This window comes from Arthrobacter sp. B3I4, from assembly GCF_030816855.1.
Lineage (GTDB): Bacteria > Actinomycetota > Actinomycetes > Actinomycetales > Micrococcaceae > Arthrobacter.
Window position 1 is genome coordinate 1,525,600 of sequence record NZ_JAUSYK010000001.1, and the last position, 56,260, is coordinate 1,581,859.

Annotated in this window: 59 protein-coding genes, 1 tRNA gene and 2 pseudogenes (2 of these 62 running past the window's edge); 48 read left to right on the top strand and 14 right to left on the bottom strand. The window is 64.7% G+C overall.

Annotation, left to right across the window (positions count from 1 at the left end; genetic code table 11):
* The 3 genes from QFZ61_RS07185 to QFZ61_RS07195 form a co-directional block, all read right to left on the bottom strand.
* Positions 1-35: the 5' portion of an RNA degradosome polyphosphate kinase gene (locus tag QFZ61_RS07185; protein WP_307034661.1), read on the bottom strand. Its footprint begins 2,230 nt before the window's first position; the window shows 35 of its 2,265 coding nt (coding positions 1-35); the start codon lies at positions 33-35; the stop codon falls past the left edge of the window.
* Between the two features lie 100 nt (positions 36-135).
* Complete coding sequence (gene mshD, locus QFZ61_RS07190) at positions 136-1,173, bottom strand: mycothiol synthase (RefSeq protein ID WP_307034663.1); 1,038 nt, start codon at positions 1,171-1,173, stop codon at positions 136-138.
* 284 nt (positions 1,174-1,457) lie between these two features.
* Positions 1,458-2,156, bottom strand: a complete 699-nt coding sequence (locus QFZ61_RS07195) for a response regulator transcription factor (RefSeq protein ID WP_307034665.1) — start codon at positions 2,154-2,156, stop codon at positions 1,458-1,460.
* A gap of 276 nt (positions 2,157-2,432) precedes the next feature.
* On the opposite strand from QFZ61_RS07195, the gene QFZ61_RS07200 reads away from it, so the two are divergent.
* The 6 genes and pseudogenes from QFZ61_RS07200 to QFZ61_RS07225 all read left to right on the top strand — a co-directional run bounded on the left by QFZ61_RS07200 (position 2,433) and on the right by QFZ61_RS07225 (position 7,997).
* Positions 2,433-3,167, top strand: coding sequence for a permease (locus tag QFZ61_RS07200; RefSeq protein ID WP_307034667.1), 735 nt, complete (start codon positions 2,433-2,435; stop codon positions 3,165-3,167).
* 182 nt (positions 3,168-3,349) lie between these two features.
* Positions 3,350-3,964, top strand: coding sequence for an FABP family protein (locus QFZ61_RS07205; RefSeq protein WP_307034669.1), 615 nt, complete (start codon positions 3,350-3,352; stop codon positions 3,962-3,964).
* Between the two features lie 61 nt (positions 3,965-4,025).
* The gene (locus QFZ61_RS07210; RefSeq protein WP_307034671.1) at positions 4,026-4,760 is read left to right on the top strand and encodes a flavodoxin family protein; all 735 of its coding nucleotides are present in this window, start codon (positions 4,026-4,028) and stop codon (positions 4,758-4,760) included.
* 22 nt (positions 4,761-4,782) lie between these two features.
* A pseudogene (locus QFZ61_RS07215) lies at positions 4,783-5,866 on the top strand (folate-binding protein YgfZ).
* Positions 5,863-6,252, top strand: coding sequence for an ankyrin repeat domain-containing protein (locus tag QFZ61_RS07220; protein WP_307034673.1), 390 nt, complete (start codon positions 5,863-5,865; stop codon positions 6,250-6,252). Before QFZ61_RS07215 ends, QFZ61_RS07220 begins: the two are co-directional and overlap by 4 nt.
* Before the next feature lie 182 nt (positions 6,253-6,434).
* Positions 6,435-7,997 carry a DHA2 family efflux MFS transporter permease subunit gene (locus QFZ61_RS07225; protein WP_307034675.1) on the top strand — a complete coding sequence of 521 codons (1,563 nt, stop codon included), beginning with the start codon at positions 6,435-6,437 and terminating at the stop codon, positions 7,995-7,997.
* A gap of 110 nt (positions 7,998-8,107) precedes the next feature.
* On the opposite strand, the gene QFZ61_RS07230 is transcribed toward QFZ61_RS07225, so the two are convergent.
* From QFZ61_RS07230 to QFZ61_RS07250, 5 genes are all read right to left on the bottom strand, one after another.
* Positions 8,108-8,818 carry a GNAT family N-acetyltransferase gene (locus QFZ61_RS07230; protein WP_307034677.1) on the bottom strand — a complete coding sequence of 237 codons (711 nt, stop codon included), beginning with the start codon at positions 8,816-8,818 and terminating at the stop codon, positions 8,108-8,110.
* A gap of 80 nt (positions 8,819-8,898) precedes the next feature.
* A complete protein-coding gene (locus QFZ61_RS07235) occupies positions 8,899-9,924 on the bottom strand; it encodes a 6-phosphofructokinase (protein WP_307034679.1) in 1,026 nt (341 codons plus the stop codon).
* Positions 9,925-10,115: 191 nt separating this feature from the next.
* Positions 10,116-10,370, bottom strand: coding sequence for a PspC domain-containing protein (locus QFZ61_RS07240; protein ID WP_307034681.1), 255 nt, complete (start codon positions 10,368-10,370; stop codon positions 10,116-10,118).
* Between the two features lie 3 nt (positions 10,371-10,373).
* The gene (locus QFZ61_RS07245) at positions 10,374-10,646 is read right to left on the bottom strand and encodes a hypothetical protein (RefSeq protein ID WP_307034682.1); all 273 of its coding nucleotides are present in this window, start codon (positions 10,644-10,646) and stop codon (positions 10,374-10,376) included.
* A gap of 1 nt (position 10,647) precedes the next feature.
* Complete coding sequence (locus QFZ61_RS07250; protein ID WP_307034684.1) at positions 10,648-12,279, bottom strand: PspC domain-containing protein; 1,632 nt, start codon at positions 12,277-12,279, stop codon at positions 10,648-10,650.
* 124 nt (positions 12,280-12,403) lie between these two features.
* Here QFZ61_RS07250 and QFZ61_RS07255 point away from each other — a divergent pair, with 124 nt between their 5' ends.
* Positions 12,404-13,777: an ATP-binding protein gene (locus QFZ61_RS07255; protein ID WP_307034686.1), complete on the top strand. Its 1,374-nt coding sequence runs from the start codon at positions 12,404-12,406 to the stop codon at positions 13,775-13,777.
* Positions 13,774-14,463 (top strand): response regulator transcription factor, encoded by a 690-nt coding sequence (locus QFZ61_RS07260; protein ID WP_307034688.1) that lies wholly within the window; start codon positions 13,774-13,776, stop codon positions 14,461-14,463. The genes QFZ61_RS07255 and QFZ61_RS07260 overlap by 4 nt, the downstream gene beginning before the upstream one ends.
* Positions 14,464-14,537: 74 nt before the next feature.
* Here the strand turns inward: QFZ61_RS07260 and QFZ61_RS07265 are convergent, their stop codons facing one another.
* Positions 14,538-15,755 carry a pyridoxal phosphate-dependent aminotransferase gene (locus tag QFZ61_RS07265; protein ID WP_307034691.1) on the bottom strand — a complete coding sequence of 406 codons (1,218 nt, stop codon included), beginning with the start codon at positions 15,753-15,755 and terminating at the stop codon, positions 14,538-14,540.
* Positions 15,756-16,042: 287 nt separating this feature from the next.
* Between QFZ61_RS07265 and QFZ61_RS07270 the strand changes: the two genes are divergently transcribed.
* The 10 genes from QFZ61_RS07270 to QFZ61_RS07315 all read left to right on the top strand — a co-directional run bounded on the left by QFZ61_RS07270 (position 16,043) and on the right by QFZ61_RS07315 (position 24,710).
* Positions 16,043-16,115, top strand: a tRNA-Trp gene (locus QFZ61_RS07270).
* A gap of 79 nt (positions 16,116-16,194) precedes the next feature.
* Positions 16,195-16,479, top strand: coding sequence for a preprotein translocase subunit SecE (gene secE / locus QFZ61_RS07275; RefSeq protein WP_056738571.1), 285 nt, complete (start codon positions 16,195-16,197; stop codon positions 16,477-16,479).
* A gap of 110 nt (positions 16,480-16,589) precedes the next feature.
* Positions 16,590-17,459 (top strand): transcription termination/antitermination protein NusG, encoded by an 870-nt coding sequence (gene nusG / locus QFZ61_RS07280; RefSeq protein ID WP_307034694.1) that lies wholly within the window; start codon positions 16,590-16,592, stop codon positions 17,457-17,459.
* Between the two features lie 130 nt (positions 17,460-17,589).
* Positions 17,590-18,021 (top strand): 50S ribosomal protein L11, encoded by a 432-nt coding sequence (rplK, locus tag QFZ61_RS07285; RefSeq protein ID WP_003803853.1) that lies wholly within the window; start codon positions 17,590-17,592, stop codon positions 18,019-18,021.
* 126 nt (positions 18,022-18,147) lie between these two features.
* Positions 18,148-18,855 (top strand): 50S ribosomal protein L1, encoded by a 708-nt coding sequence (rplA, locus tag QFZ61_RS07290; RefSeq protein ID WP_307034697.1) that lies wholly within the window; start codon positions 18,148-18,150, stop codon positions 18,853-18,855.
* 97 nt (positions 18,856-18,952) lie between these two features.
* The gene (locus QFZ61_RS07295) at positions 18,953-20,077 is read left to right on the top strand and encodes a GNAT family N-acetyltransferase (RefSeq protein WP_307034698.1); all 1,125 of its coding nucleotides are present in this window, start codon (positions 18,953-18,955) and stop codon (positions 20,075-20,077) included.
* A 129-nt stretch (positions 20,078-20,206) separates the two neighbouring features.
* On the top strand, positions 20,207-21,316 hold the full coding sequence (locus QFZ61_RS07300) for a GNAT family N-acetyltransferase (RefSeq protein WP_307038047.1): 1,110 nt from the start codon (positions 20,207-20,209) through the stop codon (positions 21,314-21,316).
* 292 nt (positions 21,317-21,608) lie between these two features.
* Positions 21,609-22,205, top strand: a complete 597-nt coding sequence (gene rplJ, locus QFZ61_RS07305; protein WP_307034701.1) for a 50S ribosomal protein L10 — start codon at positions 21,609-21,611, stop codon at positions 22,203-22,205.
* Positions 22,206-22,280: 75 nt separating this feature from the next.
* Positions 22,281-22,655, top strand: a complete 375-nt coding sequence (gene rplL / locus QFZ61_RS07310; RefSeq protein ID WP_307034703.1) for a 50S ribosomal protein L7/L12 — start codon at positions 22,281-22,283, stop codon at positions 22,653-22,655.
* Positions 22,656-22,868: 213 nt separating this feature from the next.
* Entirely contained in the window at positions 22,869-24,710 is a 1,842-nt protein-coding gene (locus QFZ61_RS07315; RefSeq protein ID WP_307034705.1) for a bifunctional UDP-sugar hydrolase/5'-nucleotidase, read from the top strand.
* Between the two features lie 140 nt (positions 24,711-24,850).
* On the opposite strand, the gene QFZ61_RS07320 is transcribed toward QFZ61_RS07315, so the two are convergent.
* Both QFZ61_RS07320 and QFZ61_RS07325 read right to left on the bottom strand, forming a co-directional pair.
* On the bottom strand, positions 24,851-25,363 hold the full coding sequence (locus tag QFZ61_RS07320; protein ID WP_307034707.1) for an aminoacyl-tRNA deacylase: 513 nt from the start codon (positions 25,361-25,363) through the stop codon (positions 24,851-24,853).
* A complete protein-coding gene (locus QFZ61_RS07325; RefSeq protein WP_307034709.1) occupies positions 25,363-26,562 on the bottom strand; it encodes an acetyl-CoA C-acetyltransferase in 1,200 nt (399 codons plus the stop codon). The genes QFZ61_RS07320 and QFZ61_RS07325 overlap by 1 nt, the downstream gene beginning before the upstream one ends.
* Before the next feature lie 379 nt (positions 26,563-26,941).
* Here QFZ61_RS07325 and rpoB point away from each other — a divergent pair, with 379 nt between their 5' ends.
* The 7 genes from rpoB (at position 26,942) to QFZ61_RS07360 (ending at position 39,617) form a co-directional block, all read left to right on the top strand.
* On the top strand, positions 26,942-30,457 hold the full coding sequence (rpoB, locus tag QFZ61_RS07330; protein ID WP_307034711.1) for a DNA-directed RNA polymerase subunit beta: 3,516 nt from the start codon (positions 26,942-26,944) through the stop codon (positions 30,455-30,457).
* Between the two features lie 105 nt (positions 30,458-30,562).
* On the top strand, positions 30,563-34,462 hold the full coding sequence (locus QFZ61_RS07335) for a DNA-directed RNA polymerase subunit beta' (RefSeq protein WP_307034713.1): 3,900 nt from the start codon (positions 30,563-30,565) through the stop codon (positions 34,460-34,462).
* Between the two features lie 402 nt (positions 34,463-34,864).
* Entirely contained in the window at positions 34,865-35,239 is a 375-nt protein-coding gene (gene rpsL / locus QFZ61_RS07340; RefSeq protein WP_018773658.1) for a 30S ribosomal protein S12, read from the top strand.
* 1 nt (position 35,240) lies between these two features.
* Positions 35,241-35,711, top strand: a complete 471-nt coding sequence (rpsG, locus tag QFZ61_RS07345) for a 30S ribosomal protein S7 (RefSeq protein WP_124091059.1) — start codon at positions 35,241-35,243, stop codon at positions 35,709-35,711.
* A gap of 69 nt (positions 35,712-35,780) precedes the next feature.
* The gene (gene fusA / locus QFZ61_RS07350; RefSeq protein ID WP_307034715.1) at positions 35,781-37,895 is read left to right on the top strand and encodes an elongation factor G; all 2,115 of its coding nucleotides are present in this window, start codon (positions 35,781-35,783) and stop codon (positions 37,893-37,895) included.
* 268 nt (positions 37,896-38,163) lie between these two features.
* Positions 38,164-39,354: an elongation factor Tu gene (gene tuf / locus QFZ61_RS07355; RefSeq protein ID WP_003803827.1), complete on the top strand. Its 1,191-nt coding sequence runs from the start codon at positions 38,164-38,166 to the stop codon at positions 39,352-39,354.
* Positions 39,355-39,491: 137 nt separating this feature from the next.
* On the top strand, positions 39,492-39,617 hold the full coding sequence (locus QFZ61_RS07360) for a hypothetical protein (protein ID WP_307034717.1): 126 nt from the start codon (positions 39,492-39,494) through the stop codon (positions 39,615-39,617).
* Between the two features lie 67 nt (positions 39,618-39,684).
* Here the strand turns inward: QFZ61_RS07360 and QFZ61_RS07365 are convergent, their stop codons facing one another.
* Positions 39,685-41,124 (bottom strand): GH1 family beta-glucosidase, encoded by a 1,440-nt coding sequence (locus QFZ61_RS07365; protein WP_307034720.1) that lies wholly within the window; start codon positions 41,122-41,124, stop codon positions 39,685-39,687.
* Positions 41,125-41,535: 411 nt separating this feature from the next.
* On the opposite strand from QFZ61_RS07365, the gene rpsJ reads away from it, so the two are divergent.
* From rpsJ to map, 23 genes and pseudogenes are all read left to right on the top strand, one after another.
* Positions 41,536-41,844: a 30S ribosomal protein S10 gene (gene rpsJ, locus QFZ61_RS07370; protein WP_003803825.1), complete on the top strand. Its 309-nt coding sequence runs from the start codon at positions 41,536-41,538 to the stop codon at positions 41,842-41,844.
* 17 nt (positions 41,845-41,861) lie between these two features.
* Complete coding sequence (gene rplC / locus QFZ61_RS07375; RefSeq protein WP_307034722.1) at positions 41,862-42,512, top strand: 50S ribosomal protein L3; 651 nt, start codon at positions 41,862-41,864, stop codon at positions 42,510-42,512.
* 4 nt (positions 42,513-42,516) lie between these two features.
* Positions 42,517-43,137 carry a 50S ribosomal protein L4 gene (gene rplD, locus QFZ61_RS07380; RefSeq protein ID WP_307034724.1) on the top strand — a complete coding sequence of 207 codons (621 nt, stop codon included), beginning with the start codon at positions 42,517-42,519 and terminating at the stop codon, positions 43,135-43,137.
* On the top strand, positions 43,134-43,439 hold the full coding sequence (gene rplW, locus QFZ61_RS07385) for a 50S ribosomal protein L23 (RefSeq protein WP_307034726.1): 306 nt from the start codon (positions 43,134-43,136) through the stop codon (positions 43,437-43,439). The genes rplD and rplW overlap by 4 nt, the downstream gene beginning before the upstream one ends.
* A gap of 29 nt (positions 43,440-43,468) precedes the next feature.
* Positions 43,469-44,308 (top strand): 50S ribosomal protein L2, encoded by an 840-nt coding sequence (gene rplB, locus QFZ61_RS07390; protein WP_024366131.1) that lies wholly within the window; start codon positions 43,469-43,471, stop codon positions 44,306-44,308.
* 12 nt (positions 44,309-44,320) lie between these two features.
* Positions 44,321-44,602, top strand: a complete 282-nt coding sequence (gene rpsS / locus QFZ61_RS07395) for a 30S ribosomal protein S19 (protein WP_018773666.1) — start codon at positions 44,321-44,323, stop codon at positions 44,600-44,602.
* Between the two features lie 38 nt (positions 44,603-44,640).
* Positions 44,641-45,006 (top strand): 50S ribosomal protein L22, encoded by a 366-nt coding sequence (rplV, locus tag QFZ61_RS07400; protein WP_003803798.1) that lies wholly within the window; start codon positions 44,641-44,643, stop codon positions 45,004-45,006.
* Positions 45,007-45,840, top strand: coding sequence for a 30S ribosomal protein S3 (rpsC, locus tag QFZ61_RS07405; protein ID WP_307034729.1), 834 nt, complete (start codon positions 45,007-45,009; stop codon positions 45,838-45,840).
* A complete protein-coding gene (rplP, locus tag QFZ61_RS07410) occupies positions 45,841-46,257 on the top strand; it encodes a 50S ribosomal protein L16 (protein WP_138768571.1) in 417 nt (138 codons plus the stop codon).
* 2 nt (positions 46,258-46,259) lie between these two features.
* Positions 46,260-46,589, top strand: a complete 330-nt coding sequence (gene rpmC / locus QFZ61_RS07415; RefSeq protein ID WP_011692802.1) for a 50S ribosomal protein L29 — start codon at positions 46,260-46,262, stop codon at positions 46,587-46,589.
* Positions 46,586-46,894 carry a 30S ribosomal protein S17 gene (gene rpsQ, locus QFZ61_RS07420; RefSeq protein WP_307034733.1) on the top strand — a complete coding sequence of 103 codons (309 nt, stop codon included), beginning with the start codon at positions 46,586-46,588 and terminating at the stop codon, positions 46,892-46,894. Before rpmC ends, rpsQ begins: the two co-directional genes overlap by 4 nt.
* A gap of 472 nt (positions 46,895-47,366) precedes the next feature.
* The gene (gene rplN / locus QFZ61_RS07425) at positions 47,367-47,735 is read left to right on the top strand and encodes a 50S ribosomal protein L14 (RefSeq protein ID WP_003803789.1); all 369 of its coding nucleotides are present in this window, start codon (positions 47,367-47,369) and stop codon (positions 47,733-47,735) included.
* A gap of 3 nt (positions 47,736-47,738) precedes the next feature.
* Entirely contained in the window at positions 47,739-48,098 is a 360-nt protein-coding gene (rplX, locus tag QFZ61_RS07430) for a 50S ribosomal protein L24 (RefSeq protein WP_066436866.1), read from the top strand.
* On the top strand, positions 48,098-48,679 hold the full coding sequence (rplE, locus tag QFZ61_RS07435) for a 50S ribosomal protein L5 (RefSeq protein WP_307034735.1): 582 nt from the start codon (positions 48,098-48,100) through the stop codon (positions 48,677-48,679). The genes rplX and rplE overlap by 1 nt, the downstream gene beginning before the upstream one ends.
* An 80-nt stretch (positions 48,680-48,759) precedes the next feature.
* Positions 48,760-49,159: pseudogene (gene rpsH / locus QFZ61_RS07440) on the top strand (30S ribosomal protein S8).
* A gap of 18 nt (positions 49,160-49,177) precedes the next feature.
* A complete protein-coding gene (gene rplF / locus QFZ61_RS07445) occupies positions 49,178-49,714 on the top strand; it encodes a 50S ribosomal protein L6 (protein ID WP_307034737.1) in 537 nt (178 codons plus the stop codon).
* Positions 49,715-49,716: 2 nt separating this feature from the next.
* On the top strand, positions 49,717-50,100 hold the full coding sequence (gene rplR / locus QFZ61_RS07450; protein ID WP_306908998.1) for a 50S ribosomal protein L18: 384 nt from the start codon (positions 49,717-49,719) through the stop codon (positions 50,098-50,100).
* A 26-nt stretch (positions 50,101-50,126) separates the two neighbouring features.
* A complete protein-coding gene (rpsE, locus tag QFZ61_RS07455) occupies positions 50,127-50,807 on the top strand; it encodes a 30S ribosomal protein S5 (protein WP_307034739.1) in 681 nt (226 codons plus the stop codon).
* Between the two features lie 3 nt (positions 50,808-50,810).
* On the top strand, positions 50,811-51,017 hold the full coding sequence (rpmD, locus tag QFZ61_RS07460; RefSeq protein WP_056626615.1) for a 50S ribosomal protein L30: 207 nt from the start codon (positions 50,811-50,813) through the stop codon (positions 51,015-51,017).
* Positions 51,018-51,512, top strand: coding sequence for a 50S ribosomal protein L15 (gene rplO / locus QFZ61_RS07465; RefSeq protein WP_307034741.1), 495 nt, complete (start codon positions 51,018-51,020; stop codon positions 51,510-51,512).
* A 187-nt stretch (positions 51,513-51,699) separates the two neighbouring features.
* Positions 51,700-53,010, top strand: coding sequence for a preprotein translocase subunit SecY (secY, locus tag QFZ61_RS07470; protein ID WP_307034743.1), 1,311 nt, complete (start codon positions 51,700-51,702; stop codon positions 53,008-53,010).
* A 5-nt stretch (positions 53,011-53,015) separates the two neighbouring features.
* Positions 53,016-53,585 carry an adenylate kinase gene (locus QFZ61_RS07475; RefSeq protein ID WP_307038049.1) on the top strand — a complete coding sequence of 190 codons (570 nt, stop codon included), beginning with the start codon at positions 53,016-53,018 and terminating at the stop codon, positions 53,583-53,585.
* 107 nt (positions 53,586-53,692) lie between these two features.
* Positions 53,693-54,520 carry a type I methionyl aminopeptidase gene (gene map / locus QFZ61_RS07480; protein ID WP_307034745.1) on the top strand — a complete coding sequence of 276 codons (828 nt, stop codon included), beginning with the start codon at positions 53,693-53,695 and terminating at the stop codon, positions 54,518-54,520.
* Between the two features lie 104 nt (positions 54,521-54,624).
* Here the strand turns inward: map and QFZ61_RS07485 are convergent, their stop codons facing one another.
* Both QFZ61_RS07485 and QFZ61_RS07490 read right to left on the bottom strand, forming a co-directional pair.
* Complete coding sequence (locus QFZ61_RS07485; RefSeq protein WP_307034747.1) at positions 54,625-55,974, bottom strand: ABC transporter substrate-binding protein; 1,350 nt, start codon at positions 55,972-55,974, stop codon at positions 54,625-54,627.
* Between the two features lie 106 nt (positions 55,975-56,080).
* Positions 56,081-56,260: the end of a carbohydrate ABC transporter permease gene (locus QFZ61_RS07490; RefSeq protein WP_373427137.1), read on the bottom strand. 741 nt of this gene lie beyond the right edge of the window; 180 of the gene's 921 nt are visible here — the last part of the coding sequence; the start codon falls outside the window, past its right edge; the stop codon is at positions 56,081-56,083.

Genomic DNA, 56,260 nt, shown 5'->3' on the forward strand with positions numbered 1-56,260 from the left:
TCAGACGTGGCTGTCCGGGCAGATTCCCGTTGCATGGTCTCTCCTAATGCTGGCGCGATTTAGCTTCAACCTTACAAGGAATCGCATCCCGGTGAGCCCAGATTCCACCCGGCCGGGTGCCCGCGTCCGGCCGGCCTACCCGGCGGTCCCCGGGGCGTACATCACGTCCATGTCCCAGCGGGAAAAGCCCAGCCGGCGGTACAGCGCGACGGCGGGAATATTGTCGCCGTCGACGTACAGCATTACGGCGTGCAGCCCCTGCTGCTGGAGATGCCTGATGCCGGCCACCGTCAGGGCCTTGCCCAGGCCGGTGCCCTGCGCCTCTGGGGCAACGCCGACGACGTAGACCTCGCCGATAGCGGGGTGCTCACCGTGCCGGGGGTGCACCTTCGTCCAGTGGAAGCCGAGGATCCGCCCGGACGGCTCGACGGCGAGCAGGAAGCCGGCCGGGTCGAACCACGGCTCGGCCATCCGGGCGTCCAGATCCGCGCGGCTCATGTTTCCTTGTTCCGGGTGATGGGCGAACGCGGCACGGTTGACCGCGAGCCAGGCGTCCTCGTCCTGGCCGGGGGCGAAGCTGCGCAGCGTTACACCGTCCGGCAGGCCCACGTCGGGCAGTTCCGAGGACGCCGTGGCGAGCCGCATCTTCCACAGCTCGCGGACCGGGACGTAGCCGTAACGCGCGGCCAGTTCCGCGGCCGCCTCATGGTTTCCGTGTGACCAGGCCTTGAGCCCGTCGAAGCCGCGCACCCGCTGCAGTTCACCAACCAGCCGGTCCGCGACGCCCTGGTTTCGGTAGCTCGGGTGGACGGCGACCTCCAGCACCCCGGTGCCATCCGTGTCCTCGACGACGACGGCGATCCCGGCCAGGTCGTTGCCGCGGGCCGGCCGGGAGGCGGCGCCCCGGTCGGCGGCAGCAGCGGCCGCCGGGCCTTCGGCGCCGGCTCCTGCCGGATCGCCGGAATAGTCGGGAGGGTACAGGGCCAGGGTCAGCACACTGTGCGGTCCCGCGTCCGCGACGCGAAGCGTCACGAGGGTCTGCTCGGACAGCGGCGGGTTGCCGTCGGAATCCTCGGCGGCGGCGGCGAGCGCTTTGACGTCCCGCATCAGCTGTTCATCGACAGTGCCCTTCAGGGTGAGTACGGGCCAGTTCTCCGGATGCGCAGGACTCATGGAGCAAGGCTATACGTCCGCAGCCGGCCCGCGGATGGATTCCGGCCGATTTGCTGCCACGGCGTGAGGGCACGTATAGTCGGTAACTCATTCGGCTGAACGGTTTGAAGATGTTTCTTCCGACGACCGGTCTGCGGATGTGAGGGGGATCCACCACTGGGGTGGCCTCGATACGTTCGACCCGTATGTCCTCCACAGCAGCGCCGTCAGGCGCAAAAGAGAGCCCCGCACTTGTCCAAGTGCGGGGCTCTCTTGTGTCTGCCGCAATTTAACCCGGTGCCGGGTCAGGCCTCGGTGAGTTCCCCGTCCGGCTGCCGGACCAGGGTCAGGCGGTATCCGACGTTGCGCACGGTGCTGATCAGGTTTTCGTGGTCCGCGCCGAGCTTGGCCCGCAGCCGCCGGACGTGGACGTCAACGGTGCGGGTGCCGCCGTAGTAGTCGTAGCCCCACACCTCCGTGAGCAACTGCTGGCGGGTGAAGACCCGGCCCGGGTGCTGGGCCAGGTACTTGAGCAGTTCAAATTCCTTGAAGGTCAGGTTCAGCGCTGCTCCGTTGACCCGTGCCGTATAGCTGGCTTCGTCGATGACGACGCCGGCCGCCCTGATCTCGGAGGGCGTATCGTCCTGGTCCGGAAGCGCGCGCGCAATGCCTAGCCGGATGCGGGCCTCGACTTCAGCGGGTCCGGCGGATTCCAGCAGGATGTCGTCGACCGCCCAGGCCGACGAGACGGCCGCCATGCCGCCTTCAGTCAGGATCAACATCAGCGGGGCGCTCAAACCGGTCGCCTTCAGCAACTGTGTCAGGGAGCGGGCACCCACTAGATCCTTGCGGGCGTCGAGCAGGACCATGTCGCAGGGGTCGGTCTCCAGCAACGCGGTGGGCTCGGCGGGAAGAATGTGGACGCGGTGATTGAGCAGTTCCAGCGCTGGCAGGACGTCCACCGATGACCCGGTGCTGTTCGTCAGGAGCAGGATGTGCGACATGGTTCCTCCAAGGGGTGTCCGCGCATCGTTGGGCGTCTGGGCCGGGCTTTCACCGTCCGGTATTGGGCCCCCGGAGGGGCCCGAACTGCGGCTAGCCGGGGAAGCGTAGCTGAGCTTCGAGTATACCTAAGCGCCCCCGCGCTGGCACTGTTTCGCTGCCCCGGAGTTGTTCTTTGGCGACACAAAACGTCCGCATAGGGCAGGATTGACCGGAGACCGCATCGACAGCCGCATCGGGAGAGCCGCAGTGAAAAGAGCCGCATTGAGAAGAGCCGAGTGAAGTCCTGGACCGTCGGCGTCGTCGGCGTTGCCGGACTCGTGGCCATCGTTGCCGGGGCTTACAGCAGCCGGGAGGTACTGCTGGCCGTCGCTGCGGTCACCGCTGCCTGCGTGGGCATCGGCTGGCCGCACTTCCTTGACATTCCCGCGAAGAAGACGCTGGCGGCCCTGATCGGCCTGCCCGGCGTCGGCTCGGCCGTCGCCGCCACGTACCTCCCGGCACCGGGTTTCCTGAACTGGACCCCGGCTTTCGTCGCCGGGGGCGTGATGGCCGTCTTTGTCATGCAGCTGATCCGCGGCACCGGCCAGGCCCAGCGGCTGGAATCCACGCTGGGCTCCTGCGCCGGAGTGCTGCTCTCTTGCCTGGGCGCCGGCTGGATCGCCTGCGCACGCTTTAACGGGATCAGGGAGATGCTGGTAGTTGCCGCCATCAGCGCCGCGATCGCCCTGACCGCGGGCCTGATCCGCTGGCCTGACCGGATTGTCGCGCCGCTGGGCATCATCGGGGCAGGGCTGGCAGGTCCGCTGGCCGGTCTGGTGATCTCCGATATCGCCGTTTTGCCCGCCGCCCTGGTCGGCGTCGTCGTCGGGGCCGTTCTGGTCAGCTTCCGGCGGCTGGTGATCATCCGCGGCGAAACCCTGAACCTGCCGGCGGCGCTGGGCATGGGCCTGGGGCCGGTCTCCGCGGTCGGTTCGCTGGCTTACTTCATAGACAAACTACTCCTTCACTAAGCGTTAGGATGGCATCATGTCCGTACTTGCATTTGAGATTTTCTTCCTTGTCCTGCTCGCCGTCGCCGGCCTTTCGATGGCCTGGTTCGCCGGTTTTGTGGTGTACCGGCTGTTCAAGGGCCAGAAGTAACCAACCCCGGCTGACACCCGTCCAGACCCCGTAGTTTCCAGAGGTAGCTGCTGTGCCGATTGAAATACCTACAGATCTGACACCCGAAATTGTTCCGCTGTCCTGGCTCATTGGTGAGTGGGAGGGCCGTGGCCGGCTGGGCGCCGGGGACGAGGATTCGGAGCACTTCCTGCAGCACGTTTCCTTTACCCACAACGGCCTGCCGTACCTGCAGTACCGGGCCGAGTCCTGGCTGACGGACGACGAGGGAACCAAGCTTCGCCCGCTGACCGTGGAGACCGGCTTCTGGGCCCTCGAGCGCAAACAGCGCGAGGAGGACGGCGGCCCCGGGCTTATTCCGGCGGACATCGTCCCGGTCCTCAAGAGCGCCGACGAAGTCGAGGAACTGCGCAACAGCGACGGCGGCTTCGACATCTCCGTCTCCATCGCGCACCCCGGCGGCATCTCCGAGCTCTACTATGGCCAGATCAAGGGTCCGCAGATCCAGCTCAGCACCGACATGGTCATGCGCGGCAGCCACTCCAAGGAGTACACCGCGGCCACGCGCATCTTCGGCCTCGTGGACGGGAACCTGCTCTGGCGCTGGGACGTCGCCAGCGGCAAGAACACGACGCCGGCCGGCGGCCTGGAAGCGCACGCCTCGGCCATCCTCAGCAAGGTCGACTGAACAGCCCTTCGTCGGGTCTCACTAGATTCCGCTGTCCGCAACAAACGCAGGGAGTAAAACAGTGAGCGACCCAGAAAACAGCGCCGTACCGCCCGGCCGGTACAGCGACCTCAAGGCACTCTTCTTCAACGGCACCCTCAAGAGGTCGCCGCAGACCTCCAACACCCAGGGGCTGATCGACATCAGCCGCCGGATCATGGAGAAGCAGGGCGTTTCAACCCGGGTTATCCGCACGGTGGACCACGACATCGCCAGCGGTGTCTACCCGGACATGCGCGAATACGGCTGGACCCGTGACGAATGGCCCGAACTGTACCCGGCCGTGCAGGAAGCGGACATCATCGTGGTTGCCGGGCCCATCTGGCTGGGCGACAACTCGTCGCAGACCAGGAAGCTGATCGAACGGCTGTACGCCCATTCCGGCGAACTGAATTCCAAGGGCCAGTGGGCGTTCTACCCGAAGGTGGGCGGCTGCCTCATCTCAGGCAACGAAGACGGCATTAAGCACTGCGCCATGAATGTGCTTTACAGCCTCCAGCACATTGGGCTCACCATCCCGCCGCAGGCCGACGCCGGCTGGATCGGCGCGGTCGGCCCCGGTCCCAGCTACCTGGATGAAGGTTCCGGCGGCCCGGAAAGCGACTTCACCAACCGCAACACCACCTTTATGACGTGGAACCTGCTGCACCTGGCCCGGATGCTCAAGGACGCCGGCGGCATCCCCGCCTATGGCAACCTTCCCCAGGAATGGAACGCCGGCACCCGATTCGACTTCGAAAATCCGGAATACCGCTAAGCGCTGCGGACTTCTACTTCATATGACTACCAAGAGCCCCCTGCTGTCGCGTCCGGGCGCCGTCGAAGCCGCCGGTGCGGATGCCGGCGTCGCCGCCCACTACGGCGAGCCGCTGCGCGAACAGCGCGCCCCTAGCTGCCGGCACCGCCGTCGTCGACCTGTCCCAGCGCGGCGTCGTCACGGTCAGCGGGCCGGACCGGTTGAGCTGGCTGAACACCCTCTCCTCCCAGCAGCTGACATCCCTGCCGCCGGGCCGGTCCACGGAACTGCTGCTGCTCAGCGTGCAGGGCCGGATCGAGTTCGACGCGCGGGTCGTGGACGACGGCGCGACCACCTGGCTGATCGTGGAAGCGGCGGAAGCTGCACCGCTGGCCGAATGGCTGAACAAAATGAAGTTCATGCTCCGGGTCGAGATTGCCGATGTGTCCGGGGACTGGGCCGTGCTCGGCACCACCCGGCGCGTCGCTGAGTGGACGGACCTGCTGGTCTGGGAAGACCCGTGGCCGCACGTCGGCGCCGGGGGATACTCCTACGCCGTCGTCGGGGAGGACGCCCACCCCGGCCTTGAACGGCCGTGGTTTGAGTACCTCGTGCCCGCCGCCGCACTGGAAGCGACCGTCGCGGACCGGCCGCTGGCGGGCGTTCTGGCCGCAGAGGCGCTCCGGATCGCGGCGTGGCGGCCCCGCTGGGGGGCAGAAACCGACGACAAGACCATCCCGCACGAGTTGGACCTGCTGCGCACCGCGGTGCATCTGGCGAAGGGCTGCTACAAGGGACAGGAAACCGTCGCCCGGGTGCATAACCTTGGCCATCCGCCGCGGCGGCTGGTGTTCCTCCAGCTGGACGGGTCACAGCACACCATGCCCGCTGTCGGCAGCGAAGTGCGCGCCGGTGACCGCAAGGTCGGCACGGTAACGTCCGTGGCGCAGCACTACGAGATGGGCCCCGTTGCCCTTGCCGTCGTCAAGCGGTCCGTCGCCCCGGACGAAGTCCTGACAGTGATGGACGGCGACGAGCCTTATACCGCGGCGCAGGAGCTCATTGTTGCGCCCGACGCCGGGCAGGTTGTGGGCCGGCAGACCGGTTTCCTCCGGGGGACCCGATGAACGGCGCGGGACACGACGAGGAGACGCTGGCCCTGGCCCACCGGCTCCTCGATGCTGCCCGGCAAGGGGACTCTGCCTTGTTAGAAAGCTACCTCGCCGCAGGAGTTCCGGCTGCGCTGACCAGTGCGGCCGGGGATTCCTTGCTGATGCTCGCCGCCTACCACGGCCATGCCGATACTGTCCGGCTCATTCTCAAGCATGGCGGCGACGCCAACGCCGCCAATGACCGCGGCCAGACTCCTCTCGCCGGGGCGGTTTTCAAGGGCTATACGGACGTCGTCAAGGTACTAACCGGCGCCGGGGCGGATCCCGACGCCGGGAACCCCTCCGCGCGGGAAGCGGCACGAATGTTCGCCAGGGACGATATCCAGGCGCTTTTGGCCTGATACTCCTGACCGGGCCCTCGAAGGGACCAAGCACTATTGACTGCGGAGGTCAGCTGGATCCGAAGTCTGCAGGACCAACTCGAAAGCGGCCTGATCGCCTGGTCGCCCATCCAGAACCGGCCGCCGGCCGAACCCCATCTCAGAACACCGCCAGACCCCTTCAATCCGTAAGGACAACCCCGATGGAAACTGTAGCGAAGCCGTGGGCCGCCCTCTGGTCCTTGGTGATCGGCTTCTTCATGATCCTGATCGACACCACCATTGTCTCGGTCGCCAACCCCCGCATCATGGAGGGCCTCAACGCCGACATTAACTCCGTGATCTGGGTGACCAGCGCGTACCTCCTGGCATACGCCGTCCCGCTGCTCATCACCGGCCGGCTTGGGGACCGCTTCGGCCCGAAGAAGCTCTACCTGACCGGCCTGGTCGTGTTCACTCTGGCATCGCTGTGGTGCGGGCTCTCGGGGGACGTCCACACCCTCATCGGAGCCCGGGTGCTGCAGGGCCTCGGCGCCGCGCTCATGACGCCGCAGACGATGGCTGTCATCACCCGGATCTTCCCGCCGGACCGCCGCGGAGCGGCGATGGGCATTTGGGGCGCCACCGCTGGCGTCGCCACCCTCGTCGGACCGATCCTGGGCGGTGTTCTGGTGGACGGCCTGGGCTGGGAGTGGATCTTCTTCATTAACATTCCGGTGGGGATCGTCGGGTTCATCCTGGCCCTGCGCTTCGTTCCTGCCCTGAGCACCCACCCGCACAAGTTCGACATTCCCGGCGTGCTGCTCAGCGCCGTCGGACTGTTCCTGCTGGTGTTCGGAATCCAGGAAGGCGAGACCTACAACTGGGGCACCATCACCGGGCCCATCACAGTGTGGGGCTTGATCATCGGCGGCATCATCGTACTCGCTGCTTTCGTCGCCTGGCAGCGGTTCAATAAGGGTGAGCCGCTCCTGCCGCTAGGCCTGTTCAAGGACCGCAATTTCTCGCTTGCCAACGTTGGCATTACCACCGTGGGCTTCACCGTGACCGCGTTCAGCCTTCCGCTGATCTTCTACTACCAGGTGGTCCGCGGCCTCACCCCGACGCAGTCGGCGCTGATGATGGTCCCGATGGCCGTAATTTCCGGGGCGCTGGCGCCTGTGGTGGGCCGCATCATCGACCGGGTCAACCCCAAATTCATTACCGCCGCCGGTCTGGTGCTGATGTCGGTGGCACTGTTCTGGAACGCCTCCCTGATGCACCCGGATACGCCCATCTGGCTTTTCCTGCTGCCCAGCGCGGTCTTGGGCTTCGCGAACGCCGGCATCTGGGCTCCGCTGAGTTCCACTGCAACCCGGAACCTGCCTCCGCGGCAAGCCGGCGCCGGTTCCGGCGTCTACAACACGACCCGACAAATCGGCGCAGTCTTGGGCAGCGCCGCGATCGCGGTGCTGATTCAGTCCAGGCTCGCGGCGGAACTGCCGGCGGCCCCCGGCGCCTCGGGCGGATCAAACCCGATGGCGTTTGACGGACGGTTGCCTGAGGCGCTGCACGAAGGGTTCTCGACGGCGATGGGTCAGTCCATTCTGCTGCCCGCGGCGGTGATCCTGCTCGGCGCGGCCGTTGCGCTATTCTTCGCCAAGCCGCAGGCGCACCCGGACTGGGACGCGCCCCGCACCGCCCCGGCCGGGGCCGGACAGGCCACGGCAGGACAGACGGCGAGCGGACAGAGGGCGGCAGAAGGCGCCCAGGCCCGGCAAGGCTAGGCTTCCTGCGGGTGCCTCCGCCGCGTGGCGCGGCGGGGGCGGCTTCAGCCGGGTGGCCGCCCCGGCGGGGGCTGGCGGGGGCTTCCGCCGGGCGGCCCGGCGGCGGGGGCTCAGCCCAGCAGCACGCTGGTCTGGATGCCGCCCGCCGTGAAGCCAAGGCTCCGGGCCAGCGCCAGTGACCCCTTGTTACTGACGTCGGCGCGCCACTGCAGGGTCAGGCCGGAGGCTAGGGCTTCGTGTGCCGCTATTGACGCGGCGAGCGTGCCGACGCCGCTGCGCCGCCATTCCGGCGCCACCAGGACCCCGAGTTGGGCCAAGATGCCTTCCCATTCGGTGTAGGCGCCGCAGGCCACCGGTGTGCGGCGGCCCTCCTCCTCGTGCAGTATCGTAAAGCGGTGTTCAAGTCCCGCCAGGCCCACCTCGTTGACGTCATCCGGCGGGCACAGCGCTTCGAGTTCCATCGCTTCCGGGTTCCCCTGCGAGACTGTCAACTCGTCGGAAGGCTGCCGCAGCGGCAGGTCGTCGGCGAAAAATAGCGCGGCCGCTCCCAGCCCGTGGCCGCCGTGCGTGCGGGTGATGGTCAACAGTGTGACGTGCTGCGCGAGTTCCTCATCGGTGTATCCGGCGGCGGCGTCCAGCGCCCATTGCGGCCCGACCAGCGCCGAGCTGCCGAAGAGCCGGACAAACTGCAGGGAGCGGGCCGCTTCGTCGGCCCGGGTCAGCCGGGTGCCCGCGGCGCCGGCAAAAGCGCCGTCGTCGAATCCCAGTCTGCGGGCCCACGCGAGCTGGATAATGTCGGCGGAGCCGGGCTCTAAAGTCATGACCCAACCCTACCCAGCCGCCGCCCCCAGCCGCGAAGCCCAGCCCGGAATGGCAGCCGGGAGACCCAGCCGGGAATGGCTCAGCCGAAAAGCACCGCAGCTTCCTCGTAGCGGTGCTTGGGCACGCTTTTGAGATTGCCGAGGGCCGCGTCGAAACCTACATGGACAATGTCGGTGCCGTTCAGGGACACCATCGTGCCCCAGCGCTGCTCGACGACAGAGTCGATCGCTGCCATGCCCAGGCGGGTCGCGAGGACACGGTCGAAGGCTGTCGGCACGCCGCCGCGCTGGATGTGCCCCAGCACGGTCGCCCGGGTTTCGATGCCGGTCCGGGCCTCCAGCTCGGGCGCCAGCAGCTCGGCGATGCCGCCCAGGCGCGGCCGGCCGAATGTGTCCAGCCCGCGTTCGGAGTGCGGCGATTCCTGCCCCTCCGGTACGAAGCCCTCCGCGACGACGACCAGCGGGGCGCGGCCGCGGTCGCGGGCGGACAGAACCCAGCGGGTGATCTGCTCCATTGAGGCCTGCTGTTCCGGAATCAGGATGGCGTGGGCGCCGGAAGCCATGCCGGCATGCAGGGCGATCCAGCCCACGTGGCGGCCCATCACCTCGGCGATCATGGTCCGGTGGTGGGATTCCCCGGTGGTCCGGAGCCGGTCAATCGCCTCGGTGGCGATCTCCACTGCGGTATCGAAGCCGAAGGTGTAGTCGGTGGCGTCCAGGTCGTTGTCGACCGTCTTCGGGACACCGACGATTTTCAGGCCCGCGTCGGTGAGGCGCTTCGCGGCGGCCAGGGTGCCTTCGCCGCCGATGGCAATGATCGCGTCGATGCCGAGCCGCTGCATGTTGGCCTTGATGACGTCGGGGCCGCCGTTGTTCTCGAACGGGTTAGTCCGGGACGTCCCGAGGATGGTGCCGCCCTGCTTGGCGATGCCGCGGACCAGGGCGCGGGGAATGTCAATGACGTCGCCCTCGACGACGCCCCGCCAGCCGTCCAGGAATCCCACGAACTCGTGGCCGTGGACTGCGATGCCCTTGAGTACAGCGCCGCGGATGACGGCGTTCAGTCCGGGGCAGTCTCCGCCGCTGGTGAGGATGCCAATTTTCATGTCTGGGCTCAAATCCTGGTTCGAAGGTGTACAGGCAGAGCGCCACGCTGAGCTCACCTAGAAGTGTACTGGCGCATGTGGGGCAGGACACAACCGTGCCCGGCACGCGCCAGCTGCAGATAGCACGATGCCCCCGCCGCGGGGCAGGGGCATCATGTGCTGGCGAAGCCGGTTGGGATTTCCCAGGCGGTTCAGGATCTGCCCGAGCGCTGTTCCAGGAAGGACTCCAGGATGATCGCGTTCCGCTGGTCCGGCAGGATCAGCCAGGCCGCCAGATAGAGCAGGAAGGCGGGGCCGGGGATCAGCGCGAACAGCAGGTACGCGATCCGGACGTACGCGACGTCGACGTTCAGTTTGGCGGCGATCCCGCCGCAGACACCACCTGCCCAGCGCTGCGGTCCGCGTTTCAGGCCTAGGCCCCGGACGGTGCTAAAGAATTTTTCCATGGTTCAAGACTTCCTTGTTGTAGTTTCTTTGTCACGTCCCCGGGCGGAGAGCAGCCCCCCGATTACCAGGGCGGCACCCGCGCCAATCATCAGGCCGATCAGCACGTAGGTTCCGTTCAGGACGACCAGTCCGAGCCGGGAGATGATGATCAGTGCCGCGAGGACGAGCACGATCAGGCCCCACACGATAGTTCCCACACGTGCCCCCGGGGTTCCGGCCGTCGAGGGATCGTCGAACGTGTCCGGTGTCGCGCCCGGGTCATAGCTGCTGCTCATGTCAGTTGCCTTCCTTCACGGTGATGTTGCTCAGCGTCCCCGAGACCTTGACGATCAGGCGTCCACCGGGCTTGTCCGTGTTGTAGTCGGTCTGCTGGTTCGTCATGCCGCCATGATTGCCGCGCCCATCGTTGAGGTTGGCCATCGTCAGGTCTGCCTGGACCTGGACCGGGACTGTATCGGGGACGGCTATCGTGACGTTACTTGCGGTGGCGTCCAGCCGAACGACGACGTCGGCGCCCAGCGGCGGGTTCAGGCTCAGTTTGGTCAGGTCCACCGTGCCGGTTCCGGCCGTGATGTCGAAGCCTTCCCTTGCCTGCTCAATGCTGGCCGGGGTCCAGGTGACGTTCTGGAGGCGGGCCCGGTCGACGTTGGGTATTGCGTTGAAGATCCCGCCGGTGACCAGCGCGACGACGGCGAAGAAGCTCAGGATGCCAGCGGTCCGCCCGCGGAGTCCGGAGACCAGGATGCCCAACCCAAGGACGGCCGCACCGCTTGCCCACGCCACAGCGTTGCCGGCGGTGCCGAGGGTGAGCACGTGGGTGGCGTCAAGGGCCTTAATTCCGCCGCCCAGCAGGAGGGCAACGCCTGTTGTGACGGCTACCGCAGGGGTTCCGGGTCCCTGGTAGCGGGGCCTGGGGACGGGTACCGGCGGCGGAGGCACGGTCCCGTACCCGCCGCCGTGCGCGCCGCCGAGCGGCGGGGCGGGGGCCAAGGGGCCCGGCGCCGACCAGGCCGGGGCGCCGGTGGTGCCCTGCTGCCACTCCCGGCCGGTAGGCCCGTACGAGGTGCTACCGAATGTGGCAGCGCCCACTGGCCCGTTCCCGGCGTCGCCCGGCGTGCTGGTGGGGGCGGCAGTGTTCACTGGACCGTCGGCGGGCCTGCCCGGCGCTCCGTAGCCGGTTGCGGTTCCGCCGGTTCCCGCGGGCGCCCCGGTCCAGCCGTGGCCGGCCTTGTTCCGCTGGGTCAGGTAGTAAATCAGCCAGATAATGCCGCCCACCCAGAACACGGTCCAGACGAAGGCGCCAAAGCCGTAACGGTCCCAGCCCCAGGCGCCGCTGCCTAGGCTGGGAAAACCAATAATGGTGGTGATCAAAGCGCCGGTCATGCCGGAGCTCCAGCGTCCCGCCGCGGCCTCCTGCACATGGATGCGTCCGTCCGGTTCCGGCAGCAGCGCCCACGCCAGCCCATAGAACAGGACGCCGACCCCGGCGAAGACCGTCAGGACGATCAGGATGCCGCGGACGATCAGCGGGTCCACGCCGAGCCGCTGCGCGATGCCGCTGGCGACACCGCCGATCCAGCGTTCGCGGCCGCGGTAGATACCGTGGCTCCGGAGCCAGCCGAAGAAGTTCTGCGGCTGGCCCGGGGGCGGCGGCCCGCCGGTGTAAGACGGGGGCGTGTAGGGGGGAGTGCCGCCGTACGGGGGCGCGGTGTCCCCGCCGATCGGGGGAGTGCCACCGGCGGAGGGCCGGTCCTGGCCGGGCGCTGCATCGAGCGGCGGCGCCTCCGGGCCGGGCCCGCCGGCTTCCGGGAGTGTGTCTGCGGTCCCGCCCGAAGCGGGGTCCGTGGTGCTTTCCTCGCGGCCCGCAGGGTTCGGGTCGTCCTCAGGGTGCGGAGTGTGCGGATTCATACTTCGATCCTCCGCCGGGAACGGTAGCCGCTCTACTGGGGAAGACCCTGAGCAGCCCCTGAGCTGCCCCCGGTTCGGCGCGAAAACGGCTCCGGGAAAGCCCGGTCCGTGCTTGGATTGAGCCATGACGACAGCTGTTTCCCGCCCGCCGCTGGCCCGCAGCAGCGACCGTGTCATTGCCGGAGTCTGCTCGGGCCTCGCCCACCACCTGGGCTGGCCGGTGCGGATGGTCCGTATCGGCATGGTGGTGGCGGCACTCGCCGGCGGGGCCGGCGTCGCGTTCTACGCCTGGCTGTGGATCATGGTGCCCACCGCGGACGAGAGCGCCAAGCGCAACGCCCGTCGGCCCGCGTCGCCGATTGCCCCGGCGGTGAGCGACGTCGGCACGACCGGCGGTGCGGGCGGGACCAACGGTACCGGCGGTGTCACAGGCGGACCCGCGGCACCGCGGCGGACGGTGTTCCCCGGCATGCCGTACGGCAAGGAAATCCTGCTTGGTGCCGGGTTGCTGCTGGCGGCCGGAATCCTGGTCGCCCGGCTGTTCGGACTGGACATCCCGCTCGGCACCCTGATCCCGGTGGCCGCGATCCTGGGCGGCGCGGCGATCGCCTGGATGCAGCTGGACGAGGCCCGCCGGGCGGGCATCGTGGACAAGACCAAGGCCGATCAGGCAGGCGGATGGGCCAGGCTCGCGGCCGGGCTCGGCCTGGTGGTCGCAGGGGTGCTGCTGATGGTCTCCGGCTCCGGATCGTGGGAGCAGACCTGGCTCGCGCTGCTGGCCTCGGTCGCCGTCCTGGGCGGAGTGGTGCTGGTGCTGCTGCCTTGGGGAATGAAGTTCTGGCGCGATCTGGAGGCCGAGCGTGCCGGCCGGGTGCGGGCCACCGAACGGGCGGAGATCGCGGCCCATCTGCACGATTCCGTATTGCAGACTCTTGCGCTGATCCAGCGCCGGGCCGGCAACGAACACGACGTCGTCCGCCTCGCCCGCGCGCAGGAACGGGAGCTGCGCGGCTGGCTGTACCGGGACCCTGGCCGTGACGCGGGCCAGCTTTCCGACCGGATCCAGGCGGCGGCAGCCGACGTGGAAGACTCCCTAGGGCACGCCGTCGACGTCGTTGCCGTCGGTGACTGTGCCATGACGGATCCTCTCGAGGCGCTGGTCCAGGCGGCCCGGGAAGCGATGCTGAACGCGGCCCGGCACGGCGGCGGGGCAGTCTCGGTGTATCTGGAGGTCACGGGCGAGGCTGCCGAGGTTTTCGTCAAGGACCGTGGGCCGGGCTTCGACCCTGGCTCCGTTCCGCCCGACCGGCTCGGCGTCCGGGAGTCAATCATCGGACGGATGCAGCGGCACGGCGGTACGGCAGCCATTGCCAGCAGTCCGGACGGGACTGAGGTCCGGCTCCGGCTGCCGCTCAAGGCGACCGCCGGCACGAACGGCAGCAACGGCAACAACGGCAACACTGGAAACGCTGGAAACGCTGGAGAGGACAGGCCATGAGTAGTCAGCCAACGGAGGGGAGCGCGGCAGGAGGCCCTGCCGGCGCCACCCGTGTCGTGATTGTCGACGACCACGCTATTTTCCGGTCCGGGCTCAAAGCGGACCTGGACTCGGGCATTGTGGTCGTCGGCGAGGCAGCAACCGTGGAGGAAGCCGTCGTCGTGATTGCGCAGACCCGGCCCGACGTCGTGCTCCTGGATGTCCACCTCCCCGGCGGACTCGGCGGCGGCGGCCGGGAGGTCCTGGCCGGCTCGGTGCCGCTGCTGGCCGGCACCCGGTTCCTTGCGTTGAGTGTCTCGGATGCGGCCGAGGACGTCGTCTCGGTGATCCGGGCCGGCGCGCGGGGCTACGTCACCAAGACGATCTCCGGCGCTGAGATCAGTGATGCCGTGCGCCGGGTGGCCGGCGGGGACGCGGTCTTCTCGCCACGGCTGGCCGGGTTCGTCCTGGACGCCTTCGGCACCGCCCCGGCGGACATCGCCGACGACGAGCTGGACCGCCTCTCGGCCCGTGAACTCGAGGTGATGCGGCTGATCGCCCGCGGCTACAGCTACAAGGAGGTGGCCAAGGAACTGTTTATCTCGATCAAGACGGTCGAGACGCACGTCTCCGCGGTGCTGCGAAAACTGCAGCTCTCCAGCCGGCATGAGCTGACCCGTTGGGCCGCGGAACGCCGCCTCCTCTGACCCGAAGATGCGCTATCACTTGGAGTCCTTAAACCCTCCTGGTAAGGACTAAAAGCGATAGCGCATCGGGGGGGCTACTTGGCCTTACCGAGGAAGTCCTGGAGACGGCCGACGCCGGTCGCGAGGTCCTCGTCGCCGAGGGCGTAGGACAACCTTAGGTATCCGGACGGACCGAAGGCCTCACCCGGTACGACGGCGACCTCCACCTCGTCGAGGATCAAGGCGGCCAGTTCGGCCGACGTCGCGGGCCGGACCGGCCCGCCGGCCGTGGGGAACTCCTTGCCCAGCAGTGCCCGGACGTCGGGGTACACGTAGAAGGCACCCTTGGGCGTGGGGCAGTCGACGCCGTCGATCGCGTTCAGCCCGGCGACAATGGCCTTGCGGCGGCGGTCAAAGGCCACCTTCATCTCATCGACTGCGGTGAGCGGACCCGACACGGCTGCCAGCGCAGCCATCTGCGGGATGTTGGAAACATTGGAGGTGGCATGGGACTGCAGGTTCGTGGCTGCCTTAATGACGTCCGCCGGGCCGATCATCCAGCCCACCCGCCACCCGGTCATGGCGTAGGTCTTGGCAACACCATTAAGGATGACCACCTTGTCACCGAGTTCCGGAACGGCGGTGGCGATCGAGGTGAAGGGCATGCCGTCGTACGTCAGGTGCTCATAAATCTCGTCGGTGACCACCCACAGCCCCTTGGCGGCTGCCCACTGTCCGATCTCCTTCACCTGCTCAGGGGAGTACACCGCGCCGGTGGGGTTGGACGGGGAAACGAAGAGCAGGATCTTGGTACGGTCCGTGACCGCCGCTTCCAACTGATCCACCGTGACAAGGTATCCCTGCTCCGGCCCGGCGAAAACCTCCACAGGAACCCCGCCGGCCAGCCGGATCGCTTCCGGATAGGTGGTCCAGAACGGCGTCGGGACGATCACCTCGTCACCCGGGTCCAGCAGCGTCGCGAAGGTGTTGTAGACCGCCTGCTTGCCTCCGTTTGTCACCAGCACCTGGGATGCCTCGGCCCGGTAGCCCGAATCCCGGAACGTCTTGTCCGCGATCGCCTGCTTCAGCTCGGGCAGCCCGCCTGCGGGGGAATAGCGGTGGAACTTCGGCTGGCCTGCGGCTTCGATAGCGGCCTCGACAATGTACCCGGGAGTCGGAAAGTCAGGCTCGCCGGCGCCGAAGCCGATGACCGGCCGGCCGGCCGCCTTCAGCGCCTTCGCCTTGGCATCGACAGCCAGTGTGGCGGATTCGGCTATGGCGGAAATGCGCTGGGAAATGCGGGCGGCCGGCATTGTGGGTCCGTTCTTCGCGTCAGTTCGGGGGCTGGATGAGGGATTCTACGAGATCTACTCTATGCTGTTCAGCGGATCCTCCGGGATGCCGGTGAGCGAATGTGACTCGGCCCGGAAACGGGCTGCACCGCAGGCCAATTCTGCCGGGCGCCGGGGGTCCGGACCGAGCCGGTTCGACGTGGACGCAGATGTTGCGTAGACTGGTTCTCCGGTGTTGAAAACACGATGATGGCGTGCGCCTCAGGGAAGCCTGCGGAAAACCGCAGTCGGAACAGTTTTCGATCCATAGGGTAGTGGCGCAATTGGTAGCGCAGCGGTCTCCAAAACCGCAGGTTGCAGGTTCGAGTCCTGTCTGCCCTGCGCAAGCTGTTCCGGGCTTTACCGGAACAAGCGCAGCAACCATGGTTCATTCCAGAGCCGGGTATCCGACATTGCGAGGATGAGTGAGGATCAGGTGACCGAAACAGCTGCCAGCAGCTCCAAAGGCCGCCCCGCCAAGAATGCCCCCAAGGCAGGCTTCTTCGCTCGGATCGCACTCTTCGTCCGCCAGGTCATCGGCGAACTGAAGAAGGTCGTTGCACCGACCCGCAAGGAACTGATCAACTACACGCTCGTGGTTCTGGTGTTCGTGGTCATCATGATGGTGATCGTCACCCTGCTGGACCTGGCCTTCGGGACCGGAGTGAGCTGGGTCTTCGGCGGAACAGGCGCCACGGACCGCTGACACGACCGGTCCGCAGACCGCGTGGTTCTCCGCCAGCCGGAGCTTCCACGGGGTGTGCGGAATTGAGTCATTTAAATGCATGTTAAGGCAATGAGGAAGCAGGAGACCAAGTGTCTGAGCAGGAGCTCGAGGTAACTGAGACTGAGCTGGATAAGAGCCAGGACGCCGCGGTGGAAGCCACGGAAGAGTCCGAGGCTGTGTCTGCTGCGCCCGAATCCGACGTCGACGACGAGGCCGTAGCGGCCGCCGAGGCCGACGGCGAGGCGGTTTCCGACGACGAATCCGACGCCGTCTCCGCTGACGAGACCGTATCCGCTGACGAGGCCGGGACCGAAGAAGAGGGCGACGCCCTCGCCGCCGCAGCTGCTACGGCCGAAGCCGATCCCGCTGACGAGTTCAAGGCCAAGCTCCGCCGCCAGGAGGGTGACTGGTACGTCATCCACTCCTACGCCGGTTACGAAAACCGCGTCAAAGCCAACCTTGAGACCCGCATCCAGACTCTGGACATGGAAGATTACATCTTCGAGATCCAGGTGCCGATGGAGGAAGTCGTTGAGATCAAGAACGCTCAGCGCAAGGTCATCAACCGGGTCCGCATCCCCGGCTACGTGCTGGTCCGGATGGATCTGACCGACGCGTCGTGGGGCGCCGTCCGCCACACCCCGGGTGTTACAGGCTTCGTGGGCAACGCCCACAACCCCGTGCCGCTCCGCCTCGACGAGGTCTTCTCCATGCTGGCCCCGGTATTCGAGGGCGAGCAGGCAGAGAAGGGCAAGCCGGTCAACAAGCAGAACCAGGCTCCCGTGGCGGTGGACTTCGAAATCGGCGAGTCGGTCATCGTCAAGGAGGGCCCCTTCGAGACCCTTCCGGCCACCATCTCCGAGATCAAGGTCGATTCGCAGACGCTCGTGGTGCTGGTCTCCATCTTCGAACGCGAAACCCCGGTCACGCTCGCGTTCAACCAGGTCAGCAAGATCTAGCTGTACCCACAGAATTCGCCCCGGGCTGCCTGCTTAGCAGCCTTGGAGCGGGCGGCCGCCTCGCCATGGCGGCCAACAACCTGAGACACGCTCCTGTGTCCCAGGACGTAATTGAGAGAAGGACCCTACATTGGCTCCCAAGAAGAAGGTCACCGGCCTCATCAAGCTGCAGATCCAGGCAGGTGCCGCTAACCCGGCCCCGCCGATCGGTCCTGCGCTTGGCCAGCACGGTGTCAACATCATGGAATTCTGCAAGGCGTACAACGCTGCGACGGAAGCCCAGCGCGGCAACGTTATCCCGGTTGAAATCACCGTCTACGAGGACCGCTCGTTCACGTTCATCACCAAGACCCCGCCGGCTGCAGAGCTGATCAAGAAGGCTGCAGGCGTCGCCAAGGGTTCGGCTACCCCGCACACCGTCAAGGTTGCCAAGCTGACCCAGGCCCAGGTTAACGAGATCGCCTCCACCAAGATGGAAGACCTCAACGCCACCAGCCTGGAAGGCGCCGCCAAGATCATCGCCGGCACCGCCCGCTCCATGGGTATCACCGTCGAAGGCTAATAGCCTTTCCGCCGGGCAACCGGCACCACCTAAACATTGAACTGTCGGGAATCCCGTGTGGAGATCCGACTGTGGCAGGGCCCAGCGCGGTCCGCAGACCACAACTGCACAAGGAGAAATAGCAGCATGGCAAAGCGCAGCAAAGCATATGAGGCAGCCGCCGCCAAGATCGACGCGGAGAAGTTCTACGCGCCGTTCGAGGCAGTGACCCTCGCCAAGGACACCAACCCGTCCAAGTTCGACGCGACCGTTGAGGTTGCGTTCCGCCTCGGCGTTGACCCGCGCAAGGCTGACCAGATGGTCCGCGGCACGGTCAACCTGCCCCACGGCACCGGCAAGGTTGCCCGCGTCCTGGTCTTCGCCACGGGCGACAAGGCAGAGGCCGCAGTCGCAGCCGGCGCCGACTTCGTGGGTTCCGATGACCTGATCGAAAAGATCTCCGGCGGCTGGACCGACTTCGACGCCGCCGTCGCAACCCCTGACCTCATGGGCAAGGTTGGCCGCCTCGGTAAGGTGCTGGGCCCGCGTAACCTGATGCCGAACCCGAAGACCGGCACCGTGACCGCTGACGTCACCAAGGCTGTCAACGACATCAAGGGCGGCAAGATCGACTTCCGCGTCGACAAGCACTCGAACCTGCACTTCATCATTGGCAAGGTTTCCTTCGACGCCGTGAAGCTGGCCGAGAACTACGCAGCCGCACTGGAAGAGGTCCTCCGCCTCAAGCCGTCCGCTTCCAAGGGCCGCTACATCCAGAAGGCAACCGTGGCCACCACGTTCGGCCCGGGCATCTCGGTTGACCCCAACGTCACCAAGGTTCTGACCGAGGTCTAATCCCCTCCAGCAGCACAGAACCCGCAGCACAGAAAAGACCGTCCCGCATCAGCGGGGCGGTCTTTTTTGCATTCGGGGCGGCGGCTAGGCTGACCCGGTGACTAACGCTCCCTACCGCATCGAACCCCTCAACCTGCCCGCTAACCTCGGCGACCCCGACGCCGGGGACTTCCTCGAACACAGTGACTTGTGCGACGCGCTGGCGCTGGAGGCGTCGGGCAGCCTGGACCGCACAACGACGGCGCAGGCGCGCTTGCGCTTCTGGCAGGACGACGCGTACACGCAGACGAGAATCCACTTTGTCCGCGTCGACGGCCGGATGGCAGCGAGGTCATCGGTCCGCTTCGGACAACGGGAGAACCTCGACCGTGCCGGGCTGCACGTCGCGGTGCTGGCGGACTACGCCGGCCGCGGCATCGGACGGGCGCTGCTGCACCACGCCGAGGCGGCCGCCGCTGCGCTGGGCCGCAGCGTCTTCTTGACTTCAACCCAGCACCGCGCGGACTTCGACCCAGCCGCGCCCGAGGTGGTGAAACCTGCCACTGGTGCCGGTGCCCTGCCTGCCAAGGCCCGCGGGGTACGCTTCGCCGCGGCGGCCGGGTACCGGCTGGAACAGGTGGAACGGTACAGCCGGCTGGACGTCGCGGCGGCAAAGCCCCGCCTGGACGGCCTGGAGGCAGAGGCCCGCACCAAAGCAGGCGGCTATGAACTGCTGACCTGGACAGACCGCTGCCCGGACGAATATGCGGCCCAACTGGCGGTCCTGATGTCGCGGATGAGCACCGACGCCCCCAGTGGCGGCATCAGTTACGAGCAGGAGATCTGGGATGTCGCCCGCGTCCGGCACGTCGAAGATACGTGGAAGCGCGCCGGCAACATCTCTCTCGTGGCCGCCGCCCGGCACCGGGACAGCGGCCAGCTGGCTGCCTACTCGGTGCTGGAGCTGGCACCCGGCAAGCCGTGGCTGGCCGAGCAGGACGACACCCTGGTCGCCGCCGCCCATCGCGGCCACCGCCTGGGCATGCTGGTCAAAATCGCCAACCTCCGGCGCCTGGCCGACTACCCCGCCGTCGAACGGGTAACGACCTTTAACGCCGCCGAAAACGACCACATGCTGGCCATCAACGTCGCGCTCGGCTTCGAACCCGCCGGCTGGGACGGTGAGTGGCAGCGAACCGCCGCAGCAGACGGCACGGCTGCGACGAAGGCAGCTCCCGAGTAACCGGCCAGGTCAGGGAACCGTGCCAGCGGCCCATGGAATGCAGGGCCAATCGGGCATATGCTGACCCTTGACGCCGGGCACGAGCCGAGCCCGGCAGGGGGCGGCAGGACGGCTGGAGACATGCCCGCTATGGCAAACGAGGTCAGGGTCGAGCAGCTCTGGATCCCGGATTCGTTGGACGGACCGGATGCAGCAGATTTCCTCGCCGCCGTCGAGGTGGCGCGCAAAGTCCGGATGCAGACCTGGGGGAGCGATGACCTTGCCTACGCCCCGCTCGAAAAACTCCTGGAGATGGCAGACCCCTACGAACGCCAGGTCATCCTGGTCGCCAAGATCGACGGCGAGATCGTGGGCACGGCGGACATCGCCCTGCCGCTGGCTGACAACCTCGACCTGGCCGAGCTCGCCCTGGATATCCTGCCGGAATTCCAGCACCGCGGCGTGGGCCGGCAGTTGCTGGAGGCCGCGGAACGGTTCGCCCTCGACGAGGGCAGACGGACCATCCTGATCGATACGAACCATCCGGGCGTGACCCTCGCGGACAGCCAGGCCGGGCAGCTGATTCCCGGCACGGGGCTCGGCTTCGTTCCCCTGAACAGCCGGGAGGTGGAGTTTGCCCAGCGCACCGGATATACCCTGCAACACATCGAACAGTTCAGCTCCTGCACTCTGCCGCTGGACAGCAAGCTCGTCGCCGATCTGCAGGCCGAGGCGGAGGAAGCCAACGCCGGGCGGTACCGGCTGCACCACTGGACCGACCGCTGTCCGGAACAGTGGCTTGAGGCAGTGGCGGCGCTGGAAAACAGTGCAGGGGAAGACGGAATCCCGGGGCAAGACGACGGGGATCTGGTGTTCGACGCCGGCATCCTGCGCGGAGCTGAGGAAGTTGCCATCGCGCAGGGACGCCGGACGGTGGTCACTGCCGTCGAGGAGATCGCCAGCGGCTCCCTAGTGGGGCTGACGACTATCAGTGTTCTGGCGCTGCGACCCGACGTCGTTTTCCAGGACGACACGCTCGTCCTGCGGGCGCACCGCGGTAACAAGCTGGGCCTGCTGATCAAGGTCGCCAACATGGAGCGGCTCAGTGAACAGTTCCCGGATGCGCGGGTGCTCTACACCTGGAGCGCCCCGGAAAACCGCTACCTGCTGACGGTCAACCAGAAGCTGGGCTTCACCACCGCCGGCGTGACGGGCATCTGGCAAAAGGAGCTGCCAGACTTCAGGCCCAGCGTCAGCTGAACCGATTTGGTGGGCGGGGGCTCCTTCCCGTAAGCTTGGAGGACCAAAGACCGTCGGTTGTTGGATATCCACTCTCCCAAGCAAGGCTCACTTCTGCAGTCACGCCGGGAGACCCAGTGGATCTCCGGACGAAGGACCCTGAACATAGGGCGGCCGGCGCAGGTGAACGAAGCAAAGCTCCGCGGCACGTCCGCGTTGAGACAAGCCCCGTGCATCTGCGCGGGGCGTTTTTCGTTTTAGCTCTCTTGAGCGGGGACCCGGACAAACCGGCACTATCCCCGGAAGGAGGGTTATGGCAACGCCTAGCAAGGTTTCAGCAGTAGCTGAGATCACTAACGATTTCAAGGAATCGAACGCCGCTGTCCTGACCGAATACCGCGGGCTCACCGTTGCACAGCTCAAGCAGCTGCGTGTTTCTCTCGGCCAGGAAACCAAGTTCTCGGTCGTCAAGAACACCCTTACCGCCATTGCAGCCAAGGAAGCCGGCGTCGAAGCATTCGACGGCCAGCTTGCCGGTCCCACTGCAATCGCGTTCATCAAGGGTGACGCAGTTGCCGCTGCCAAGAGCCTGACGGATTTTGCCAAGGCCAACAAGCAGCTGGTCATCAAGACCGGTTACTTCGAGGGCAAGGCACTGAACGCCAGCGAAGTTGCTGCCCTGGCAGCACTCGAGTCCCGCGAGCTGCAGCTCGCCAAGGTTGCCGGCGTCCTCAAGGCCCCTGCTGCCGCTGCTGCACGCATCATCGACGCACTGCGCCTCAAGCTTGAAGAGGAGAACGGTGCACCGGCAGCTGCCGAAGCACCCGCCGCTGAAGAAGCCCCCGCCGCAGAAGCACCCGCAGCAGAAGCCGAGGCTCCGGCCGAAGCCGCAGCTCCCGAAGAGAACTAACTCTCTTTCAAACCAGACTCCGGTGTGAAGTCGCGGCCCCGGCCGCCAAGCACCACTATAGGAAGGACGCCAACCATGGCGAAGCTCACCAACGAAGAGCTCATTGAAGCTTTCAAGGAACTGACCATCATCGAGCTCTCCGAGTTCGTCAAGCTCTTCGAAGAGACCTTCGAAGTTACCGCTGCTGCTGTTGCTGTTGCTGGCCCCGCCGGCGGCGCAGCTGAAGAGGTTGAAGAGAAGACTGACTTCGACGTCGTCCTCGAATCTGCTGGCGAAAAGAAGATCGCAGTGATCAAGGAAGTTCGCGCCATCACCTCCCTCGGCCTCAAGGAAGCCAAGGACCTGGTTGACAGCGCACCGAAGGCTGTTCTCGAAGGCGCCACCAAGGAAGCTGCTGAGAAGGCAAAGGAGCAGCTCGAAGCTGCCGGCGCCACCGTTACCCTCAAGTAACACTCGCAGCCCGGGAGGCACTCAGCTTTCCAGCTCCGGGAAAACCCCGTCCACTCCGGTGGGCGGGGTTTTCCTGCGTCCGGGCCCGGGTTGCGGGGCAGCTTCCGATGAACCTTCCGTAAACGGTTGTGGGCTCTCCTTTTCAGGACGCGGCCGTGCCCCTAGACTTTGGCTTTGTGCCGACCGGCCGCCGAATTCTGAGGAGCCCACTCAATGACTGATCCGAACCCTTCGCTCTCCCGTCGCGCCATGCTCACCGCGGCCTTCGTCGGCGGAAGCGCCGCTGCCGCCGCATTCTCCGGCGCCCCGGCGGCACAGGCTGCGCCGGGCGGGCAGGCCAGCGCAAAGAAGCAGTTCACGTTGACCGTGCTGGGGACCACCGACCTGCACAACAACGTCTTCAACTGGGACTACTTCAAGGACGCCGCCTACTCGGACAATGCGGGCAACAAGATCGGCATTGCGCAGGCCTCCACGCTGATCAAGGCCGTCCGGGCGGAGCGCGGTGCCGCCAACACGCTCACCATCGACTCCGGCGACACCATCCAGGGCACGCCGCTGGCCTACTACTTCGCCAAGATCAACCCGATCTCCGACAGCGTCAAGCACCCCATGGCGCTGGCCATGAACGCTGTTGGCTACGACGCTGTCGCCCTCGGCAACCACGAATTCAACTACGGCATCCCGATGCTGCGGACCTGGGAAAAGCAGCTCGACTTCCCGCTGCTCGGCGCCAACGTGCACGACGCCGGCACCGGCCAGCACGCCTTCACCCCGTACATCCTCAAGCGGGTCAAAACCGAGAACGGCTGGCTGACCGTCGGGCTCGTGGGATTCGTGACCCCCGGCTGCGCACTCTGGGACCGCGACAACGTCCAGGGCAAGCTCGACTTCAACGGCATCGTGGAGGAAGCCAAAACCGTCATCCCGCAGATGAAGGCGGCCGGCGCCGACGTCGTCATCGTTTCCAGCCACTCCGGGGCGACGCCGGGCTCCTCGTACGGCGATGCGCTGCCCTTCGCGGAAAACGCGTCCACCCAGCTCGCCGAGGAGGTTCCGGGGATCGACGCCATCCTGGTCGGGCACGCCCACCTGGAGATCCCGGAGCGCTTCGTCACCAATAAGGCCACCGGCCGGCAGGTGCTCCTGACCGAGCCGCTGAAATGGGGCATGCGCGTCGCCGTGATCGACCTGGCCCTGGTCAAGGACCAGGGCCGGTGGAGCGTCGCTTCCGCGCATTCCCACCTCCTGGACGCCAAGACGGTCGAGGCCGACCCCGCCGTCGTCAGCGCGGTGCAGGCAGGCCACGAGGCAACCGTCAAGTACGTCAACCAGGTGATCGGAACGTCCACCGCGCCGCTCAGCACGGCGGACGCGTGCTGGTCCGACTCCGCGGCGATCGACGCCATCAACTACGTGCAGGCCAGCACCATCAAGGCCGAACTTGCCAACGGCCCGGCTGCCGGCCTGCCGGTGCTCTCCATCGCTGCGGCTTTCTCCCGCTCGGTGGACGTCAAGGCCGGGCCGCTGACCATCAGGGATGTGGCCGGGCTGTACATCTTCGACAACACCCTGCTGTCCATCAAGGTCACCGGCGCCCAGGTCAAGGCCTACCTCGAATGGTCCGCGCAGTACTTCAAGCCGGTCTCCGGCACGACGGCGCGCGCGGCGGACGTCACGAACGCCGCCACCGCGCTGGCGCCCAACGGCACGCCGGACTACAACTACGACGTCGTCTACGGACTGGATGCGCCGCTGGACTATGAGATCGACCTGGCCCGGCCGGTGGGGGACCGGATCGCAAACCTCACCTACGGCGGCTCGCCGCTGGCGGCGGACAAGGAATTCGCGCTGGCTATCAACAACTACCGGCAAAGCGGCGGCGGCAACTTCCCGGCCGTCAAGACGGCGCCGGTGCTTTCCAACAGCCAGCAGGAGATCCGGCAGCGCATCATCGACTACGTCGTGGACCGCGGCACCCTGGACTCGGCCGTCTTCAGCCAGAGCAACTGGCGGCTGACGGTCGACGGCGCTCCGCTGACCGTCACCGCCTGACCCCGTCCCCCGCCATCGGCTGCTCCGTAACTGCCGTTTTCAGCCCGGATAACGGCAGTTACGGAGCGGCGGATGGGTCTTAACCCGGACGTGCCAATTCGGAGGGAGGCCAGCGGTGTTAGCCCGGCTGTGCGGTACGGCTAGGCAGGGTCGGTGATATCGGCGACGACGGCGCCGAGGGCCGCGGTGAGGGCATCGGCGTCGACGAAAGCGCTGTAGCCGTGCTCCCCGGCGCCCATTGAGATCCGCCGTCCGGTGACGGTGCTGTCGGCGTAGACCGGCCATGCGGACGTGCTGCCGAGCGGGGTGATCGTCCCGCGCTCATAGCCCGTGGCGGCCAGCGCCACCTCGGCACTGGGCAGCGAGAGCTTGTTGACACCGACCAGCTGGCGGAGCTTGGGCCAGGAAATCTGGCGGTCGCCTGGTACCAGCGCGAACAGGAAGCTGCCGTCCTTGTGCTTGACGACCAGGGACTTGACGATGTCGGCGGGCCGAATGCCGAGGATGCCGGCGGCCTCCGCCAGGCTGCAGGCTGCCCGGCGCTGCACCAGTTCCACCGTAAGCCCGCGGGCGGCGGCGTCGGCCAGGAAACGCTCCCGGCCGGCGCCGTCCGCCGTCTGCTCTCCGGTCAGTCGGGGTCCGGGGATGCTCATCAGTCGCGGTAGAGGAGCAGGGCCTCGCCCTGTCCGCCGCCACCGCACAGCGAGACCGCGGCTTTACCGGTGCCGCGCCGCTTCAGCTCGTGCGCTGCGTGCAGCGCCAGCCGCGCTCCGGAGGCGCCGATCGGATGGCCCAGGGCGATGGCCCCGCCGTGGATGTTGCACTGCTCCAGCGGGTAGTCCAGATCCTTGAGGGACTGCACCGCCACGGAACCGAACGCCTCGTTGATCTCAATGAAGTCGAGGTCCGCGGTGGTCCAGCCGGCCTTCTCCAGCGCGCTCTTGATTGCGTTGGAAGGCTGCGAGTGCAGCGAGTTGTCCGGCCCCGCCACCTGGCCCGGCTTGCCGACCACGGCGAGGTACTCCAGGCCCTGTTCCTCGGCGAACTTCCGCGAGGTCAGGACCAGGGCGGCCGCCCCGTCGGAGAGCGGGGAGGAGTTGCCGGCGGTGATGGTGCCGTCGGTGGCGAACGCTGCCCGCAGCCCGGCCAGCGAGGACACGCTGGTGTCCGGCCGGACGCCCTCGTCGGTTGCCACCGTGATCGGCTCGCCCTTGCGCTGCTTGACGCTGATCGGGGCGATCTCGCCGTCGAAGACCCCGTCCTTCCCTGCGGTGGCGGCGCGCTGGTGCGAGGCCGCAGCCACCTCGTCCTGAGAGGTGCGGTCGATGCCCAGGGTGACGTTCTTGGTTTCCGTGGACAGGCCCATCGACTGGCCGTCGAAAGCGTCAGTGAGGCCGTCGTGGGCCGCGACATCGAGTGCCTGCACCGAACCGTACGTCCAGCCCTGCCGCGAGCCCGGGAGCAGATGCGGTGCCCGGCTCATGGACTCCTGGCCGCCGGCAACGACGACGGTCGCGTCGCCGCTGCGGATCATCCGGGCGGCGTCGATCACGGCAGTGAGGCCCGAGAGGCAGACCTTGTTGATGGTGACGGTGGGGACGTTCCAGCCGATTCCGGCGCCGATGGCGCTCTGCCGGGCAGGGTTCTGCCCGGCACCGGCCTGCAGGACCTGCCCCATGATGACCGAGTCAACCTGGGCCGGGCTCACTCCGCTGGCGGCGAGGGCTGCGCGGATCGCATGGGTGCCCAGCTCGACGGCGGTGAAGCTGGCCAGCTGCCCGTTGAGCCGGCCCTGCGGGGTGCGGGCGGCGGCTAGGATGACAACATCGTTGTTGTCCGCGGAGTTGCTCATGGTTATCTCTTCCGTTCATCCAATGATGTAATCCAAGGTTATCGTGAGCGGTGTCACGCGGCCATCCGGCACCGCGACCGCAGCCGTCCGGGCGGCGGGGGCGGTGCTTGCAATCGCGTCCGAAGTGGGGTAGACAAGTAGGTTGCTTTGCCGTATCGTAGATATTTGCGTCTTCCCTGTTTACCTTCAGCCTTCATATAGCGGTGGGCTTAGCCTGACAGCTGCGCCATCAATGTGCCGTCTACAACGTGCACCAGCATGGACAGTGCGGGTCCCGGGTCATATAGCGGAACCGGACTGGTAGCACTGCGGAGTCACTTCGCAGCCTGCATAACGGGGGAGATCTGAAAACGCCTGAAGGTCTGTGGAAGGATCCCTCTTGGTCGCCTCGAGCACCTCTAATGTAAACAACGCTACCGCTATCAATGCCGACAGCACCGACGGTGCAACCCGCCGGCTGTCCTTCGCAAAGATTCACGAACCGCTTGACGTTCCGAATCTGCTTGCCCTGCAAACCGACAGCTTTGACTGGCTGGTCGGAAACGAACGCTGGCAGGCACGCGTTGCGAAGGCCGTCGAAGAAGGCGACCTCAGTGTCGCCACGACGTCGGGTCTGTCTGACATCTTCGAAGAGATCTCCCCGATCGAGGACTTCCAGGGCACCATGTCCCTGAGCTTCTCCGAGCCGGAGTTCGCTGATCCGAAGTACACCATGGCTGAGTGCAAGGACCGGGATGCCACGTACTCGGCTCCGCTGTACGTCAAGGCCGAATTCATGAACAACAACACGGGCGAAATCAAGCAGCAGACCGTGTTCATGGGTGACTTCCCGCTGATGACCGAGAAGGGCACCTTCGTCGTCAACGGCACCGAGCGTGTCGTCGTGTCCCAGCTGGTCCGTTCCCCGGGCGCCTACTTCGAGCGCACCGCGGACAAGACGAGCGACAAGGACATCTTCACCGCGAAGATCATCCCGTCCCGCGGCGCCTGGTTCGAACTTGAAATCGACAAGCGCGACCAGGTCGGCGTCCGCCTCGACCGCAAGCGCAAGCAGTCCGTCACGGTGCTGCTGAAGGCCCTCGGCTGGACCGAAGGCCAGATCCTCGAAGAGTTCGGCCAGTACGACTCCATGCGCGCCACGCTGGAGAAGGACGCGACCGAAACCCGCGAAGACGCTTTGCTGGACATCTACCGGAAGCTGCGACCGGGCGAGCCGCCCACCGTCGAGGCTGCCCAGTCCCTGCTGGACAACCTGTACTTCAACTCCAAGCGCTACGATCTGGCCAAGGTCGGCCGCTACAAGATCAACCGCAAGCTCGGCATCGACCGCTCCCTTGGCGACAAGGAAGCATCCGTGCTGCACGTTGAAGACATCGTTGCCATGATCAAGTTCCTGGTAGCCCTGCACGCCGGTGAGAAGACCCTCATGGGCAAGCGTGACGGCCAGGACCACGAACTGCGCGTCGAAATCGATGACATCGACCACTTCGGCAACCGCCGTATCCGCGCCGTTGGCGAGCTCATCGAGAACCAGGTCCGCACCGGCCTGTCCCGCATGGAGCGCGTCGTCCGCGAGCGGATGACGACCCAGGACGTCGAGGCGATCACGCCGCAGACCCTGATCAACATCCGCCCCGTCGTGGCCGCGATCAAGGAGTTCTTCGGAACGTCCCAGCTCTCGCAGTTCATGGACCAGAACAACCCGCTTTCGGGTCTGACCCACAAGCGCCGCCTGTCCGCGCTTGGCCCGGGTGGTCTGTCCCGTGACCGTGCCGGCATGGAAGTCCGTGACGTCCACCCGTCGCACTACGGACGTATGTGCCCGATCGAAACCCCTGAAGGCCCGAACATCGGCCTGATCGGTTCGCTGGCCTCCTACGGCCGGATCAACCCGTTCGGCTTCATCGAGACCCCGTACCGCCTGGTCTCCGAAGGCGTCGTATCCGACGAGGTCCAGTACCTTACGGCCGACGACGAAATCGACGTTCTGATCGCGCAGGCCAACGCCCCGCTCGATGAGAACAAGAAGTTCGCCGAAGAGACCGTGCTGGTCCGTGCCCGCGGCGGTGGAGGCGAGCCCGTGCTGGTTCCGGCCGCCGACGTCGAGTTCATGGACGTCTCCCCGCGCCAGATGGTGTCCGTGGCAACCGCCCTGATCCCGTTCCTCGAGCATGACGATGCCAACCGTGCACTCATGGGTGCCAACATGCAGCGTCAGGCCGTGCCGCTGGTCCGCTCCGAGGCGCCGTTCGTCGGCACCGGCATGGAGCGCGCCGCCGCCGTCGACGCCGGTGACGTTGTCATCGCGAAGAAGGCCGGTGTGGTCAGCGAGGTTTCCGCCGAGCTCGTCATCATGCTCAACGACGACGGCACCGAAACCAACTACAAGATCAACAAGTTTGCCCGGTCCAACCAGGGCAACTGCTACAACCACCGCGTCCTGGTGAACGAAGGCCAGCGCCTGGAAGTTGGCGGCATCATTGCCGACGGCCCGGCAACGGACCAGGGCGAACTCGCCCTCGGTAAGAACCTGCTCGTGGCATTCATGTCATGGGAAGGCCACAACTTCGAGGATGCCATCATCCTGTCGCAGCGGATCGTGGCCGAGGACGTCCTGTCCTCGATCCACATCGAGGAGCACGAGATCGACGCCCGCGACACCAAGCTTGGTGCCGAGGAAATCACCCGTGACATCCCGAACGTGTCCGAGGAAGTCCTTGCGGGCCTGGACGAGCGCGGCATCATCCACATCGGTGCCGAGGTCGAAGCCGGCGACATCCTGGTTGGCAAGGTCACCCCCAAGGGCGAGACCGAACTGACTCCGGAAGAGCGTCTGCTGCGCGCCATCTTCGGTGAGAAGTCCCGCGAAGTGCGTGACACCTCCCTGAAGGTTCCGCACGGCGAGTCCGGCACCGTCATCGGCGTCCGCGTCTTCGACCGCGACAACGACGACGAGCTGCCCCCGGGTGTGAACCAGCTGGTGCGCGTCTACGTGGCCGCCAAGCGCAAGATCACCGACGGCGACAAGCTCGCCGGCCGCCACGGCAACAAGGGTGTTATCTCCAAGATCCTGCCGATCGAGGACATGCCCTTCCTTGCCGACGGCACCCCCGTTGATATCGTCCTGAACCCGCTGGGTGTTCCGGGCCGTATGAACGTCGGCCAGGTGCTCGAAACGCACCTCGGCTGGGTTGCCAAGACCGGCTGGAAGATCGAAGGCGAGCCCGAGTGGGTCAAGCAGCTGCCGAACCTGCCGCGCGAGAGTGGTTCCACCACTGTTGCAACGCCGGTCTTCGACGGTGCCCGTGAAGAGGAAATCACCGGCCTGCTGGACTCCACCAACGTCACCCGCGACGGCGACCGCCTGATCAACTCCTCGGGCAAGACCCGCCTGTTTGACGGCCGCTCCGGCGAGCCGTTCCCGGATCCGATCTCGGTCGGCTACATGTACATCCTGAAGCTCCACCACCTGGTGGACGACAAGATCCACGCGCGCTCCACCGGCCCGTACTCCATGATCACGCAGCAGCCGCTGGGTGGTAAGGCACAGTTCGGTGGCCAGCGCTTCGGTGAGATGGAAGTGTGGGCGCTCGAAGCTTACGGCGCCGCCTACACGCTCCAGGAGCTCCTCACGATCAAGTCGGATGATATCCACGGTCGTGTGAAGGTCTACGAAGCCATCGTCAAGGGCGAGAACATCCCGGAGCCGGGTGTCCCTGAGTCCTTCAAGGTCTTGATCAAGGAAATGCAGTCGCTGTGCCTGAACGTGGAAGTGCTTTCCACGGACGGAACCACAATTGAAATGCGTGACTCTGATGACGCAGTCTTCACGGCTGCGGAAGAACTGGGCATCGATCTGTCTCGTGCAGAGCCCAGTTCCGTAGAAGAGGTTTAGCAGGGAGTCCACGACGGCGGGCCCGCGCCCGCCGTCGTGGACGACCTCCCTCTTCCCGTAACCCAAGACTTCAGAATTTAGAGAACAAGAGAGAACAGGGACCATATGTCCAGCGAATCCTCCTTCGGCCTCATGCAGATCGGCCTCGCCACCGCGGAAGACATCCGTGGCTGGTCTTACGGCGAGGTTAAGAAGCCGGAAACCATCAACTACCGCACGCTCAAGCCCGAGAAGGACGGCCTCTTCTGCGAGAAGATCTTCGGCCCGTCCCGCGACTGGGAATGCTACTGCGGCAAGTACAAGCGCGTGCGCTTCAAGGGCATCATCTGCGAGCGGTGTGGCGTTGAGGTCACCCGTGCCAAGGTGCGCCGTGAGCGCATGGGCCACATCGAGCTGGCCGCCCCGGTCACGCACATCTGGTACTTCAAGGGTGTTCCGTCCCGCCTGGGCTACCTCCTTGACCTGGCGCCGAAGGACCTTGAGAAGGTCATCTACTTCGCCGCCTACATGATCACCAGCGTTGACGCTGATGCCCGCCACGAGGAACTGCCCAACCTGCAGGTTGAGCACGACATCGAGAAGAAGCAGCTGATCGACAACCGCGACTCCGACATCGCCACGATCGCCCGTGACCTCGAAAACGAGATCGCGCGCCTCGAAGGTGAAGGTGCCAAGGCTGCCGACAAGAAGAAGGCCCGCGACTCAGCCGACCGCCAGATGGCCAACGTCCGCAAGCGCGCGGACGCTGAGATCGAGCGTCTTGAGCAGGTCTGGGACCGCTTCAAGAACCTCAAGGTCGCTGACCTTGAAGGCGACGAGGGCCTGTACCGCGAACTGCGTGACCGCTACGGCATGTACTTCGAAGGCTCCATGGGTGCCGAGGCCATCAAGAAGCGTCTTGAAGGCTTTGACATGCAGGCCGAGTCGGATCTGCTGCGCGACATCATCGCCAACGGCAAGGGCCAGCGCAAGACCCGCGCCCTGAAGCGGCTCAAGGTGGTCAACGCGTTCCTGACCACCAACAACAGCCCGCTCGGCATGGTGCTGGACGCCGTCCCGGTGATCCCGCCGGAACTGCGCCCGATGGTCCAGCTGGACGGCGGCCGCTTCGCGACCTCGGACCTCAACGACCTGTACCGCCGCGTGATCAACCGCAACAACCGCCTCAAGCGCTTGCTTGACCTCGGTGCCCCGGAGATCATTGTCAACAACGAGAAGCGCATGCTTCAGGAAGCTGTTGACAGCCTCTTCGACAACGGCCGCCGCGGCCGTCCGGTCACCGGACCGGGCAACCGTCCGCTGAAGTCCCTGAGCGACATGCTCAAGGGCAAGCAGGGCCGTTTCCGCCAGAACCTCCTCGGCAAGCGCGTCGACTACTCCGGCCGTTCGGTCATCGTCGTCGGCCCGCAGCTGAAGCTGCACCAGTGCGGCCTGCCCAAGCAGATGGCCCTGGAGCTCTTCAAGCCGTTCGTGATGAAGCGCCTGGTTGACCTCAACCACGCCCAGAACATCAAGTCGGCCAAGCGGATGGTCGAGCGCTACCGTCCGCAGGTCTGGGACGTGCTGGAAGAGATCATCACCGAACACCCGGTGCTGCTGAACCGTGCACCCACCCTGCACCGCCTCGGCATCCAGGCGTTCGAGCCGCAGCTCGTCGAAGGCAAGGCCATCCAGCTCCACCCGCTGGTTTGCGGCGCCTTCAACGCTGACTTCGACGGCGACCAGATGGCAGTGCACCTGCCGCTGAGCCCCGAAGCGCAGGCCGAAGCCCGGATCCTGATGCTGTCCTCGAACAACATCCTGAAGCCGTCCGACGGCCGCCCGGTGACGCTGCCTTCGCAGGATATGATCATCGGTCTTTACCACCTGACCACCAAGCGTGTCGGTTCAGCTGGCGAAGGCCGGATCTTCTCCTCCGTTTCGGAAGCCATCATGGCGTTCGACCTGCACGAGCTGCACCTGAACTCCAAGGTCAAGATCCGGCTCGAGGGCTTCGTGCCCTACGCCGGCTGGGAAGCTCCCGAGGGCTGGGAACAGGGTCAGACCGCACTGGTCGAAACCTCCCTGGGCCAGGTCATCTTCAACCAGACGCTGCCGGCCGACTACCCGTGGGTTGAGGCTGTTGCCGACAAGGGCGAACTGTCCCGCATCGTCAACGACCTTGCCGAGCGCTACCCGAAGGTCGTCACGGCGGCAACGCTGGACAACCTGAAGGATGCCGGCTTCTACTGGGCAACCCGCTCGGGCGTCACGGTCGCCATCTCCGACATCGAGGTCCCGGCCTCCAAGCCGGAACTCCTCGCCGGCTACGAGACCATGGCAGCGAAGATCCAGGGCCAGTACGACAAGGGCCTGATCGACGACGACGAGCGTCGCCAGGAACTGATCGAGATCTGGAACAAGGCCACCAACGAAATCGCCCAGGCGATGCGTGACAGCCTCTCGCCGATGAACACCATCAACCGCATGGTGTCCTCCGGTGCCCGTGGTAACTGGATGCAGGTCCGCCAGATCGCGGGTATCCGCGGCCTGGTGGCCAACCCTAAGGGTGAGATCATCCCGCGTCCGATCAAGTCCTCCTACCGCGAGGGCCTGTCGGTGCTGGAATACTTCATCGCCACCCACGGTGCCCGTAAGGGTCTGGCCGACACCGCCCTGCGTACCGCCAACTCGGGTTACCTGACCCGCCGTCTGGTGGACGTTTCGCAGGACGTCATCGTCCGTGAAGAGGACTGCGGCACCGAACGCGGCCTCGTCACCCCGATCGCCGTGGCTGACGCCAACGGCGAGCTGGTCCTGGACGAGAACGTCGAGAACAGCGCCTACGCCCGCACCCTGGCTGTCGACGTCGTCGACGCCAAGGGCACGGTGCTGGCTGCTGCCGGCACTGACTGCGGCGACGTCGTCATTGCCGACCTCTTCGCGGCCGGCATCACCGAGGTCAAGGTCCGCTCCGTGCTCACCTGTGAGTCCAGCGTCGGAACCTGCGCCCTGTGCTACGGCCGCTCGCTGGCCACCGGCAAGACCGTGGACATCGGCGAAGCCGTAGGCATCATCGCCGCACAGTCCATCGGTGAGCCGGGTACCCAGCTGACCATGCGTACGTTCCACACCGGTGGTGCTGTTTCCGCCGGCGGCGGCGACGACATCACCCAGGGTCTGCCCCGTATCCAGGAGCTCTTCGAAGCCCGCACTCCGAAGGGTGTCGCGCCGATTGCGGAAGCAGCCGGCCGCATCACCATCGAAGAGTCCGAGCGGCAGATGCGCCTGGTCATCACCCCGGATGACGGTACCGAAGAGATCGCCTACCCGGTGCTGCGCCGGTCCCGTCTTCTGATCGAAGACGGCGACCACGTCAGCGTCGGCCAGAAGCTCATCAACGGTCCGGTCGACCCCAAGCAGGTGCTGCGCATCATGGGCCCCCGTGCCGCGCAGAAGTTCCTGGTGGACGAAGTCCAGGGCGTGTACCGCAGCCAGGGCATCGGTATCCACGACAAGCACGTCGAGGTTATCGTCCGCCAGATGCTGCGCCGCGTCACGGTCATCGAGTCCGGTGAATCGGATCTGCTGCCCGGCGAGCTCGCCGAGCGCAGCCGCTTCGAAGACGCGAACCGCCGCGTAGTGTCCGAGGGCAAGACGCCGGCCTCCGGCCGTCCCGAGCTCATGGGTATCACCAAGGCGTCCCTGGCGACCGAGTCCTGGCTGTCCGCAGCTTCCTTCCAGGAGACCACCCGCGTCCTGACGCAGGCGGCCATGGAAGGCAAGAGCGATCCGCTGCTCGGCCTCAAGGAAAACGTCATCATCGGTAAGCTCATCCCGGCCGGCACGGGTCTCCCGCGCTACACCGAGGTCACGGTGGAACCGACTGAAGAAGCAAAGGCCAACCTGTTCACCGGCCCGAGCGCGTTCAGCGACTTCTCCTACGACTCCCTGGGCGGCGACGGGGCTCCTGAGTTCCACGCCATCCCGCTGGATGACTACGACCTGGGCAGCGACTTCCGCTAACAACGGCGCCGCACAAAGGGATGGTCCCGCACCGGAAGGTGCGGGACCATCCCCTTTTAACCCGTTGGACGGCGCCGATTAAGGGCTGGAGCCTCCGCGTGTTAGACTTGAGACTAATTGTTATTGTGGCAGTGGATGAGAGCGCCGGTTCGGTAGACAGCCTAGGGCTGTGAAGCTGGACCAGGACGACGTTTCCGGTTTGCAGGGTTCTTGTGCAACGTATGCCACATTTTCGCATGCCTAGAGGAAGTTCGTGACGGAAGTCCGGGCCCCGGCGTGCGGTCCGACTATTAAGGCTTCGCCTCAGCTGCTCTGGAGAGAACTTCAAAGCTCGAGCGGCGGGGCGCAGCGACAAGAGAGCGGCCGCCAACGGCCGTTCCGGATAAAACGGAGAACACGAGAGTGCCTACGATTAACCAGCTGGTCCGCAAGGGCCGCACGCCGAAGGTCAAGAAGACCAAGGCCCCCGCGCTTAACGGCAGCCCGATGCGCCGCGGTGTTTGCACCCGCGTGTACACGACGACCCCGAAGAAGCCGAACTCGGCTCTGCGTAAGGTTGCGCGTGTCCGCCTCAACGGTGGCATTGAAGTTACCGCGTACATCCCCGGCGTCGGCCACAACCTGCAGGAGCACTCCATTGTGCTCGTCCGCGGCGGTCGCGTTAAGGACCTTCCGGGTGTCCGTTACAAGATCGTCCGTGGCGCCCTCGATACCCAGGGTGTGAAGAACCGTAAGCAGGCCCGCAGCCGCTACGGCGCAAAGATGGAGAAGAAGTAATATGCCTCGCAAGGGTCCGGCCCCCAAGCGGCCGCTAGTCATTGATCCCGTTTACGGTTCCCCGCTGGTTACCCAGCTGATCAACAAGGTACTCGTCGACGGCAAGAAGTCCACCGCAGAGCGCATCGTTTACGGCGCCCTCGCCGGTGCTCAGGAAAAGTCCGGCGGCGATCCCGTTGCAGCCCTGAAGAAGGCCATGGACAACATCAAGCCGAGCCTCGAGGTGAAGTCCCGCCGCGTCGGCGGCGCCACCTACCAGGTTCCGGTCGAGGTCAAGCCGGGCCGCGCGACGGCACTCGCCCTGCGCTGGCTCGTCGGCTACTCCAAGGCCCGCCGTGAGAAGACCATGACCGAACGCCTCCGCAACGAGATCCTGGATGCCTCCAACGGTCTCGGCGCCGCTGTGAAGCGTCGCGAAGACACCCACAAGATGGCCGAGTCCAACAAGGCCTTCGCACACTACCGCTGGTAAAACTTCCCGGACGCCGCCGGCTCAACCGAGCTGGCGGCGAACGTGCAGTCCATCCGAAAGGGAGACACCGTGGCACAGGACGTGCTTACCGACCTTAGCAAGGTCCGCAACATCGGCATCATGGCCCACATTGATGCCGGCAAGACCACTACTACCGAGCGCATCCTCTTCTACACGGGTGTGAACCACAAGATCGGCGAAACGCACGACGGCGCGTCGACCACCGACTGGATGGAACAGGAAAAGGAACGCGGCATCACCATCACGTCTGCCGCCGTGACCTGCTTCTGGGAAAACAACCAGATCAACATCATTGACACCCCGGGCCACGTGGACTTCACGGTCGAGGTTGAGCGCTCGCTGCGCGTCCTCGACGGTGCTGTCGCCGTGTTCGACGGCAAGGAAGGCGTGGAGCCGCAGTCCGAGACTGTCTGGCGCCAGGCTGACAAGTACAACGTTCCGCGCATCTGCTTCGTCAACAAGATGGACAAGCTCGGCGCTGACTTCTACTTCACCGTCGACACCATCATCAGCCGCCTCGGTGCCAAGCCGCTCGTCATGCAGCTGCCGATCGGCGCCGAGAACGACTTCATCGGCGTGGTCGACCTGCTCTACATGCGCGCACTGGTCTGGCCCGGCGACTCCAAGGGTGACGTCACCATGGGCGCCAAGTACGAGATCCAGGAGATCCCTGCTGACCTGCAGGAAAAGGCTGAAGAGTACCGCGCCAACCTCGTTGAGGCTGTCGCCGAGTCCTCCGAGGAACTCATGGACAAGTACCTTGAGGGCGAAGAGATCTCCATCGACGAGCTCAAGGCCGGCATCCGCAAGATGACGATCAACTCCGAGCTCTACCCGGTGTTCTGCGGCTCCGCCTTCAAGAACCGCGGCGTGCAGCCGATGCTCGACGCCGTCGTGGATTACCTGCCGAACCCGCTCGACGTCCCCCCGATGATCGGCCACGATCCTCGCGACGAAGAGAAGGAACTGACCCGTAAGCCTTCCGCTGACGAGCCGTTCTCCGCACTGGCGTTCAAGATCGCCGCGCACCCCTTCTTCGGCCAGCTCACCTTCATCCGCGTGTACTCCGGTCACGTGGAAGCAGGCGCGCAGGTGGTCAACTCCACCAAGGGCAAGAAGGAGCGCATCGGCAAGCTGTTCCAGATGCACGCCAACAAGGAAATGCCGGTTGACGGCGCTACCGCCGGCCACATCTACGCAGCGATCGGTCTGAAGGACACCACCACGGGCGACACCCTGTGCGATTCGTCCAACCAGATCGTCCTCGAGTCCATGAGCTTCCCGGAGCCCGTGATCTCGGTCGCGATCGAACCGAACACCAAGGGTGACCAGGAGAAGCTCTCCACGGCCATCCAGAAGCTCTCCGCTGAGGACCCGACCTTCCAGGTTTCCCTCAACGAAGACACCGGCCAGACCATCATCGCCGGCATGGGCGAGCTCCACCTGGACATCCTGGTGGACCGCATGCGCCGCGAATTCAAGGTCGAGGCAAACGTGGGCAAGCCCCAGGTCGCCTACCGCGAAACCATCAAGCGTGCTGTGGAGCGTCACGACTACACGCACAAGAAGCAGACCGGTGGTTCGGGCCAGTTCGCAAAGATCCAGATCGCGATCGAGCCGCTGGACACGTCCGAGGGCGAGATGTACGAGTTCGAGAACAAGGTCACCGGTGGCCGTGTTCCGCGCGAATACATTCCTTCGGTTGACGCTGGTATCCAGGATGCGCTGAACGACGGCGTCCTGGCCGGTTACCCGGTTGTCGGCATCAAGGCCACGCTGATTGACGGCGCGTACCACGATGTTGACTCCTCGGAAATGGCGTTCAAGATCGCCGGCCGTATGGCTTTCAAGGAAGCCGCACGCAAGGCGAACCCTGTCCTGCTCGAACCGCTGATGGATGTCGAGGTCCGCACCCCTGAGGAATACATGGGTGACGTTATCGGTGACCTCAATTCCCGTCGTGGCCAGATGCAGTCCATGGAAGATGCCCAGGGTGTCAAGGTTATCCGCGCGCACGTCCCGCTGTCCGGAATGTTCGGCTACATCGGTGACCTGCGTTCGAAGACCCAGGGCCGCGCTGTGTACTCCATGACGTTCAACAGCTACGCGGAGGTCCCGAAGGCAGTCGCCGACGAGATCATCCAGAAGAGCCGCGGCGAGTAGTCCTTCGGGACTCCCGCAGCAGCGAAGAAGAACTCGGGTGCGTTCCCTCCACAGGGAATTCACCTGGTGTTGGCGGCCGGTTCCCGGCCGGCTGCAACTGGTCAAGCCGGTTGCCGGCCGCCAACACGAACAGGCTCGAGGGACTAGTATTAGTCCCAGAATCTGCAATTTCACCAATCCAAAGCCCCCCAAGTAGACTTACTGGAGTTTCTGCCGCGACAAGCGCGGCCGAAGGGTAAGTCATTTGAAAACGTTCTAGGAGGAACCTGTGGCAAAGGCAAAGTTCGAGCGGACTAAGCCGCACGTTAACATCGGTACCATTGGTCACGTTGACCACGGTAAGACGACGCTGACGGCCGCCATTTCCAAGGTGCTGTACGACAAGTACCCGACTCTCAACGAGAAGCGTGACTTCGCGTCGATTGACTCTGCTCCCGAAGAGCGTCAGCGCGGCATTACCATCAACATCTCCCACGTTGAGTACCAGACCGAGAAGCGCCACTACGCACACGTAGACGCCCCCGGTCACGCTGACTACATCAAGAACATGATCACCGGTGCTGCTCAGATGGACGGCGCGATCCTCGTGGTTGCCGCTACTGACGGCCCGATGGCTCAGACCCGTGAGCACGTTCTGCTCGCCCGCCAGGTTGGCGTTCCCTACCTGCTGGTCGCGCTGAACAAGGCTGACATGGTCGATGACGAGGAACTCCTCGACCTCGTCGAAATGGAAGTTCGTGAGCTCCTGAGCTCGCAGGGCTTCGATGGCGACGAAGCACCGGTTGTCCGCGTTTCGGGCCTGAAGGCTCTGGAAGGCGACCCGGAGTGGGTCAAGTCCGTTGAGGACCTGATGGCTGCCGTCGACGAGTCCGTTCCGGACCCGGTTCGTGACCGCGACAAGCCGTTCCTGATGCCGATCGAAGACGTCTTCACGATCACCGGCCGTGGCACCGTTGTTACGGGCCGCGCCGAGCGTGGAACCCTCGCGATCAACTCTGAGGTCGAGATCGTCGGCATCCGCCCCGTTCAGAAGACCACCGTTACCGGTATCGAGATGTTCCACAAGCAGCTCGACGAAGCATGGGCCGGCGAGAACTGTGGCCTGCTGCTCCGCGGTCTGAAGCGCGACGATGTCGAGCGTGGCCAGGTTGTCGTCAAGCCGGGTTCCATCACCCCGCACACCGACTTCGAGGCAAACGTCTACATCCTCTCCAAGGACGAAGGCGGACGTCACAACCCGTTCTACTCCAACTACCGCCCGCAGTTCTACTTCCGCACCACGGACGTAACCGGCGTTATCACCCTGCCGGAAGGCACGGAAATGGTTATGCCCGGCGACAACACTGAGATGACCGTTGCGCTCATCCAGCCGATCGCAATGGAAGAGGGCCTCGGCTTCGCTATCCGCGAAGGCGGCCGCACTGTTGGTTCGGGACGTGTCACCAAGATCATCAAGTAATTACTTGCTGACCTAGCTTCATTCCTTAGCGGCCGGCCGTACTGCGGCTGCTGCAAGGAAAGAACAGCCCCGCTGCATCGCAGCGGGGCTGTTCTTTTTAACCCTGCTACGGTTGCAGGGAATGAAAGGAAACCGAGATGGAGTGGATTATTTTCCTGGTGGTGGTCGTCGCTGTCATCGCAGGAGGCCTGTGGGCCAAGAAGTATTTCCGGCACGAAATCGAGCGGACAAAGCGGATCAACCGGGCCAACAAGAACCAGTAGAGGCGCTCAGGCCCCGGCGGTGACCACTTCGCCGGCGGCCGGCGGCCGCCGGCCAGCGGTCGGCGCTTCAGCTCCCGGCCCGACGCCGCCTTGCGGCGCTGAGGGCCTGGTACCAGTAGAAGGATTCCTTGGGAGTCCGCTCCTGATTCTCAAAGTCCACGTGGACCAAGCCGAACCGCTGGGAGTAGCCGGCCGCCCATTCGAAGTTGTCCATCAGGGTCCAGACGTAATAGCCCAGCAGTTCGACGTCCTCGGCGATGCCCCCGGGTGCGGTTGCCGCCAGGGCGTGGCCGAGATGAGCTGCCAGGTAATTGATCCGGCCGGCGTCGGCGATGGGGCCCTCCACATGGTCCGGCTCGGGGAAGCTGGCCCCGCTTTCGGTGATGAAGAGCGGCGGCAGGGCGGCACCGTACCGGTCCTTCATCTCGCGCAGCAGCGGACCGAGATGGTCCGGCGCCACCGGCCAGCCGAAGCCGGTGGTTTCGTATTCCGGGAACGCCGCAAAATGGAACGGCAGGCGCGCCATTGCGGGCGCCGTACCGACCGGGCTGTCGGCCGGGGCCCGGCCGGTGGCGACCTTGACGGGGTAGTAGTAGTTCAGGCCGTAGAAGTCCAGCGGCTGGTGGATGTCGCGCAGGTCAGCGTCGGAGACCTTGTCCAGGAACCGGAACCAGGGGCGCGCTGCCAGCGGGGGTTTCGGGTAGCTGCCGAGCAGGACCGGATCGGCGTAAATGCGGTTCAGCCCCATGTCGAAAGCTTTTGCCAGGAACCTGTCTAGCACCGAGCCTGTTGCCGGATGGACGGGGGAGTGCAGGTTGGTCACGCCGACAGCTCCGGCGACGCCCGCCGCGCGCAGTGCCTGCACCGCCAGGCCGTGGGCCAGGAGCTGGTGGTGCACCGAGGGCAGGGCGTCGAAGAGCAGGTCCCGGCCAGGCGCGTGCACGCCGAGGGCGTAGCCGTTGAGGGTGACGGAGGCCGGCTCATTCAGGGTTACCCAGTGGGTGACCCTGTCGCCGAAGCGCGCGCCGGCCGCCGCGCTGTACTCGGCGAAGCGCTCCGCGGTCGTCCGGTTCATCCACCCGCCCCGGTGCTCGAGCGGCAGCGGAGTGTCCCAGTGGTAGAGGGTTGCCATGGGGGAGATGCCGGCCTCAAGCAGCCGGTCGATCAGCCGGTCGTAGAAATCCAGGCCTTCGGCGTTGAAAGCTCCGGTCCCGTCCGGCTGGATCCGCGGCCAGGAAAGCGAGAAGCGGTAGGAGTCGATGCCCAGCTCGCGCATCAGCCGGACGTCGTCGTCGGAGCGGTTGTAGTGGTCGCACGCTACCGCGGGGGAGTGGCCATCCTGGATACTCCCGGGCTTTTCGACGAAGGCGTCCCAGCCGGAGGGCCCGCGGCCGCCGGCGGCCAGCGCGCCCTCAATCTGGAAGGCGGCGGAGGCGACCCCCAGCAAAAAGCCGGACGGCAGCCGGGTCGCGAGGTCCTGGACTGCGGGAGAATCCTGCACTGTCATGCCCTTATCTTGGTATCGACTGTTGCTGAAGGCAATGACCGACCGGCGAGAGGGCCGGGGCGCCGGCCCGGGGGCCGATTCGCTTCTGCCGGTTATTTCCGGCATACTAGATGAGTTGTTCAAGCGCTCTTTCGCGTCCCGATCCGGATAATGCCGGGTGCCAGGGTCCAAGTCAGAGCCCAAACATAACCCACTCCCCACGGAACTGCGGACGAGTACGCGTGAAAAGCGCGACACGCCCGACCGCGGGGGTCGGTTACGCCGGCAGGTTGAGGAACCCGGATTCATCCGGATTCAGCTTGTGCGGCGGGTGGTAGTTACGACTTCAAATGCTTCGGCAGCCGCACAACAGGTAAGTGAACAGGGCAGCCCCAATCAGGGGAAGCACAGACTGAAAGAGAGTCAGGCGACATGGCGGGACAAAAAATCCGCATCCGGCTGAAGTCATACGACCACGAGGTCATTGACGTTTCAGCACGGAAGATCGTTGAGACGGTCACGCGCGCAGGCGCAACTGTAGTTGGCCCCGTGCCGCTGCCGACGGAGAAGAACGTTTACTGCGTAATCCGCTCTCCGCACAAGTACAAGGACAGCCGCGAGCACTTTGAAATGCGCACGCACAAGCGTCTTATCGACATCATCGATCCCACGCCCAAGGCCGTTGATTCGCTCATGCGTCTCGACCTGCCGGCCGACGTGAACATCGAAATCAAGCTTTAGGGAGGTGCTGAGAGACTATGACCGCAACCCGTAACGTAAAGGGCCTGCTGGGCACGAAGCTCGGCATGACCCAGGTCTGGGACGAGAACAACAAGCTCATCCCCGTCACTGTGGTCCAGGCTGACTCGAACGTCATCACCCAGCTGCGCAATGCAGAGGCTGATGGCTACGTCGCCGTTCAGATCGGCTACGGCCAGATCGATCCCCGCAAGGTCACCAAGCCGCTGGCTGGTCACTTTGAAAAGGCAGGCGTCACGCCTCGCCGCCACGTCGTAGAACTGCGCACTGCAGATGCTGACTCTTACGAGCTGGGCCAGGAGCTCTCCGTAGAGCTCTTCGAAGCCGGCCAGAAGATCGACGTCGTTGGCACCACCAAGGGTAAGGGCTTCGCCGGTGTTATGAAGCGTCACGGCTTCCACGGCGTTGGAGCTTCCCACGGTGCCCACAAGAACCACCGTAAGCCCGGTTCTATCGGTGGCGCATCCACCCCGAGCCGCGTCTTCAAGGGCATGAAAATGGCCGGCCGCATGGGCGCCGTTCGTCACACCACGCTGAACCTCACGGTCCACGCGGTTGACGTCGAGAAGTCGCTGCTCCTGATCAAGGGCGCCGTCCCCGGCGCCCGCGGCCAGGTCGTACTCGTACGCACCGCCGTGAAGGGAGCCTAGTTCAATGACTAGCACTGTCCAGGTTGACCTGCCTGCAGAGATCTTCGACGTACAGACCAACGTGCCGCTGCTGCACCAGGTCGTCGTTGCACAGCTCGCTGCTGCTCGCCAGGGTACCCACAAGACCAAGACCCGCGCCGAGGTTTCCGGTGCAGGTCGCAAGCCGTTCAAGCAGAAGGGCACCGGCCGCGCCCGTCAGGGTTCCATCCGTGCTCCTCACATGACCGGCGGTGGCGTTGTCCACGGCCCGACGCCGCGTGACTACAGCCAGCGCACCCCCAAGAAGATGATTGCTGCTGCCCTGCGTGGCGCTCTCTCTGACCGCGCCCGTAACGGCCGCATCCACGTCGTTGCTGAACTGGTCGCCGGCACCAAGCCGTCTTCCCGTGAAGCACTGGCTACGCTGCGAGGCGTCTCCGAGCGCAAGAACCTGCTCGTTGTCATCGACCGCGCCAACGATGTTGCTGCACTCTCCGTGCGCAACCTCCAGGATGTTCACGTTCTGTACGCAGACCAGCTGAACACCTACGACGTGCTCGTTTCTGACGACGTAGTCTTCACCAAGGCTGCCTACGAAGCATTCGTTGCTGACAAGGTTGCAAAGAACGAGGAGGATGCCAAGTGAGCGCAGCCACCATCAAAGACCCCCGCGACGTCGTGCTTGCACCTGTCGTCTCGGAAAAGAGCTATGGCCTGATCGACGAAGGCAAGTACACCTTCCTGGTGGACCCCCGTTCGAACAAGTCCGAGATCAAGCTGGCCGTGGAGAAGATTTTCTCCGTCAAGGTCGAATCGATCAACACCATCAACCGTGCCGGTAAGCGCAAGCGCACCAAATTCGGATGGGGTACCCGCAAGAACACCAAACGTGCGATTGTGAGCCTCAAAGAAGGCACTATCGACATCTTCGGCGGTCCGCTCTCGTAGCGGAGACCACTTTAACGAGGAAATAAATTATGGGAATCCGTAAATACAAGCCGACTACCCCGGGCCGTCGCGGCTCGAGCGTAGCGGACTTCACCGAAATCACGCGGTCGACGCCGGAAAAGTCGTTGGTACGTCCCCTCCCGAAAAAGGGTGGCCGTAACAACACCGGTAAGATCACGACCCGTCACAAAGGTGGTGGACACAAGCGCCAGTACCGTCTGATCGACTTCCGTCGCCACGACAAGGACGGCGTCAACGCCCGCGTTGCCGAAATCGAGTACGATCCGAACCGCACGGCTCGCATCGCCCTCCTGCACTACGTTGATGGCACCAAGCGTTACATCATCGCCCCGAACAAGCTGGCCCAGGGTGACACCGTGGAAGCAGGTGCCGACGCTGACATCAAGCCCGGCAACAACCTGCCTCTGCGCAACATCCCGGTCGGTACCGTAATCCACGCAGTTGAACTGCGTCCGGGTGGCGGCGCCAAGATGGGCCGCTCCGCCGGCGCATCGATCCAGCTCGTCGCCAAGGAAGGCCGCTTCGCCCAGCTGCGTCTGCCTTCCGGTGAAATCCGCAACGTTGACGTGCGCTGCCGCGCCACCGTCGGCGAGGTCGGCAACGCCGAGCAGTCGAACATCAACTGGGGCAAGGCTGGCCGCATGCGGTGGAAGGGCGTTCGCCCGACCGTCCGTGGTGTCGCCATGAACCCGGTCGACCACCCGCACGGTGGTGGCGAGGGTAAGACGTCCGGTGGACGTCACCCCGTCAACCCGAACGGTAAGCGCGAAGGCCGCACCCGCCGTCCCAACAAAGAGAGCGACAAGCTTATTGTTCGTCGCCGTCGTACTGGCAAGAACAAGCGATAGGAGCCTGGACACATGCCACGCAGCCTGAAAAAAGGTCCTTTCGTTGACCAGCACCTCTTTGTGAAGGTAGCCAGGGAAAACGAAAAGGGCACCAAGAACGTCATCAAGACCTGGTCCCGCCGTTCGATGATCGTCCCCGACATGCTCGGCCACACGATCGCCGTGCACGACGGACGCAAGCACATCCCGGTGTTTGTCACTGAGTCGATGGTCGGGCACAAGCTCGGCGAATTCGCTCCCACGCGGACATTCCGCGGCCATGTCAAGGACGACCGTAAGGGCAAGCGCCGCTAGGCGCCTGCACTTACGTCAAAGACGAGAGAAGGAAAGCAATGGAAGCCAAGGCAATTGCGCGCCACATCCGCGTAACGCCTATGAAGGCCCGGCGCGTCGTCAACCTTGTTCGTGGTAAGCAAGCGAACGAGGCTCTGGCAATTCTGAAGTTTGCCCCGCAGGCAGCTTCTGAGCCGGTATTCAAGGTAGTTCAATCGGCAATCTCCAACGCCCGGGTCCTCGCGGACCGCGACGGCGTGGCGTTTGACGAAGGTGACCTCATCATCAGCGAAGCGTTTGTTGATGAAGGCCCGACCATGAAGCGGTTCCAGCCGCGTGCCCAGGGTCGTGCATTTCAGATCAAGAAGCGCACGAGCCACATCACCGTGGTAGTCGCTACCCCGGAGAAAGAGGAGGCTCGCTAAGTGGGACAGAAAGTTAACCCGCACGGGTTCCGACTCGGTATTACCACCGATCACGTATCGCACTGGTTCGCGGACAGCACCAAGTCCGGCCAGCGGTACAAGGACTTCGTCCGCGAAGACATCCGCATCCGTCAGCTCATGTCCACGGGCATGGAGCGCGCCGGTATCGCCAAGGTTGAGATCGAGCGCACCCGCGACCGTGTCCGCGTGGATATCCACACGGCACGTCCGGGCATCGTTATCGGCCGCCGCGGCGCCGAAGCAGACCGCATCCGCGGCGAGCTCGAAAAGCTCACCGGCAAGCAGGTCCAGCTGAACATCCTCGAGGTCAAGAACCCCGAGATGGAAGCCCAGCTTGTTGCCCAGGGCGTCGCAGAACAGCTGACTTCCCGCGTGGCCTTCCGCCGCGCGATGAAGAAGGCCATGCAGTCCGCGCAGCGCGCCGGTGCCAAGGGCATCCGGATCGCTTGCTCGGGTCGTCTGGGCGGCGCGGAAATGTCCCGCTCGGAGTTCTACCGCGAAGGCCGTGTGCCGCTGCACACCCTCCGCGCGAACATCGACTACGGCTTCTACGAAGCCAAGACCACCTTCGGCCGCATCGGCGTGAAGGTCTGGATCTACAAGGGTGACGTCACTGCCAAGGAACTGGCTCAGCAGGCAGCTGCTGCTCCTTCCCGCGGCCGTGGTGCCAGCGACCGTCCGGGCCGTCCCGGCGGCGCTGACCGTGGTGACCGCCGTCGTCGTAACGACCGCCCGGCAGCCGACGCAGCACCTGCTGCCGAAGCTCCGGCTGTCGAAGCAGCTGCACCCGCAGTAGAAGGAGGACAGGCTTAAATGCTTATCCCACGTCGAGTCAAGCACCGTAAGCAGCACCACCCGGGTCGTTCCGGCGCTGCCACGGGCGGCACCGAGGTCTCGTTCGGTGAGTGGGGTATCCAGGCTCTGAGCCCGGCTTACGTCACCAACCGTCAGATCGAGTCGGCCCGTATCGCGATGACCCGCCACATCAAGCGTGGCGGCAAGGTCTGGATCAACATCTACCCGGACCGTCCGCTGACGAAGAAGCCGGCCGAAACCCGCATGGGTTCCGGTAAGGGTTCTCCGGAATGGTGGGTCTCAAACGTCAAGCCGGGCCGGGTTCTCTTCGAACTCTCCGGTGTCAGTGAAGAGGTAGCTCGCGAGGCCCTGCGCCTGGCAATCCACAAGCTGCCGTTGAAGGCACGCATTGTGCGTCGCGAAGGTGGTGAGTAGAAATGGCAGTAGGATCCAAGGAACTTGCATCCGCACAGCTGGACGGTTTCGACAACGAGCGTCTCGTTGAAGAACTCCGCAAGGCCAAGGAAGAGCTGTTCAACCTGCGTTTCCAGTCCGCCACCGGCCAGCTGGAGAACCACGGTCGCCTGCGCGCGGTAAAGAAGGACATCGCCCGCATCTACACCGTTCTCCGTGAGCGCGAGCTGGGCATTCGTGCCGAGGTTGCCGCACCGGTTGTGGAAGCCAAGGAAGAAAAGAAGTCCAAGAAGGCTGCAACCAAGAAGGCCGACAAGGCCGAGACGGTTGAAACCGAGGAGGACGCCAAGTGAGTGAAAAGGACGAGAACGTGACGGAAACTGTTTCCGCCGCCGCCCAGGCTGACGAGCGCGGTTACCGTAAGACGAAGCGCGGTTACGTCGTCTCGGACAAGATGGAAAAGACCATCGTTGTCCAGGTCGAAGACCGCGTGAAGCACGCCCTCTACGGCAAGGTTATGCGCCGCAACACGAAGATCAAGGCTCACGACGAAGAGAACTCCGCCGGCATCGGCGACCTGGTTCTCCTCGCCGAGACCCGCCCGCTCTCCGCCACCAAGCGGTGGCGTCTGGTGGAGATCCTCGAGAAGGCCAAGTAATACCTGCAGCGTCCCTTCGGGGAAGCTGACCGAAACCCCCGTTCCCGCTTGGGAGCGGGGGTTTCGTCGTTCTCTGAGTCCTGGCCTCCCCGCGCTGGGCCCCCATCGCGCGAACGTACACTTGGCGCCCTGCGCCGGCGCCGCTTCGGGGCCCTAACTGTCCGTTCGCGCACTGCGGGGGGAGGGGGAGGGGAGGGAAGCTGTGATATGGGGATGTGCCGGAAACGTGCTAAGATTTTGAGTTTGTATGGCGCCGTTCGTGCGTCATCGTCAACCTCGTAAACAATCGTGCCACGGCATAGTGCCTCTTCGCGCCCAGCGCGCCGGGATGCAACTGTTTTTGGCACGGGAGTTTAGGCCTGGTCTGGCAAAATCCAGGCAGGTCAAGAGACACCCCGATCAACCGTTCCGCAAGGCTCATTCCGTAGGAAGATTTTCGGTCTGAGAACCGGCGCGACGCAAGGAGTAAATAGTGATTCAGCAGGAGTCGCGACTCAAGGTCGCCGACAACACGGGTGCTAAGGAAATCCTTACCATTCGCGTTCTCGGTGGATCTGGCCGTCGCTACGCAGGCATTGGCGACGTAATCGTCGCCACCGTCAAGGATGCAATTCCGGGCGGCAACGTAAAGAAGGGCGACGTCGTCAAGGCTGTCATCGTCCGTACCAAGAAGGAACGCCGCCGTGCGGATGGTTCCTACATCAAGTTTGACGAGAACGCAGCTGTGATCCTGAAGAACGACGGTGACCCCCGCGGTACCCGTATCTTCGGACCGGTTGGTCGTGAACTGCGTGACAAGAAGTTCATGAAGATCGTTTCTCTGGCTCCGGAGGTGCTCTAGTCCATGGCTAAGATCAAAAAGGGTGACCTCGTTCAGGTCATCACTGGCGCCAAGGCTGAGCGCGGCGGCGACCGTGGCAAGCAGGGCAAGGTTCTGCGCGTCTTCCCGGAAACCAACCGTGTGTTGGTTGAAGGCATCAACCGCGTAACCAAGCACACCAAGGTCGGTCAGTCGCAGCGCGGCACCAAGACCGGTGGCATCGAGGTCGTCGAGGCTTCAATCCACATCTCCAACGTGGCCCTGGTTGACCCCTCCACCAAGAAGCCCACCCGCGTCGGTTTCCGCACCGAGACCGTTGAGCGCGATGGCGTGAAGCGTGAAGTGCGTGTCCGCGTGGCCAAGAGCTCAGGGAAGGACATCTAATGACTGAGACTCTCGAGACTCCGGCAAGCAAGATCGTTCCTCGTCTGAAGACCAAGTACGCGGATTCCATCAAGGGCTCGCTCGTTGAGGAATTCAAGTACGAAAACGTCAATCAGGTTCCCCGTCTGGTGAAGGTCGTTGTGAACATGGGTGTTGGAGATGCCGCCAAGGACTCCAAGCTGATCGACGGCGCTGTCCGCGATCTGACCCTGATCACCGGCCAGAAGCCGCAGGTGACCAAGGCCCGCAAGTCGATCGCACAGTTCAAGCTGCGCGAAGGCATGCCGATCGGTGCGCACGCAACTCTGCGTGGCGACCGCATGTGGGAATTCCTGGACCGTCTGGTCACGCTGGCTCTGCCGCGTATCCGCGACTTCCGGGGCCTCAGCGGCAAGCAGTTCGACGGCAACGGCAACTACACCTTCGGTCTGACCGAGCAGGTTATGTTCCACGAGATCGACCAGGATTCCATCGACCGCGTTCGCGGCATGGACATCACCGTCGTGACCACTGCCAAGACCGACGACGAAGGCCGCGCGCTGCTCAAGGCGCTTGGCTTCCCGTTCAAGACCGAAGACTAATCTAGCTACGTAAAAGGTCCGGCCGGCTGGCTTGAAGCCAGCGGAGCGGAAACCGTTATGAGGAAGGGCAAGAGCCCACCATGACAATGACAGATCCTGTCGCAGACATGCTCACGCGTCTGCGCAATGCAAACTCGGCATACCACGATTCCGTGTCTATGCCTTACAGCAAGCTCAAGGCACGCGTTGCCGACATCCTGAAGGCAGAGGGGCTTCATCGCCTCCTGGAAGGAAGAAGACGCGGAGGTCGGCAAGAAGCTGACCCTCGAGCTCAAGTTCGGTCCGAACCGCGAGCGTTCCATCGCTGGTGTTCGTCGTATTTCCAAGCCGGGACTGCGCGTTTACGCAAAGTCCACCAACCTGCCGCACGTGCTCGGTGGCCTGGGTATCGCAATCCTGTCCACCTCTTCCGGCCTCTTGACTGACAAGCAGGCCGGCAAGAAGGGCGTGGGCGGCGAAGTCCTCGCTTACGTCTGGTAACGGGAAAGGAAGAGAATAATGTCACGTATTGGACGTCTCCCCATCACCGTTCCCGCCGGCGTTGAGGTCAAGGTTGACGGCTCTGTCGTCAGCGTCAAGGGTTCCAAAGGCGAGCTGAGCCACACTGTGGCCAGCCCGATCGAGGTCACCCTGGAAGACAACACCCTGACTGTCGCCCGCCCGAACGACGAGCGCGCCTCACGTTCGCTGCACGGCCTGACCCGCACCCTGATCGCCAACATGATCCAGGGCGTTACCGCAGGCTACGAGAAGAAGCTTGAGATTGTCGGTACCGGTTACCGCGTCCAGGCCAAGGGTTCTGACCTGGAGTTCGCTCTGGGCTACAGCCACCCGGTTAGCGTCTCGGCACCGAACGGCATCACCTTTGCAGTTGAGACCCCGACCAAGCTCTCTGTTTCAGGTATTTCCAAGCAGCAGGTCGGCGAGGTTGCTGCCAACATTCGCAAGCTGCGGAAGCCGGACCCCTACAAGGGCAAGGGCATCCGCTACGCCGGCGAAGTCATCCGCCGCAAGGTCGGAAAGGCTGGTAAGTAACCATGGCCATCGCAATTAACAAGAAGCGTACGAACAAGAGCAAGGCTGCCCAGCGCAGCCGCCGCCAGCTTCGTATCCGCAAGCGCATCTCCGGTACGGCTGTACGTCCTCGTCTGGTCGTCAACCGTTCCGCCCGCCACGTATTCGTCCAGGTTGTCGATGACACCAAGGGCCTGACCGTAGCGAGCGCCTCCACTCTGGAAGCCGACCTTCGTGCATTCGACGGTGACAAGACCGCCAAGGCCAAGCGCGTCGGTGAACTCGTCGCCGAGCGTGCCAAGGCTGCGGGCATCGAAGCAGTTGTCTTCGACCGCGGTGGTAACAAGTACCACGGCCGGATCGCCGCCGTCGCCGACGGCGCACGTGAAGGTGGGCTGGCACTGTGACCGAAAATAACGAAAAGGACATTCAGGTGACTGAAGCTGCAGCTGCTCCGGCAACTGAGACCGCTGCGCCCGCTACCACCGACGACCGCCGTGGTGGCGCCCGTCGTGGCGAGCGTGGCGACCGCGGCCAGGGCCGTGGCGACCGTGGTGGCCGTGGTGGCCGCGACGGTGGCCGCGAAGCCGAGAAGAGCCAGTTCGTAGAGCGCGTCGTAACCATCAACCGTGTTTCCAAGGTCGTCAAGGGTGGTCGTCGCTTCAGCTTCACCGCCCTCGTCGTCGTCGGTGACGGCAACGGTATGGTCGGCGTCGGCTACGGCAAGGCCAAGGAAGTTCCCGCTGCCATCGCGAAGGGCGTTGAAGAGGCTAAGAAGTCCTTCTTCCGCGTTCCCCGCATCGGCAACACCATCCCGCACCGGGTCCAGGGTGAGGCCGCCGCAGGCGTCGTCATGTTGCGTCCGGCGTCCGCCGGTACCGGTGTTATCGCCGGTGGCCCGGTCCGTGCAGTACTGGAGTGCGTGGGCATCCACGACATCCTCTCCAAGTCGCTCGGTTCCTCCAACGCCATCAACATCGTTCACGCGACTGTTGACGCGCTGAAGCGCCTCGAAGAGCCGGCAGCAGTGGCAGCACGCCGCGGCCTGCCGCTGGACGAAGTTGCTCCGCCGGCAATGGTGAAGGCGCTCCTTAACCAGAAGGCAGGTGTCTGAGTTATGGCTAAGAACCTGATCCCCTCCGACGCTCAGTTGGAGATCACTCAGATCAAGTCCGCCATTGGCGGCAAGCAGAACCAGCGCGACACCCTTCGGTCCCTCGGCCTGAAGCGGATCGGACACACCGTTGTCCGCACCGCCGACGCCGTGACCGTGGGAATGCTCAACACGGTTCCGCACCTGGTAAAGGTAGAGGAGGCGAAGTAAATGGCAGAGAAGAACACCGCCGAGAAGGCACAGGGCGCCGCTGCTGAGAAGCAGAACGCACTGAAGGTTCACCACCTGCGTCCCGCCCCGGGTGCCAAGACCGCCAAGACCCGTGTTGGTCGTGGTGAAGGCTCCAAGGGTAAGACCGCCGGTCGTGGCACGAAGGGTACTGCAGCCCGCTACCAGGTCAAGGCTGGCTTTGCCGGCGGCCAGCTGCCGCTGCACATGCGTCTGCCGAAGCTGCGCGGCTTCAAGAACCCGTTCCGGGTTGAGTACCAGGTGGTAAACCTGGACAAGCTCAACGAGCTGTTCCCGGAAGGTGGCTCAGTCACCGTGGAGAACCTGGTCGAAAAGGGTGCCGTTCGCAAGAACCAGCCCGTCAAGGTGCTGGGCACCGGCGACATCACCGTCAAGGTTGACGTCACCGTCCACGCATTCTCGGCCAGCGCCGCAGAGAAGATTGCTGCAGCAGGCGGAAGCACCACCGCCCTCTAACGAGGCGGCGGGGCAGTCGCCCGTTGTTAAGACTCCCGGTACCGGAGGGCTACGGCCCCCGGTGCCGGGAGTTTTTCCATTTTTCGGGCCACGCCGATTGTTCGCAGGGCGCATCCAACCGTTAGACTCGGTTGTTGGGTTTATTTGACCTATCTCACACGACTTTACTTATTACTCAGGAGGACGCTTGCTTAGCGCATTCGGCCGGGCCTTTCGCACGCCTGATCTGCGACGCAAGTTGTTGTTCACGCTGGGAATCATCACTATCTTCCGCTTGGGTGCCTTCATTCCCTCGCCTGGTGTGAACTACCAGAATGTCCAGCAATGCTTGCAGAACGGTCAGACCTCGGGCGGGATCTACCAGCTCGTCAACCTGTTCAGCGGCGGTGCATTGCTGCAGGTCTCAATCTTCGCGCTTGGGATCATGCCGTACATCACGTCCAGCATCATCGTCCAGCTGCTCCGCGTGGTCATCCCGCGGTTCCAGCAGCTCTACGATGAGGGCGCCTCGGGCCAGTCCAAGCTGACCCAGTACACCCGTTACCTCACGATCGCCCTGGGTCTCCTGAACGCCACGACACTGGTGTCGCTGGCACGTTCCGGCCAGCTGCTGCCCAACTGCCAGCTCCCGATCATTCCTGACTCGAGCATCATCACGACGATCCTGATCATCATCACCCTGACGGCCGGCACCGGCCTGATCATGTGGATGGGCGAGCTGGTCACCGAGAAGGGTGTGGGCAACGGCATGTCGCTGCTCATCTTCACCTCCATCGCCGCCAGCTTCCCCACCTCGCTCGGCGCGATCTGGAAGGCCCAGGGCCCGGGCACGTTCTTCATGGTGCTGGTGGTCGGCCTGCTGACCGTGGCTTTGGTGGTTTTCGTGGAGCAGTCCCAGCGCCGAATCCCGGTGCAGTACGCCAAGCGCATGATCGGCCGCCGCACCGTGGGCGGCACCAGCACCTACATCCCCATCAAGGTGAACATGGCCGGCGTCGTGCCCGTCATCTTCGCGTCCTCGATGCTGTACCTGCCGGGCCTGATTTCCCAGTTCAACCAGCCCAAGCCCGGCGAACCTGTTGCGCCCTGGGTCGAGTGGATCAACAACAACCTGACCCGTGGTGACCACCCCATCTACATGGCCCTCTACTTCGCCATGATTGTGTTCTTCACCTACTTCTATGTTGCGATCACTTTCAACCCTGAGGAAGTTTCTGACAACATGAAGAAGTACGGCGGCTTCATTCCGGGCATCCGTGCCGGCAAGCCGACCGCGGACTACCTGCAGTATGTGCTTTCCCGGATCACTTTGCCCGGCGCGATCTACCTGGGCTTTGTGGCCCTGATCCCGCTGATCGCCCTGGTCCTGATCAACGCCAACCAGAACTTCCCGTTCGGTGGCACCTCGATCCTGATCATGGTGGGCGTCGGATTGGAGACCGTCAAGCAGATTGACGCGCAACTACAGCAGCGTCACTACGAAGGGCTTTTGCGATGACGAGAATGTTGATTATCGGACCTCCCGGTTCCGGCAAGGGGACACAGGCGGAACGCATTTCGGAGCGCCTCGGCGTCATTGCGATCTCGACCGGCGACATCTTCCGTGCCAACGTCAAGGGTGAGACGCCGCTCGGCATCGAAGCCAAGAAGTACATGGATGCCGGGGATTTCGTGCCGGACAGCGTCACCAACAAGATGGTCCGGGACCGCCTCACGGAGGCCGACGTCGAACCGGGCTTCCTGCTCGACGGCTACCCGCGGACCACGGCGCAGGTGGACTACCTCGACCAGATCCTCGCCGACGGCGAGCAGAAGCTCGACGTCGTCCTGCAGCTCACGGCCGACGACGAAGAACTCGTCAAGCGCCTGCTGGGCCGTGCAAAGGAAACCGGCCGCAGCGATGACAATGAAGCCGTCATACGCCACCGGCTGGATCTCTACCACGGCCAGACCGAGGCTGTCGTGGCGAAGTATGCCGAGCGCGGCATCCTGACCCAGGTTGACGGTATCGGCGGCATCGACGAGGTCACCGACCGCGTCATGCGGGCCATCAAGGCTGCGCAGTCAGCCTGATCAAGGCCACCAACCATTGAGGCTCCTTCCGCTTTAGCCGGGAGGAGCCTCAGGCATTTGTCCGCCGGCCCGGCAGGGCTTCGCGGCACCACGAAAGGACGCTGAGGATGGCATTCGGCCAGACCCGCATTGAATACAAGACCAACGCCCAGATGCGGACCATGCATGAAGCCGGGCTGGTCCTCAGCCGCGCCCTGGATGCCGCCGTTGCGGCGGCGGTTCCCGGCGCAACCACCCGCGACCTCGACGCCGTCTTTGCCGGCGTTCTGGAGGAGGCAGGAGCCAAGTCCAACTTTTTGGGCTACCACGGCTTCCCCGCCACGGTCTGCACCTCGGTGAACGAGGAAGTAGTGCACGGCATCCCGGGAGACCGCGTCCTGCAGGACGGGGACATCATCTCGATCGACGGCGGTGCGATCGTGGACGGCTGGCACTCCGATTCGGCGCGGACCGTCATCGTGGGCACGGCCGACCCCGAGGATCAGCGGCTCTCCGACGTCACCGAGGCGGCGATGTGGCACGGAATCGCGGCACTGGCGACCGGGAAATTCGTCGGCGACATCGGCAACGCGGTGGACGACTACGTTTCCTCCGTCCCCGGTAAACCGCTGGGCATCCTGGAGGACTACGTGGGCCACGGGATCGGCTCCGAGATGCACATGGCGCCCGACGTGCTGAACTACCGCACCAGCCACCGCGGGCCGAAGATCCGCCCCGGGCTGTGCCTGGCCATCGAACCCATGCTGGTCCGCGGCAGCATCGACACCGCCGTGCTGGCGGACGACTGGACGGTCGTCACCACCGACGGCAAGCGTTCCTGCCAGTGGGAGCACTCGGTGGCGGTGCACGAAAAGGGCATCTGGGTGCTTTCCGCCGTTGACGGGGGAGCCGCTAAGCTGGCGCCCCTCGGCGTCGTGCCGGTCCCGATTCCCTAAGACGCCGCCAGCGACCCGCCGCGAATTTCCCCCGCGACGCAAAGAATCCCTGGCGCTACCGGAATACCGGTAGCGCCAGGGATTTTGCGTGTCGCCGGGGACCGTCAGCTCTTCAGCTTCGGCTTCACGTCCTTGGTGTAGATGCCTTCAAGGGTGCCCTTGAGCTCGGTCATGGTGGCCTTGACGTCGCCCTGCTGGGTGAGGATCTTAGCGGCCGACTTGGCCATCTCCTGGTCCGCGCCCGGCAGGAACACCCGGGCGTTGTCCTGCACCCGGGTGACCGCAAGCTGGTCCATGGCCGTCTTGATCTGCGGCGTCTTGGCCAGCACAGCGGTCATATCCGCAGAGGTGCGCGTGGGCATGTAACCGGTCGCCGCCGCGAACGTCGCGGTGCTCTCAGGCTCGGTCATGAACTTCAGGAACGTTGCGGCCGCGAGCTGGACTTCCTTGCTGACGCCGCTGGGAATGCCGAGGCCGGCGCCGCCGGTGGGGCAGACGCCGGTCTCGTTCTTCGGGCCACCCGGCAGGAAACCGACGCCGACGTTGAACTTGGCGGACTGCAGCACGCCCAGCAGCGAACCGGTGGAGGCGATGGTGGTGGAGGTGATGCCCGCGGAGAAGTCGTCAGCGGCCTCCTTGGAGGAGACGCCCGCCCACTTGTCCTTGTAGATCGAATCCTGGGCCCACTGGAGGGCCGCCACGGACTCGGCCGAGTCACAGTTGATGTTCCAGTCGTTGGACCAGCTGCCGCCCCATCCCCAGAGCATGTTCTGCAGCGTCCACCCGGCGTAGCCCGCCAGCGCCGGGTAGATATAGGCGTACTGCGAGCCCGAGGCGGCCTTGAGCTTCGGGGCCCACTCAGCAAATTCCTGCCAGGTCTTCGGCGCCCGGTCCGGCAGGCCGGCAGCCTTGAAGTGGTCCTTGTTGTAGTAGAACAGCGGGGTGGAGCGCCCGTAGGGGAGCGCCCACTGCTTGTCCGCGTACTTGTAGTCCGCGACGAGGGACTTCTGGAAGTCGTCCACCTTGATGTCCAGCTGCTTGATCAGACCGTCGAGCGGGATGATGTTGCCGTTGGTGAAGTACCGGAACCACCAGACATCGGAGAGCACCACGAGCCCGGGCAGGGCGGACTTCGCCGCCTGGGAGGTCTGGAACTTCTGCGCGATCTCTTCGTAGTTGGCGCCGGCAGTGATCAGGTTGACCTTGATCTCCGGAAACTTCGCCTGGAACTTTTCGATGATCGCCTTCTCAGCGTCCTGCGACTTGCCCGGGTGGTTGCTCCAGAAGTCGAAGGACGCGGCAGGCTTCACACTGCTGAAGTCGGTGTCGGCCGAGGCGGAAGCGGCGGCGTTGCTGCCTCCGGTGGACGGGCCGCCGCAGGCCGCCAGGGCGGCTGCCCCGGCGCTGGCGCCGGCGAGGCCAAGGAAGTTTCGGCGGTCAAAGTTTAGTGCCATGGTGGATCCTCTCGAGAGTGCGAACTCAATGCGATGACTTAGTGTGCTGTGTCGGGGTACTGACTCGGTGGAACGGCTGGGCGGCTTGGCGGTCCAGGAAGCAGGCCTACCCGGTGGTGCTGCCCTGGGTGAGACCGGCCACGATATAGCGCTGCAGGGCCGCGAAAACGAGGAGAATCGGAACGATCACCAGGACGGCGCCCGCCATCAGAATGCCCCAGCCGGAGCCGTTGCCTTCCGAGTTCTGCAGCAGGGTTAAGCCCACCGGGAGGGTCATAGTTTCGGG

Coding starts and splice junctions, on each gene's coding strand:
- rplA (WP_307034697.1), top strand. CDS start 18,148: ATGGCAAAGCGCAGCAAAGCATATGAGGCAGCCGCCGCCAAGATCGAC.
- rpsS (WP_018773666.1), top strand. CDS start 44,321: ATGCCACGCAGCCTGAAAAAAGGTCCTTTCGTTGACCAGCACCTCTTT.
- QFZ61_RS07300 (WP_307038047.1), top strand. CDS start 20,207: ATGGCAAACGAGGTCAGGGTCGAGCAGCTCTGGATCCCGGATTCGTTG.
- QFZ61_RS07230 (WP_307034677.1), bottom strand. CDS start 8,818: ATGACTTTAGAGCCCGGCTCCGCCGACATTATCCAGCTCGCGTGGGCC.
- rplX (WP_066436866.1), top strand. CDS start 47,739: ATGGCTAAGATCAAAAAGGGTGACCTCGTTCAGGTCATCACTGGCGCC.
- rplV (WP_003803798.1), top strand. CDS start 44,641: ATGGAAGCCAAGGCAATTGCGCGCCACATCCGCGTAACGCCTATGAAG.
- QFZ61_RS07225 (WP_307034675.1), top strand. CDS start 6,435: ATGGAAACTGTAGCGAAGCCGTGGGCCGCCCTCTGGTCCTTGGTGATC.
- rplJ (WP_307034701.1), top strand. CDS start 21,609: ATGGCAACGCCTAGCAAGGTTTCAGCAGTAGCTGAGATCACTAACGAT.
- rplF (WP_307034737.1), top strand. CDS start 49,178: ATGTCACGTATTGGACGTCTCCCCATCACCGTTCCCGCCGGCGTTGAG.
- QFZ61_RS07195 (WP_307034665.1), bottom strand. CDS start 2,156: ATGTCGCACATCCTGCTCCTGACGAACAGCACCGGGTCATCGGTGGAC.
- QFZ61_RS07325 (WP_307034709.1), bottom strand. CDS start 26,562: ATGAGCAACTCCGCGGACAACAACGATGTTGTCATCCTAGCCGCCGCC.
- QFZ61_RS07240 (WP_307034681.1), bottom strand. CDS start 10,370: ATGGAAAAATTCTTTAGCACCGTCCGGGGCCTAGGCCTGAAACGCGGA.
- QFZ61_RS07475 (WP_307038049.1), top strand. CDS start 53,016: ATGTTGATTATCGGACCTCCCGGTTCCGGCAAGGGGACACAGGCGGAA.
- QFZ61_RS07250 (WP_307034684.1), bottom strand. CDS start 12,279: ATGAATCCGCACACTCCGCACCCTGAGGACGACCCGAACCCTGCGGGC.
- rpmC (WP_011692802.1), top strand. CDS start 46,260: ATGGCAGTAGGATCCAAGGAACTTGCATCCGCACAGCTGGACGGTTTC.
- rpsJ (WP_003803825.1), top strand. CDS start 41,536: ATGGCGGGACAAAAAATCCGCATCCGGCTGAAGTCATACGACCACGAG.
- QFZ61_RS07320 (WP_307034707.1), bottom strand. CDS start 25,363: ATGAGCATCCCCGGACCCCGACTGACCGGAGAGCAGACGGCGGACGGC.
- QFZ61_RS07265 (WP_307034691.1), bottom strand. CDS start 15,755: ATGCCGGCCGCCCGCATTTCCCAGCGCATTTCCGCCATAGCCGAATCC.
- map (WP_307034745.1), top strand. CDS start 53,693: ATGGCATTCGGCCAGACCCGCATTGAATACAAGACCAACGCCCAGATG.
- QFZ61_RS07260 (WP_307034688.1), top strand. CDS start 13,774: ATGAGTAGTCAGCCAACGGAGGGGAGCGCGGCAGGAGGCCCTGCCGGC.
- rpsG (WP_124091059.1), top strand. CDS start 35,241: ATGCCTCGCAAGGGTCCGGCCCCCAAGCGGCCGCTAGTCATTGATCCC.
- QFZ61_RS07365 (WP_307034720.1), bottom strand. CDS start 41,124: ATGACAGTGCAGGATTCTCCCGCAGTCCAGGACCTCGCGACCCGGCTG.
- rplC (WP_307034722.1), top strand. CDS start 41,862: ATGACCGCAACCCGTAACGTAAAGGGCCTGCTGGGCACGAAGCTCGGC.
- QFZ61_RS07220 (WP_307034673.1), top strand. CDS start 5,863: ATGAACGGCGCGGGACACGACGAGGAGACGCTGGCCCTGGCCCACCGG.
- QFZ61_RS07485 (WP_307034747.1), bottom strand. CDS start 55,974: ATGGCACTAAACTTTGACCGCCGAAACTTCCTTGGCCTCGCCGGCGCC.
- QFZ61_RS07235 (WP_307034679.1), bottom strand. CDS start 9,924: ATGAAAATTGGCATCCTCACCAGCGGCGGAGACTGCCCCGGACTGAAC.
- rplL (WP_307034703.1), top strand. CDS start 22,281: ATGGCGAAGCTCACCAACGAAGAGCTCATTGAAGCTTTCAAGGAACTG.
- QFZ61_RS07315 (WP_307034705.1), top strand. CDS start 22,869: ATGACTGATCCGAACCCTTCGCTCTCCCGTCGCGCCATGCTCACCGCG.
- secE (WP_056738571.1), top strand. CDS start 16,195: ATGAGTGAGGATCAGGTGACCGAAACAGCTGCCAGCAGCTCCAAAGGC.
- rplD (WP_307034724.1), top strand. CDS start 42,517: ATGACTAGCACTGTCCAGGTTGACCTGCCTGCAGAGATCTTCGACGTA.
- mshD (WP_307034663.1), bottom strand. CDS start 1,173: ATGAGTCCTGCGCATCCGGAGAACTGGCCCGTACTCACCCTGAAGGGC.
- QFZ61_RS07255 (WP_307034686.1), top strand. CDS start 12,404: ATGACGACAGCTGTTTCCCGCCCGCCGCTGGCCCGCAGCAGCGACCGT.
- QFZ61_RS07360 (WP_307034717.1), top strand. CDS start 39,492: ATGGAGTGGATTATTTTCCTGGTGGTGGTCGTCGCTGTCATCGCAGGA.
- rpmD (WP_056626615.1), top strand. CDS start 50,811: ATGGCTAAGAACCTGATCCCCTCCGACGCTCAGTTGGAGATCACTCAG.
- QFZ61_RS07245 (WP_307034682.1), bottom strand. CDS start 10,646: ATGAGCAGCAGCTATGACCCGGGCGCGACACCGGACACGTTCGACGAT.
- rplR (WP_306908998.1), top strand. CDS start 49,717: ATGGCCATCGCAATTAACAAGAAGCGTACGAACAAGAGCAAGGCTGCC.
- rplB (WP_024366131.1), top strand. CDS start 43,469: ATGGGAATCCGTAAATACAAGCCGACTACCCCGGGCCGTCGCGGCTCG.
- rplE (WP_307034735.1), top strand. CDS start 48,098: ATGACTGAGACTCTCGAGACTCCGGCAAGCAAGATCGTTCCTCGTCTG.
- rplO (WP_307034741.1), top strand. CDS start 51,018: ATGGCAGAGAAGAACACCGCCGAGAAGGCACAGGGCGCCGCTGCTGAG.
- rplP (WP_138768571.1), top strand. CDS start 45,841: ATGCTTATCCCACGTCGAGTCAAGCACCGTAAGCAGCACCACCCGGGT.
- QFZ61_RS07335 (WP_307034713.1), top strand. CDS start 30,563: ATGTCCAGCGAATCCTCCTTCGGCCTCATGCAGATCGGCCTCGCCACC.